Source organism: Kluyvera fluvialis, from assembly GCF_059725275.1.
On sequence record NZ_AP046142.1, the window covers coordinates 3,040,635 to 3,098,305 of the forward strand.

The window sequence follows — 57,671 nt, forward strand, 5'->3', positions numbered from 1 at the left end:
TTTCACCAATTATAACTATTACCACATCTTTTTTAGCGTGATTATCCAGAATTTCCCATTGTTCATCTTTATTTGCCGTTAATTCTTTATAATGTGCCAGTTCTTTTTTTAAATCTGACACTGCGTTTACCGATTTAACAAGAACGCGCTTCGGCCATGAATTTAAATTCAGCGCAACAAAAATAATTAAAACAATGGCTGATACTTTCACCGAAGCTGCTTTATATCTGGTAATAAAGAAACAGTAGGTTAAAACCAACAACACGACTGACAGCAGTAAATGCCATACGCTTAATGAGCACAGATATTCAAAAGATTCTCTTTTATTTGTTTCAAGAATGGAGACGATAATGGACTGGTCGGGTTTCCCGTACACCAACCCCGTTGGCGCATATATTGCCGCAAAGACAGTAAACAGACAGCACACTATTGTTGTAGGTATAGATAAACGCCCAACAAATAATATAACAAACAGAAGAGCGGTATTAATGACGAAGTTTTTTTCGTCTAACATCCCCAACGAACATGACGATGCAACGCTAATCAAAAGTAACAATATTATTACTCGAACATCACATATTTTCTTTAACACTGTGCTTATCATCGGACTAATTACTGCCTTGTTAGTTATACTGAGCAATCATCGATACTATCAACGAAAGCGCCTTGCCGTTAAATTTGAGCATAGCGTATACATCCAATTGGAAAGTATTTAACACTCAACATGATGAATAGAAATTTCTAACCAATGACAAAATGGATATCGAATACAATATCCAACAATGGGAAATATACACCTTGATATTTATTCTATATTCTAAGTCTAAACGTTGTCAGGACATACCGAATGCGAGACATCTTACTCGACTATCCTTCATAAACAAGATTAAGATAAAACTCACATTGACAATTGCAAAATATTACCATTTAGCAATTAGTGCGGTCAACTGGAAACCGGAGGCTTATTAACCCTAAGCCCCAAAAATCGCTGACAGCGTCATATTAAGCTCGCTGGCTCTAGCACAGTGAACAACCTGAATCCGTTATGTCCTTAACAAGGTTGAATATTTAACGCTACGCTATTTTTGCAAAAATATTGCATCCCATTTTCAACTACTAAAATCCGTGGGGAATGGAGAATAAGATGAGTAATAATATGAGGATTAAAATCGCCCCATCACGTATGAATTGAAGGAAAGGCAAATATGACGTGGAGTGGATATCACGGGAAGCGGCAACGGTTGTATCTGCAACAGTCAGAAATAACAAAGCCCGGTTTCCCGGGCTTTGCAGACGTTATAACGCTTAATAGTAGGCTTTCAGCGTTCGCTGGCAGAGCGCCGAGCGTACGCAATCCTCTTTGGTGAAACGCACAATACCAATCATCTCATCCTCCTCAAAGCGAGCCAGCGCATCGCTGAGGCCAGACTGAACGCCGCGCGGTAAATCACACTGGGTGATATCCCCATTCACGATGACCGTGACGTTCTCCCCGAGGCGGGTCAAAAACATCTTCATTTGCGCCGCAGTCACATTCTGAGCCTCATCAAGAATGACCACTGCATTTTCAAATGTACGTCCGCGCATATAGGCGAACGGCGCGATCTCTACCTTACCAATTTCCGGGCGCAGGCAATATTGCATAAAGGAGGCCCCTAACCGTTTCACCAGCACGTCATAGACGGGGCGAAAATAGGGGGCGAATTTCTCCGAGATGTCGCCGGGCAGGAACCCCAAATCTTCATCCGCCTGAAGCACGGGGCGAGTGACGATGATTTTATCCACATCCTTATGTATCAGCGCCTCCGCAGCTTTCGCTGCACTGATCCAGGTTTTGCCGCAGCCCGCTTCGCCGGTGGCGAAAATTAGCTGCTTACTCTCGATAGCATTCAGGTAGTGGGCCTGAGCGTCATTGCGGGCCGCGATAGGCGAGGCGTCGCGGCTGTCGCGCGCCATACCAATCGCTTCCACGCCACTCATCTGCACAAGCGAGGTGACCGATTCTTCTTCACGTTGTTTATGACTGCGTGAATCCCGTCTCAGCACACGTTTTGCTTCGCGACGAGCTTTGATCACTGCTTTCTGTCTTCCCATGGATAGCACCTTGAGTTGTTGGTTTACATCACACGCGCTAATAACAGCGCGATTATGCGCACGAACGTCTGAGGTTTGGCTTCCTTGTAAGCCATAGCAACTGCCTGTCGAAATGACGTAACGGCACGGCTACGCGCACCGCGCATCACGTCGGTCATTACGAGTTGGATTCTGCAAGGGAGAAAAATTGGGGTGACGAAATCACTGCCAGAGAGCGGGCCTCCGCGCTGGATGGTGCGGGTTGTCATTGTGTTCAGTCCAGTCAAGGACGCTACCATTCGCGATCTCCATAGTGAAACGACATCACTGTCGGGAACCACCGCTCTATTTATTATTTACATCAAAAAACACAAAACATGCAACATGACATTTACATAAATATAACGATAGTCTTCTGAGATAGCATCTGACATGACAATGACAGTTTTATTTCAGAATGAGGCAAAACGAAAAAAAAGCGGATTTACGGTGATATTTTTAGACTGGACGCCCTGCCACACGCTGCCTGATGGCGCGAGTTTGTAGGCCGGATAAGGCAAAGCCGCCATCCGGCAACCGGCGGTACAACGCCTGATGGCGCTGCGCTTATCAGGCCTACGCAGGTTTGTAGGCCGGATAAGACAAAGCCGGCAACCGGCGGTACAACGCCTGATGGCGCTGCGCTTATCAGGCCTACACAGGTTTGTAGGCCGGATAAGGCGAAGCCGCCATCCGGCAAAACACCGCACAGCGCCTGACACTCAAGCGCCCAGCAGTGTCGCGCCCAAATAAGATGCTTCAGACGCCACGCCAGGCAGCACGAAGAAATAGCCGCCGCCGATCGGTTTGACGTACTCTTCCAGCGCTTCGCCATTAAGCCGTTTCTGTACGGTCAGGAAACCTTTTTCAAGGTCATGCTGATAGCAGACAAACAGCAGCCCCATGTCCAGTTGCCCGGAATTGGTGACACCCAGCGAATAACTGTAGCCCCGGCGCATCATCAAACTCGACTGAGTTTCCTGGGTGCGCGGGTTCGCCAGACGAATATGGCTGTCCAACGCAATCACCTCGCCGTTCGGGTCACGACTGTAATCCGGCACATCGTGCTCGTTTTTCATCCCCAGCGGCGCACCGCTGTGTTTATCGCGGCCAAAAATGGTCTGCTGCTCTTTAAGCGGTGTACGATCCCAAAACTCGACGTGGAACTGGATAATACGCACCGCCTGATACGATCCCCCTTTGGCCCAGGCCGGTTCGCCCTGCTCGCCAGTCACCCACACCACGTCATCCATCAGCAGTTTATTGCTACTGTCTGGGTTGGCCGTACCGTCTTTAAAGCCCAGCAAATTAACCGGCGTCTCTTTGCCTATACTGCGCGCGGCATGGTCAGAGATAAACCCTTCCCGCTTCCAGCGCACGCTGAGCAAGTCCGGCGTATGCTTGATAATATCGCGCAAGGCGTGGATAACCGTGTCCTGCGTATTGGCGCAAATCTGCAACAGCAGGTCGCCATGACACAGACTGGCATCCAGCGCATCGTTCAGGAAACGCGTCATCTTCTGGAGTTTTTTCGGCGCTTTATCCGCCAGCCCAAAACGGTTATCGAATAACGAATGCCCAACAGAAACCGTCATGGTCAGATTATCCGGCGCGATAAACGCCCCCAAAATCCCTGAGTCCATTGGCGGTAAACGTGGGTTTGGCGTATCCGGGGCCGGGCCGCCTTTGGTCAGAAACGCAATCCGCTGGGTCAGCAGACGGAACAAACGCTCAAGCTCGCTTTTATCGTCAGCCAGCACGTCAAACGCCACCAGCATCATGGCTGCCTGCTGCGGCGTCAGTACACCCGCTTGATGTGCGCCATAAAACAGCTGCGTTTCCATGCGCCCGTTAGCCGCCGGAGCGTCGCTGGGCTTTGCCGCGTGCGCCACCGGACAACCGCCGGAAATCGCCAGCGCGCCGATCCCTTTTAATAAACGACGACGTGACGGTTCGTTCGGATCGTCAGATTGTTGCTTTGCCATCGTACTTAGTCCAGTCCCAGGATCCCACGCAGTTGCGCCAGATCTTCCGCTAAGGTGGTGATCGGCCCTTTCAGCGCATTACGGTCAGCATTGGTCAGTTTGTCGTAAGTCTCGAAACCGTCTTTGGTACGGTATTTCGCCAGAATGGCATCCACTTTCTTGAAGTTGCCATCCACTTTCGCCAGCAGCGCGCTGTTCTCTTTTTGCAGTTGAGGGCGCAGCAGGTTGACAATTTTTTGCGCACCGTCGATGTTCGCCTGGAAGTCCCACAGGTCAGTGTGGCTGTAACGGTCTTCTTCACCGCTGATTTTGCTCGCCGCGACTTCTTCAATCAGGCCCGCTGCGCCACCAACAACTTTTGACGGTGGGAAAGCCAGCTCGTTAATGCGTTTTTGTAGCTCCAGCACATCGCTGTTCAGTTGCTCGGCATAGTGTTCCATGCCTTTGGTGCTGTTATCGCCAAACAGCGCTTTTTCCAGGCGGTGGAAACCGGTGAATTTCGGGTCAGCGGCTTTCTGCTCATAGTCGTCTTCACGGGCATCAATGCTGCCGTCGAGGTCAGAGAACAGCTCGGCAATCGGTTCAATGCGCTCGTAGTGCTGGCGCGTTGGCGCATACAGGGATTTCGCTTTTTCAAGATCCCCGGCTTTCACGGCATCAGTAAAGGCTTTCGTGCCTTTTACCAGAGAGGCGGTTTCAGCAGTGACATACGCTTTATAGGCGGTAATTGCACCACCGAGATCCAACAGCGCATTCGCTTTAGCGGCATCGGCGGTCGCTTCACCTTTAACAATCAGCTTGCCTTTCGGGTTAGTCAGCAGGCCGCAGGTCATATCGTATTCGCCCGGCTGGAGGTTGGCGGTCATTTTCTGCGTGAAGCCCGGCGCGATGTTTTCGCGTTCTTCAACCACCATCACCCCTTTCAGGATTTCCCACTCCAGCGCCTTTTGGCTGTGGTTCTGGATGATAAACTGTGTTTTACCGGCGTTCACGGTGATGGACATCGGTTCGCACTGTTTGTCATTTACCGTCACTTTAACCTGCGGAATATCCGCAGCCTGTGCCATAAACGCGGTAGAGAAGAGCGCGGCAATCCCCGTCTGCAACGCGTTGCGGCGGAAGTTCTTGGTCATAGTCCATCCCTTTCAATAAGTATGTTGTAACTAACTAACCGTTATCTGCCTTAAGGGGCGATACGTGATGTTGACGTGCTTGCACGCGGCGGCCAGAAGAACAGCGCCAGTGCGGGAATCAGATACAGGAAATAGACCGCCACTTCACTGACGCTTGGCGCTTCCTGGTAGCCAAAGATGCCTTCCAGCAGCGTGCCGAAAAGCGAGTGGGTGGTCAGGGTTCCACTGAGATCGAACGCCACATCCTGGAAGGCATTCCACAGCCCGGCCTCGTGGAAGGCGCGAATCGCCCCTGCCGCCAGCCCTGCCGCCACCAGCAGAATAAACAGGCTCGTCCAGCGGAAAAAGACCCCGAGGTTAAGGCGAATGCCGCCCCAGTAAAGCAGAAAGCCCAGCACAATTGCCGTCGCCAGCCCTAATATGGCTCCCAACGGAGGCCAAATACCGAGATCTTGTTGGAAGGCCGCCAGCAGGAAGAATACCGACTCCAGCCCTTCACGCGCCACGGCGAAAAAGACCATCATAATCAGCGCCCAGCCGTGGTTGTTGCCCTTTTGCAGCGCGTTATCCACCGCCTGTTCCAACTGCTGTTTGACGTTGCGCGACACTTTGCGCATCCAAAATACCATCCACGTCAGGATGACGACCGCCACCACAGCCACCAGCCCTTCAAACAGCTCCTGCTCTTTTTGCGGGAACTCGCCAGTGGTTTCATTAATAAAGATGCCCAGCCCCAAGCACAGCGCGGCGGCTAAAATCACGCCAATCCACATGACGCCAATCCAGCGTCCACGCTGGGTACGTTTGAGATAACTGGCAATCAGACTGACAATCAGCGCAGCTTCCAGCCCTTCACGTAACATGATGAGAAAAGGAACAAACATGCAGACACCCTTAAATGTGAAACGCCGTCAACTTTTGCAAAGACAGGTAAATGTGAGTGATAGTGATTATCATTAAGCAAATAAGAAACACAAGCAAAATGTATGGGAAATAATGACGAGATGTAAACGGATAGCAAAAATATGGTTATGTTAAGTTTGGGCACGGGCAGCGTGGGAAAACCGCCGTCTACACGGAGTACCTAAGAGTGTTGAGCGCGGTCCTGGGGCAAAATGGCAAATAGAATTGCCTGATGGGATAGGCTCTGATTATCAGTAGCACGCTAAGCCCGCAAACAGTAAAAAGCCCGCACGAGGCGGGCCAGATATGAGTCGGTAATGTCTTACTCTTCCTGCAAGCGGGACGGCGGCGCAGAGTGATAATGCGCATCCGCTTTGGCGAAACGCTCTTGCATCGTCGCCGACGGCGCTTTGTCGAACAGGCTGAACAGCACAATCCCCACGCTGCCAAAGATAAAGCCCGGGATAATTTCATACAGCCCCAGCCAAGCGAACTGTTTCCAGACAATAACCGTCACGGCTCCGATAACCATCCCCGCCAGCGCGCCGTTGCGAGTCATGCGTGACCACATAACCGAGAACAGCACCACTGGGCCAAACGCCGCACCAAAGCCAGCCCAGGCATAGCTCACCAGCCCCAGCACCCGGTTTTCTGGGTTTGCCGCCAGCGCAATCGCCACTAGCGCTACCACCAGCACCATAAAGCGCCCTACCCATACCAGCTCTTTTTGGCTGGCATTTTTACGCAGAAACGCTTTGTACAAGTCTTCGGTTATCGCACTGGAGCACACCAGCAACTGGCAGCTCAGGGTTGACATCACCGCCGCCAGAATCGCCGACAGCAGGATACCGGCAATCCACGGGTTAAACAGGATTTGCGCCAGTTCAATAAACACACGCTCAGCGTTCTGGCTTACCGGCCCCGCCACCGCAGGGTTATTCTGGAAGTAGGCAATACCGAAGAAGCCAACGGCCACCGCCCCCGCCAGACACAGGATCATCCAGGTCATGCTGATACGGCGTGCGTGGACAATGCTGTGGTGCGAGTCGGCAGCCATAAAGCGCGCCAAAATATGCGGCTGGCCAAAGTAACCCAGCCCCCAGCCCATCAGCGAGACAATGGCGACAAAATTCAGCCCCTTAAGCATGTCGATGTTTTCAATGCTTTTTTGCTTGATAACTTCCAGCGAGTCGCCCATACCGCCGACGGCGAAAATCACCATCACCGGCGTCAGGATCAGCGCAAAAATCATCAGGCTGGCCTGCACGGTATCCGTCCAGCTCACCGCCAGGAAGCCACCAATAAAGGTATACAGAATGGTCGCCGCCGCACCGGCCCACAGCGCGGTTTCATAGCTCATACCGAACGTGCTTTCGAACAGGCGCGCACCGGCAACAATCCCGGAGGCACAATAAATCGTGAAGAACAACAGAATAACCAGCGCCGAAATAATTCGCAGCACACGGCTGGTATCTTCAAAACGGCCGGTGAAATAATCCGGCAGCGTTAAGGCGTTATTATTGGCTTCGGTGTGCACACGTAAACGCCCCGCCACCAGTTTCCAGTTAATCCACGCGCCAACGGTCAGGCCGATGGCAATCCAGCTTTCGGAAATACCGGCGATAAAAATCGCCCCCGGCAGGCCCATCAGCAGCCAGCCGCTCATATCAGACGCCCCGGCAGACAGCGCGGTAACAAATGGCCCGAGGCTGCGCCCACCCAAAATATAATCGTCAAAGTTTTTCGTATTACGCCAGGCAAAAAAGCCAATGAGGATCATGCCAAAAATATAGATAACAAAGGTCACCAACATCGGTGTGCTAATAGTCATTACAGTCTCCAGAATTATTTGTCGGCAATATCCAAATTTGCCGTTTATATCATTGCCGGAACGGGGCAATAATTTGGGGCGACCGTATCCTGACGGAAGCAGAAAATTTTCACAAATGATTTAACACTGCATTTACATTGAATGCACCCCCATCGCGCCAGCATTTTCCCATAGGTTGCACTCCCTCACGCTTTTTACGGTTGCACCCATAATAATTGTTAAGTAGCGCATAAAATAAGGCGTCATTACGGCTTACCGGCTCCGTTAACCATAAGGTTTTAGCATTAACAAGTGACTCATTTTTCAGGCTGCAACGCATGTCACATTTAACACGGTTGCACAAAGTTGCAACATGATGGATATTCCTGTTAAGCAAAAAATATGACAACGAGCAACAGGAGTAGATGGCATGGGCACCACCACTATGGGGGTTAAGCTGGATGACGCAACCCGTGAGCGCATTAAAAGTGCGGCGACACGAATCGACCGAACCCCTCACTGGCTCATAAAGCAGGCAATTTTTAACTATCTGGAAAAGCTGGAGAACGATGAAGTTCTGCCGGAACTCCCTGCCATGCTTGCTGGCGCGGCTAACGAAAGCGACGAAGTTGCACAGGTTGTAGAAGAAAGCCATCAGCCGTTCCTCGAATTTGCCGAACAGATCCTGCCGCAATCGGTCAGCCGTGCGGCAATCACCGCCGCCTGGCGTCGTAGCGAAACTGACGCCGTGCCGATGCTGCTGGAGCAGGCTCGCCTGCCGCAGCCGATTGCCGAGCAAGCGCATCAGTTGGCCTGGAAGCTGGCAGAAAAGCTACGCAACCAGAAAACCGCCAGCGGCCGCGCGGGCATGGTGCAAAGCCTGCTGCAAGAGTTCTCTCTCTCTTCGCAGGAAGGCGTGGCGCTGATGTGCCTTGCCGAGGCGCTGCTGCGTATTCCTGATAAAGCCACGCGCGATGCGTTAATCCGCGACAAAATCAGCAACGGTAACTGGCAGTCGCACATTGGCCGCAGCCCGTCGCTGTTCGTCAACGCCGCTACCTGGGGGCTGCTGTTTACCGGCAAACTGGTTTCGACCCACAATGAAACCAGTCTGTCACGCTCGCTGAACCGCATTATCGGTAAGAGCGGCGAACCGCTGGTGCGCAAAGGTGTCGATATGGCGATGCGCCTGATGGGCGAGCAGTTCGTGACCGGTGAAACGATCTCAGAAGCGCTGGCGAATGCCCGTAAGCTCGAAGAAAAAGGCTTCCGCTACTCTTACGATATGCTCGGCGAAGCGGCGCTGACCGCCGCCGACGCCCAGGCCTATATGGTTTCTTACCAACAGGCCATTCACGCCATTGGTAAGGCTTCCAACGGTCGCGGCATTTATGAAGGGCCGGGGATTTCCATCAAGCTCTCCGCCCTGCACCCGCGCTACAGTCGGGCGCAGTATGACCGCGTGATGGACGAACTGTACCCGCGTTTGAAATCTCTCACCTTGCTGGCACGCCAATACGACATCGGCATTAATATCGATGCTGAAGAGGCCGATCGCCTGGAGATCTCCCTCGATCTGCTGGAAAAACTGTGCTTTGAGCCAGAACTGGCAGGCTGGAACGGGATTGGCTTTGTGATTCAGGCCTACCAAAAGCGCTGCCCGTTCGTTATTGATTACCTGATTGATCTTGCCACCCGCAGCCGTCGTCGCCTGATGATTCGTCTGGTGAAAGGCGCGTATTGGGATAGCGAAATCAAACGCGCGCAAATGGACGGCCTTGAAGGCTATCCGGTTTATACCCGCAAGGTTTACACCGACGTTTCTTATCTGGCCTGCGCTAAAAAGCTGCTTGGCGTTCCGAGCCTGATTTACCCGCAGTTTGCGACCCACAACGCCCATACGCTGGCGGCCATTTATCAGCTTGCTGGGCAGAACTATTACCCTGGTCAATATGAATTCCAGTGCCTGCACGGCATGGGCGAGCCGCTGTATGAACAAGTGGTCGGTAAAGTGGCTGACGGCAAGCTGAACCGTCCGTGCCGCATTTATGCGCCAGTAGGTACGCATGAAACGCTGCTTGCCTATCTGGTACGCCGCCTGCTGGAAAACGGCGCCAACACCTCGTTCGTTAACCGTATCGCAGACAATAGCCTGCCGCTGGACGAACTGGTTGCCGACCCAGTGATGGCTGTTGAGAAAATGGCGCTGCAAGAAGGTGCTTCCGGCCTGCCGCACCCAAAAATTCCGCTGCCGCGTGAGCTGTATGGCAAAGGGCGCATTAACTCTGCGGGGCTGGATCTGGCGAATGAACATCGCCTGGCTTCGCTCTCCTCGTCGCTGCTCAACAGCGCGTTGCAGAAATGGTCTGCTAAGCCGATGCTCGAAAACCCTGTCGCCGACGGCAATATGACACCTGTCATTAACCCGGCAGAACCCAAAGATATCGTGGGCTACGTTCGTGAGGCCACCGCAAACGAAGTGGAGCAAGCGCTGGACAGCGCGGTAAATAACGCGCCTATCTGGTTTGCAACCCCGCCGCAAGAACGTGCGGCGATTCTCGAACGCGCAGCCGTATTAATGGAAGACCAGATGCAGCCGTTGATGGGCATTCTGGTGCGAGAAGCTGGAAAAACCTTCAGCAACGCGATTGCCGAAGTGCGCGAAGCGGTCGATTTCCTGCATTACTACGCCGGACAGGTGCGTGACGATTTCGATAACGAGACTCACCGCCCATTAGGCCCTGTGGTGTGTATCAGCCCGTGGAACTTCCCGCTGGCTATCTTTATGGGGCAGATTGCTGCCGCACTGGCCGCCGGTAACAGCGTGCTCGCCAAACCTGCCGAGCAAACGCCACTTATCGCCGCTCAAGGCGTTGCGCTGCTGCTGGAAGCTGGCGTACCGGCGGGCGTGGTGCAACTGCTGCCAGGCCGTGGTGAAACCGTGGGCGCACAGTTGACTGCCGACGCGCGCGTTCGTGGTGTGATGTTCACTGGCTCCACCGATGTTGCCACCCTGCTGCAACGCAACATTGCGACCCGTCTGGACTCACAAGGCCGCCCAACGCCGCTGATTGCCGAAACCGGCGGCATGAACGCGATGATTGTTGACTCCTCTGCACTAACTGAGCAAGTGGTGGTGGACGTTGTCGCCTCGGCCTTCGACAGCGCCGGGCAACGCTGTTCCGCGCTGCGCGTGTTGTGTTTACAGGACGATATTGCCGACCACACCCTCACCATGCTGCGCGGTGCGATGGCTGAATGCCGGATGGGTAACCCTGGCCGCCTGACTACCGATATTGGTCCGGTTATCGATGCCGAAGCCAAAGCGGGCATTGAAAGCCACATTCAGGCGATGCGCGCCAAAGGCCGCAACGTATTCCAGGCCGCGCGTGAAAACGCCGAAGACAGCCGCGAATGGCAGAGCGGAACCTTTATCCCGCCAACGCTTATCGAGCTGGAAAGTTTCGATGAACTGAAAAAAGAGGTCTTCGGCCCCGTTCTGCACGTGGTGCGCTACAGCCGTAGTCAGCTTGACGCACTCATCAGCCAGATTAATGCCTCCGGCTACGGCTTAACCCTCGGCGTGCATACCCGTATTGACGAAACCATCGCTCAGGTGACCGGTAGCGCCAAAGTGGGCAACCTGTACGTGAACCGTAATATGGTGGGCGCGGTGGTTGGCGTACAGCCGTTCGGCGGCGAAGGGCTGTCGGGGACTGGCCCGAAAGCCGGTGGCCCGATGTATCTTTACCGCCTGCTGGCAAGCCGCCCGGAAACGGCGCTGGCAACCACCTTAGCGCGTCAGGATGCCGGCCAGGTGGTCGATACCCAGCTAAAAACGCTGCTCGAAAAACCGCTAACCGAGCTGCAAAGCTGGCTGGCGGATCGCCCAGAGTTGCTGGCGCTGAGCAAGCAATATGGCGAGCTGGCGCAGGCAGGAACCCAGCGCGTACTGCCAGGGCCAACCGGTGAGCGTAACACCTGGACGCTCGTGCCGCGCGAGCGTGTGCTGTGCGTTGCCGACAATGAAACCGACCTGCTGACGCAATTAGCCGCCGTGATGGCGGTGGGCAGCGAAGTGCTGTGGCCGGACGCCCCGCTACAGCGTGAGCTGGCGAAGTCATTGCCGAAAGCGGTAAGTGAACGCGTGCATTTTGCCCGACAGGATGTACTGATGAACGCGTTCTTTGATGCGGTTATCTACCATGGTGATTCCGACCAACTGCGCGAACTGTGCGAGCAAGTGGCGGCGCGCGACGGGGCGATTGTTTCAGTGCAAGGCTTTGCGCGTGGGGAAACCAACCTACTGCTTGAGCGCCTGTATCATGAACGTTCGCTCAGCGTGAACACCGCCGCCGCAGGCGGTAACGCCAGCCTGATGACTATCGGCTAATCCCTCAAAACCCGGCAAACGCCGTAATGCTTGTCGGTTAAGAGGAGTTCTGCTTTTAGTATCGCCGTCTACATCAGTGCGGTCTTTGAATGAACAGCCACAACCAGAGTTACTGAAACCGATGAGTCCCCGATGGAAATCGGCGAGCCGGAGAAAGGAAGACAAGGTCAGACCGCCAGGGATGGCGGGCTGAGGCGAACCGAGACAGGAAGTCGAGTTTCGCCGTGCCGCAGGCTGGAGTTCGCAGGTGAGCGTAGTGCGAAGCACCGATTTCCCTGCGGGGCCGCAGGGATTGTCAAGGGGGACTCGGCAGTCCCCCTTGACCCGTTCACAGGTACAGCGGCTTCATGTTCTACAAAACATCAGGTGAACGGAATGTGGCGCTTAACTGACAAACATTAGGCAACCGCCGGTTTTTTTATCGGCGGCATTCGGCGCGTTTTAGCGCCCCTTGATCTAACTTTAAAACAGCGCTTTCGTCGTCCAGATTCGGCTTTGCCAGCGGCGATACATCAGCAGTGCGCGCAGCCCTTCATCAATGATATACGCCAGCCACACGCCAACCAGCCCAAGCCCGATATAAACGCCCAGCAGATAAGAAAACGGCAGGCTGACTATCCACATCACAATAATACCGCAGATAAACGGGAACCGGACATCACCAGTCGCGTTCAGACTGCTGATCACAATGATGTTGGTCGTGCGCCCCAGCTCTAACAAAATAGAGAACAAAAACAGCCGTTTGGTCAGCGCAATAATCTCACGGTTGGTGGTAAACATCTGCATGATAGGCTCGGCACACAGATAGATAATAATGCTGACCGAGAGCGCAACCACCATCCCAAGCCGCCAGCTTTTAATCCCCTGCTGATACGCTTTATCAATTTCTCGCGCGCCAGTAGCGCGACCAATAATAATCTGCGACGCCTGACCAATAGACATGGCAAATAACGCCACAAACTGGCTGATGGTCGAGGCGTACACTTTGGTGGTGAGCGCCTCCGTCCCCAGGAGGGCAATAATGGCGGTAACCACCAACTGCGACCCGGCGTAGGAGAGGTTCTCCCCCGCCGACGGCAGGCCGTAACGCAAAATCGAGGCCAACATTTTGCGCGAGCACTGTTGCAACTTCTGCCAGCGGAACACATAGCCGATGTATTTTTTCAGCATCCATAACGACATCAGCATCCCCACCACGTTTGCGATACAGGTCGCAATGCCGACGCCTGTAACCCCAAGCCCCAAAAAGCTCAGTTTTCCGTAGAGAAAGAGATAGTTAAGCATCACGTTAACCAGGCCTACGGTGATGGGTACAACCATGGCCTGGCGAACATAGCCGTGAGTGCGCAGAATGGGCAGAATAGATGAATAGATAGCGATAATGACGGAAATACCGCCAATAATACGGATAAAGGGTGAACCGACGGCGACCAGTGTTTCACTCAGCCCCAGCAGCCGTAGAAAGGTATCGCCAAACAGCACGAAAACCAGACTCATGCCGATACCTATCAAAAAGGAGACCACCAGCCCATTGGTAATCACCCGTTCGACACGCTTAAAACGTTGTGCGCCAATCAATTGCGCCACCACAATTTGCACGCCGACGGTGAGAAAACCGTAGAAAATCACGGTAATCGCCAGTATCTGGTTCGCCACACCGGTGGCGGCGACGGCTTCATCGGAGTAATGCCCCAGCATAAAGACGCTGACATAGCTCATCATCAGCCGCAGCAACTGCTCCACAAATATGGGCCACGCCAGAGTATATAGCCCCAACCGCACCTGGTTTTCCGCGCCGGATATCACAGCCACACTCCCGTGTCTTACCCAAATTCCGTTATTAAGCGGGGATCATCAACCATCCGTGAGCAGCCCGTCTATCACATCAGCAGGCTGCCTTAAATATTCAGAATAACGGATGCTGGTTGGATGAGATTTTTGGGTAAAATCGTGTTATATCCTGAGCCTACACGTGCTGTAGAAACACCTTTGGGGAATTGACGATGAAACAGGTATTACCGGCCCTTGCCCTGTTATTGGCAAGCGGTTACGCGCTGGCAGACGAGTGTGCTAACGCCAGCACTCAGACCGACCTTAACGCTTGCACAGCCGCGCAATATCAAGCGGCGGATAAGCAGCTCAATAAAACCTGGCAAGATGTGCTGAAACGGGCGCAACCGGCCCAGCGCGAGCTACTGAAAAAAGCGCAAACGGCCTGGATTACCCTGCGCGATGCCGATTGTGCGTTTATCAGCTCCGGCAGCGAAGGCGGCAGCGTACAGCCGATGGTGACCTATCAGTGCATGACCGATAAAACCGTCGAGCGCGAGGCATATCTTTCTTCACTGCTGCAATGTGAGGAGGGCGACCTGAGTTGCCCTCTGCCGCCCGGCAATTAACGAACGCGAATACCGTCGATAATGATCCGTTGGACGTTTTCGACGGTTTGCTGGAAGAAATCGGCGTCACGCAATGTTTTACCGGTAACGGCCTCTACCTGAGTGGCAAAATCCGCGTAATGCTGCGTGGTGGCCCAAATCATAAAAATCAGATGGTGCGGGTCAATCGGCGCGAGCTTGCCGCTCTCTACCCACGCAGCGATGATTGCCGATTTATCCGCCACCAGGGTTTTTAAATCGCCCGTCAGTTCATTCATCACCAACGGCGCACCTTGCAGCATCTCCAGACAAAACAGCTTTGAGGCCTGTGGATAGTCGCGAGACACCTCCAGCTTGAGGCGGATATACTCTTTGATGGCGACCAGCGGCGCTAAATCTTCACGAAACGCCTTCAGGGGAGCCAGCCAGATATCAAGGATCTGCTGCATCACAGCGACATACAGCGCCTCTTTCGACGGGAAGTAGTACAACAGATTGGTTTTCGATACCCCAGCCTGTTCTGCCACCTGCTCAAGGCGGGTTCCGTGGATCCCATATTGTGAAAAGGTATTCAGCGCGGCGGTGAGAATGGCCTGTTTTTTGGCGCTAACCGCCTGCGAACGTTTGCCACCCTTCTTTACTGCATCCTGAGCCATGCGCCCATCTCCTTGTTATTTACGGCATCAATGACTATTTTGCGGGGTGCGGCGACGGGGTTCAACCGGAAAAAAGAAACCGCCGGAAATCCGGCGGCTGAGGAAAAGCAGACTTGTCATCGGCGGCTAGCTGCCACGATGACTGCCATGACTGTTTTTCCCTCCTTTTTTGCCCGCCTCGGAGGCGCGCTGAGGATCGTTTTTGAAGTTGCCGCCGCTATGCTGGCCCCCCTTCCGACCCGCTTCTGATGCTCTTTCCCGGTCTTCTGCAAAATTACCTGAACCGCCACGATGGTTTGCCATTACTGACCTCCAGTTGAGACAACGAGATAGTGCATGACGTAAACGAAAAGCGTCATCACCCGCTCGGTGGAACGGGTAGTCATAAGCGTAGTTGTCGCAGCGGCAGCACGGTGGAAACCGTCATATTTTGTCATATCTGCGGGCTGATTTTGCTCTAAGGCAGCCAGCCTTCAACCTAATTAGCTCTTATGGCGACAGAAAATCAGCGGCAAAAAAATGTGTCATTGTGCGACAGTCACGCCAGGCCATGTTAAGACGTCCGAATCAGACTTGCCGCTCGTACAGGGTAAAAACAATTCATAATAGTGACTAATTTAACGGTGAATACTTTCACTCAAAATATCGCACACCTTCGCTTAAAAACCATTCAAACGGTAGGTTATCGCCTAAAAATCGGCTTTTTATCGCCGCTTATGCCCTGCGCATCGCGCATTACGGACTATGCTTAACAAAGCTCGTTACGTAACCGACGATTTGACACAGGAGAGTTAAGATGAGTGGAAATGCAAGTGTTCTGGTGCTCTATTATTCGATGTATGGACACATTGAAACGATGGCGAAAGCCGTTGCCGAAGGCGCAAACAAAGTTGACGGCGTCGATGTTGTCATCAAACGCGTACCAGAAACCATGCACGCTGAGGCGTTTGCCAAAGCAGGCGGTAAAACACAGGCCGTTCCCGTCGCCACCCCGCAAGAGCTGGCGAATTACGACGCGATTATCTTCGGTACACCTACCCGCTTTGGCAATATGTCCGGACAAATGCGTACCTTCCTCGACCAAACCGGTGGCCTGTGGGCGTCCGGCGCACTGTACGGCAAATTAGCCAGCGTGTTCAGCTCAACCGGTACTGGCGGCGGCCAGGAACAGACCATCACCTCAACCTGGACGACACTGGCTCATCACGGCATGGTTATTGTGCCCATTGGCTACGCCGCCCAGGAACTGTTTGATATCTCGCAGGTTCGTGGCGGTACGCCATACGGCGCCACCACCATTGCCGGTGCTGACGGTTCCCGCCAGCCTAGCGAAGAAGAGTTAGCTATCGCGCGCTACCAGGGCGAATATGTCGCAGGTCTGGCCGCCAAATTAAAAGGTTAATACCATTTAAGGGAGACAAGATATGCCCACACAAGAAGGCAAAGCACATCATATCGGGGAATGGGCGAGCTTGCGTAACACCTCGCCTGAAATTGCAGAAGCGATTTTCGAACTGGCAAAATATGATGAGAAACTCGCCGAAAAAATCTGGGAAGAAGGTAGCGATGCCGCCCTCGAACTGGCCTTCAGTAAAACAGATAAAGATTCTCTTTTCTGGGGCGAGCAAACTATCGAACGTAAAAACGTCTGATTAGGCACGTTGGCTGGGCGATGTCCTATTGCCCAGCCAGATATCAACGCCCCACCGCCGGTTGCCAGCGCTTCGCCACTCTCTCCAGACTAAAACAGAGCAGATAATAGACCACGCCGATAAACACAAATATCGCCATCGGATAGATTTGCACACGGTTATTCACCTGACCAGCGACCGTGGTCAGTTCCGGTACGTTGACGATAAACGCCAGCGAAGTGTCTTTCAGCAAACCGATAAAAATCCCCACCAGCGACGGCAGCACGTTGCGCAGCGTCTGCGGTAACAGAATCAACCGTAAACTTTGCCCTGCGCTGAAACCCTGCGTTAATGCCGCCTCATATTGGCCGCAAGGCAATGCCTGCAAGCCCGCCAGCACCGAGTGCATCACGGAAGCTGCCGTAAACCAGGCCAGCGCCAGCGTGACCGTCACGGCGCCAGGTAAATCACTACCGGTTAGCATCGGCAACAAATACCACAGCCAGAAGATAACGAAAATCAACGGAATACCACGGATTATCTCCGCCCACAGGTACAGCAGGCGGCGCAGCGCACCGGGGAATCGCCAGGCCGCACAGGCCAGCAAAATACCGCCCGGCAGCGCCAGTACGCCTGCGCCCAGCGCCATCAGTAGCGTCAGCGCAACGCCGCCAGGCTCGCCCTCGGCCAGCCGCCCCCAAAGCAGATAATCGAGGTTGTCGAAAATCACCGCCAGATTAGCGTTCATGCTGGATCCCTCCCGCGACATCGACGACTTTACGCACTCGTCGGGCTTGCCCTACCGGTTTTGGCCCCAGCCGACTTAACAGCAGCCCCAGCACCACGCCGGTAAACAGATACAGCCCCGTTCCCACCGCAAAAGCCTCCAGCGCATGAGCGTTGTAGCTTTCAATTTGCCGCACCTGATAAGTCAGCTCCGCAAAACCGATCCCGCTCGCCAGGGAAGACAGTTTCATCAAGTTGAGGTATTGCCCCACCACCGGTTGCCAGGCATTTGCCAGCCCTTGCGGCAGTAAAATGTGCCGCAACAGCCCGGAGGTGGAAAACCCCTGCGCCAGCGCCGCTTCGCGCTGACCTGCCGGTACACTTAACAATCCGGCGGCAACTTCCTCAATTAAAAATGCAGAGGTAAATACACCCAGCCCCCAGGCCGAGCAGAGAAACTCCGGCGTCAGCCACCAGACGTTACCCGGCAAAATCGCCCAATCGTGCGGGTCGTTGACGAAATCTCGTAGCCCTTGCGGCAGGAAGTTCCACGCGGCGAAATACCAAAACAGGAGTTGCACCAACAGTGGCGTATTACGAAAAATGGAAACCCAAACGGCGGTGATCCCATGCCCAATGCGCCCTCCCGCCAGCCGCAGCAGTAAAAATAGCGCCGCCAGCCCGCTCGCTAATATCATCCCTGCCAGCGTCACCCACAGCGTGGTGAGAAAGCCAGAGACAATCCAGCCTAGCGGTTGCCCGCTGAGCACTCCTTGCCAGTCGAAAGATATCATCACGCCGTTTGCTCCTGATGCAGCGGGTCGAGCACCTTTTGCAAAAAGCGAACCGCGCGCGGATGGCGTGGATGGGCAAAAAACTCCGCCGGTGAAGCCACTTCCAGCACGTCGCCGCCATCGATAAACACCACTCTGTCAGCAATTTCCCGCGCGAACTGCATTTCATGGGTGACGACAATCATGGTGATACCGCTGTGCGCCAGCGACTGCATCACGTGCAGCACCTCGCCAATCATCTCCGGGTCAAGCGCCGAGGTCGGTTCATCAAACAGGATTATCTGCGGTGAAGAGGCCAGCGCCCTGGCAATCGCCACACGCTGCTGCTGGCCGCCAGAGAGCTGAGAAGGCATCGCATCGGCTTTTTCCGCCAGCCCCACTTTGTGCAGCAACTCCTGCGCCCGTTGCTGTGCGGCGTCGCGCTTCCAGCCATGAACAGACTCCAGCGCCAGCATGATATTTTGCGCTGCCGTTAAGTGGGCATAGAGATTAAATTGCTGAAAGACAAAGCCAATCCGGCTGCGCAACTGGCGTAACGCGTTGCCGGAGAGCTGGCGCGTGGCTTTGCCATCCACCAGGATTTCGCCGCCGCTAAGGGTTTCGAGCTGGTTAATCAGGCGGATGAGCGTGGATTTTCCCGAGCCGGAAGGCCCCAAAATCGCCACCACTTCACCGGGATTAATCGTCAGATTGATGCCGTTCAGCACCCGATGGCTGCCGTATTCTTTCACCGCCTGGCGGAACTCCACGCTGGCATTACGCAGATGTGAAAAATCCGCAGCCTTTGCTGCGGAGCGAGAGAGTAAAGCCGACAACATATTATTTTGCTTCTATAGTGAAGGAACGCGGCTGCGGCGCTTTGGTCGCAGGGCCAAACCAGGTGTCGTAAATCTTCGCCGCGTCACCGGATTTCTCCAGCGCCACCAGCTCATCATTCACCGCTTTCAGCAGCGCCGGTTCGCCTTTTTTCACGCCAACGCCAATCTCTTCTTTGCTCAGTAAGTCTGGCAGAATTTTGAATTTGGCTTTGTCCGGCGCTTCGCCCAACAGGCCCGCCAGAATCGTGCTGTCCTGAGTGATCGCCTGCACGTTGCCGTTACGCAGCGCAGTCAGCGCCAGGGGAATGTCGTCATAAGAGAGTACGCGCGCCTGTGGGAAGCGCTGATGCAGCGTTTGCTCGCCGGTCGTGCCTTTTACCGCACCAATGCGCGATTTGCTGTAATCATCCAGCTTGTCGCCACTGCTGACAGGCACCAGGAATTGCTGGCCGGTGACAAAATAAGGCGTTGAGAAATCAATCACCTGTGCACGTTCTGGGGTAATGGTAATATCAGCCACAATCAGATCTGCTTTGCCGGATTGCAGCAGCGGGATGCGGTTCGCTGGGTTGGTCGCCACCAGTTCCAGCTTCACGCCCAGTGATTTCGCCAGCGCTTTGGCAAAGTCCACATCATAACCCACCAGCTCATGGGTTTTGGCATCCACAGACCCAAACGGCGGGTTGGCGTCAAAGGTCGCCACTTTAACGACCCCTTTGGCTTTAATATCGGCCAGTTGGTCGGCCTGCGCGGTGAAAGTCGTCAGCCCAACGGCGGCCAGGCCTACGAACACGGCGAGCGATGCTACGGTCTGTTTTGTCTTTGCCATAATCTTTCTGGATACCCCTGTTTTTGTATTGTCTTTTTACGCTCCCACACCGCGTTCGCCGGAACAAATAACGTTTCGTTATGGCTTATAACGAAACGCTGTTTCAGCAAACCATTTGTTATTTAAAGGTAAATTCATGCCGGATTGCGCCTTGCTGGCGCACAAAACGCATATGCTTTGCTGAATTTCGCATGTCCTATTCATACGACAATTTGTGACGCCCCACGCATTAACCACATTGATTTTACGGACAACCAGCCCGCATTGATCGCTATCAAAAAGAATCATACCGTCTGGTCGGTATGATCGTGTGATGAACATGGAAGCCCAACACCGCAAAAAAGATCCGGTCCGTTTATATCAGCAGTTGCTGGAGTCAGCAGCGATGATTGCCGGTCGGGATGGTATCGCTGCCCTTTCACTCAATGCCGTCGCTCGCGAGGCGGGCGTCAGTAAAGGCGGATTAATGCACCACTTTCCGAATAAACAAGCGCTGATCTTCGCTTTGTTTGCTCGTCTGCTGGCCATTATGGAAGAGGCAATCACCGCCCTGATGCGTGAAGACGGCGTCAGCTATGGCCGTTTTACCCGCGCCTATCTGAACTATCTTGCCGACCTCACGGATACGCATGAGAGCCGTCAGTTGATGGTGCTGTCATTGGCGATGCCCGATGAGCCGGTGCTACGAAAGTGCTGGCGTGATTGGATGCTGGAGAAACTAGCCCAGGGGGATGAGTTGGATAACAGCCCTATCGGCACATTGGTGCGCTACACGGCAGATGGGATCTGGCTATCAGAACTGACCGAAGGCGTCACCATGAACGCCGAGCATCGGCGCTCGCTGGTTGACTCGCTTAAAAAGATGACGCTTCCGGTGTGAAGCGCAAGGACTGAGGCCGCGATGCGCTACAACATCAATGCCCGTTTTATTTACGACGCAACGGACGGTACGCTAACGCTGCCGGAAAGCGATGAGCCAGACAGCCAACTGTCTATCACCGCCAGCGCGCTGCTGTTTTTTTTCCTGCGCAATACCGGCGTAATTAGCCGGGAAGAAGTGCTGAAAAAAGTCTGGGATGACAACGGCCTGACCTCTTCAAACAGCAACCTGAACCAGTATCTCAGTATGCTGCGCAAGACCTTTCGCCACTACGGGATCGACAACATTATTATCACGGTGTCGCGCGGTTACTTGCAGCTAAACCCGGATGTTGTCATAGAAGCGCTCGACGACACCGTGCCAGAAATTACTGATATCACCCCGCCGGTTATCCAAACTGAACCCCCACCACAGGCAGAAGAAAGTGCGCCGCCGAGCGCACATGCACGGGGTATGTGTTGGTATATGGCTGGCGTGGGATTGTTGGTTATGTCACTGCTGTTAGTAGCTTTTAGCCTTGCCGGTAGCCGCGAGTTACGGCCCATCGCCCTTAGACAAATGACCCATAGCCAGTGCGAGCTATTAGCCAGCGATGAGATGCTACGTTCCGTCACCGCCAGCGCTTACGGCAAAAACTTCGACGACGTGCGCCAACGGCTGAAAATCGCCTGCAAATCCGGCGAACGTTTTCTGTTCTTCTACGGCGACCGGCTGGAAACCAACGGCCTGGGCCGCGTATTTCTCGCCCATTGTGCGATGCATGAAGACAACCCGTTTAGCTATTGCGATAACTACTTTTACTACTCCTGGAAGCCGCAATGAGACTCGCGCCGCGTCAGTTCTTTGTCCTTACCGTTGTGCTGTTTATCGCCGCCGTCTGTTTTAGCGCCTGGCGTTTGCTGCCCGCAGAAAACGCCGGGGTGATGAGCTGTTTAACCAAAGGCATCATGCGCTTTGAGAACATGCAAAAAGAGAACGTTAACGGCAACATCCACTTCAATTTTGGCAGCCAGGGCAAAGGTTCGATGGTGGTAGAAGGCTACACCGACTCCGCCTCCGGATGGCTGTACCTTCAGCGCTACGTCAAATTCACCTACAGCAGCAAGCGCATTTCCACGACGGAACGCCACTACCGTATCAGCCAGTGGGAGTCCAGCGCCTCATCTATTGATGAATCGCCGGACGTGATTTTTGCCTACTTTATGCGTGAGATGTCCGACAGCCACGATGGGCTGTTCCTCAACGCGCAAAAGCTGAATGACAAAGCGATTTTGCTTAGCTCTATCAACTCGCCGCTGTGGATTTGCACGTTAAAGTCCGGCAGCAAGCTGGACTAACTCAGTTCCTCAATACGGCAGCTGCCAAAGCCAGAAGGTCAAGGCCATTGCGCATTATCATTGCTCAATTGAATGGGCAATTTGCTGGCGCAGCCACTGATGTGCAAGGTCGCGATGCCAGCGTTCATGCCACAGCATTAACATATCAAACCCCGCAATCGCGAGCGGCGGCTGCACCACCGTCAGCCCATGAGCCGCACGGGCCAATCGTTCCGGTAGCACGGCGACCAGGTCGCTGTTGCGTAACGCTTCCAGCATAAACAGGAAATGCGGCACTGACAGCACCACTTTGCGCGCCAGGCCAAGGTTTGCCAGCGCGATATCAGTAGCCGCATGAAAACCACCGCCGTCCGGCGAAACAATAACCTGTTCGAGTTGGCAAAATTGCGCCAGCGTTAGCCCAGCTTTTAGCGCCGGATGGTTTGCTCGCCCCGCCAGCACGTAGCGTTCCTGAAATAACAGCCGCTGATGCAGCCCCAACGGCGCAGCCTCACGAGTGTGGAAAAACAAGTCAACCTCATCTCGTTCCGCCTGCTGCACCAGCCGCGCGGGTTGCAGTTCGAATATCGCCAGTCGGCTAGCCGGAGACGCCTGCCGCAGGTTGTTTAACGCCGGTAGCAGAATGGATGACGCCATATAATCGGTTGCTGACACGCGCCAGGTCAGCGCCGCCGTGGCGGGGTCAAATGTGTCGGCGGGCATCACCGCCTGCTCCAGCGCTGCCAGCGCCTCACGCAGCGGTGCGCGCAGGGCTTCGGCGCGGGCGGTGGGCTGCATTCCTCGCGGCCCCGGCAGCAGCAATGGATCAGCGAAAAACTCGCGCAACCTTGCCAGTTGCACGCTAACCGAGGGCTGCGACAGATTCAGTCGCTGCGCCGCGCGCGTGACGTTATTCTCACTCAACAAGACATCCAGTGTGCGTAGCAAGTTGAGATCCAGCCGATGCAAATTAACCACGACTATACCTATTATTTAAGTAATTAATTTCTACTATATCTGCATATTCCCTACGCTGCTCGGGTTAATCACTGGAAGGGAATTATCATGAAAGTTCTGTTGGTTTACGCTCATCCTGAGCCACGTTCATTAAACGGCGCGCTGAAAGATTTCACCGTGCAACACCTGGAAGCAGCGGGCCACGAGGTTCGCATTTCTGACCTCTACGCCATGCGCTGGAAAGCAGGGCTGGACGCCGACGACAGCACCGCGTCAGCCTCTGGCAAGCGTTACCACGCGACCCATGATTCACGGCAGGCTTTTGAATACGGAACACAAAGCGCGGATATCACCGCCGAGCAGCAAAAGCTGTTATGGGCAGACACGGTGATTTTCCAGTTCCCGCTGTGGTGGTTTTCCATGCCCGCATTAATGAAAGGCTGGATTGACCGCGTGTACGCCAATGGTTTCGCCTACGGCGTCGGCGAGCACAGCGATAACCATTGGGGCGATCGTTACGGTGAGGGCACGATGGCGGGGAAACGGGCAATGTTGATGGTCACCATCGGAGGCTGGGCCGAGCACTACGCACCGCGTGGTATCAACGGCCCTATCAATGACATTCTGTTTCCTATTCAGCACGGGATGCTGTTCTACCCAGGTTTCGCGGTCTTGCCACCGCTGGTGTTTTACCGCACCGATAAAACCGATGACGTGCGCTTCACCGAGCAATGTGCCGAACTGGCGCAGCGGCTGGATACCTTAGCACAGACACCGCCAATTCCGTTTCGTCGGCAGAACCACGGCGACTATGAAATCCCGTCGTTAGCGCTGCGAGCGGAGTTATCCCCAGCAGAAAGCGGCTTCGCTATCCACCAGATACCGCAATAACCGCAGCAGGCGGATTTAATGCTTGTCAGTTAAGCGCAAAACTCCGCAGGAAACTCGGGTTGTGGCGGGCAATTTAGAAGCCACAACCCACCGCTAAACTGTGATCCCCGCGCATCGTCCTTGCCCTGCGTTTTTTTCGCGAGCGAAAAGCGCACCTTTTGTATTTAGCCTTCCGCGCAAAACATGACCCTGGGCACAGTTAGCCACGGCTCGCGTTACCCGCCTTCCGCAATTATTTAGCAACTTAATAACATTCATCGCCGCCTGCCAAAGCGTTGAAAAAAACGCCCTATTCAGCGCCAAATCCTTCACACCTAAACAGCATAAATAGATAAATACGACGCTAAATAACGCTAAATATCAGAGTAATTATCTAAATATAGCCATATCACGGATTTAAATTTCACTTCACTACCACATCCCTATAGTGGATTTCGAACACCGCTGCCGTGGGTTAATGCCGTGACACGGACGGTTTTCCTGAATCACACAACCTGTTCTGGGAAGGAGATCACCATGGGTGATGCATTAGGGCTTATCGAAACCAAAGGTCTGGTGGCCTGCATTGAAGCGGCGGATGCGATGTGTAAAGCCGCCAACGTAGAACTGATTGGCTATGAAAACGTCGGCTCCGGCCTGGTCACCGCGATGGTGAAAGGCGACGTCGGCGCGGTGAAAGCGGCGGTGGATTCCGGCGTTGAATCCGCACAGCGCATCGGGGAAGTGGTGACGTCGCTGGTGATTGCACGTCCGCATAACGACATCAACAAAATCGTCATTAAACACAAGGCTTAAGGCCAGGAGAACGCAAATGGGTGATGCATTAGGTCTGATTGAAACCAAAGGGCTGGTGGCCTGTATCGAAGCGGCAGATGCGATGTGTAAAGCCGCCAACGTCGAGCTGATTGGCTATGAAAACGTCGGCTCTGGCCTGGTCACCGCGATGGTGAAAGGCGACGTCGGCGCGGTGAAAGCGGCGGTGGATTCCGGCGTTGAATCTGCACAGCGCATTGGCGAAGTGGTGACCTCACTGGTTATCGCGCGTCCACATAACGACATCAACAAGATTGTCGCGCATTACAAAATTACCGAGTAACCGGAGATAACACGATGAAAGAAGCACTTGGTCTGATTGAAACCAAAGGTCTGGTGGCCTGTATCGAAGCGGCAGACGCGATGTGTAAAGCCGCCAACGTCGAGCTGATTGGCTATGAAAACGTCGGCTCTGGCCTGGTCACCGCGATGGTGAAAGGCGACGTCGGCGCAGTGAAAGCGGCGGTGGACTCCGGCGTAGAAGCGGCAAAACGCATTGGTGAAGTGGTGACCTCTCGCGTGATTGCGCGCCCGCACAACGACATCGAAAAAATCGCGTCGCAGCACAAAGCATGACCTGACAGGGCACGCCCCGTCTGCACTCTTTTAGTCTGATGAAGGATAGACTCATGATTGAACTGGATACCGATTTGCTCTCTCGCCAGAACGCGCGAGAACTGGTGCGCAACGCCAAAAAGGCGCAAGCGGTAATGGCCACCTTTTCGCAGCAGCAAATCGACGCCATCGTGAAAAACGTGGCCCAGGAAGCGGCGCACCACGCCGAAGCGCTGGCGAAAATGGCCGCAGAAGAGACTGGCTTCGGCAACTGGCAGGATAAAGTCCTGAAGAACCGTTTTGCCTCGCTGCGCGTTTACGACGCCATCAAAGATATGAAGACCGTCGGCATCATTCATGACGATCAACAAAAGAAAGTGATGGACGTGGGCGTGCCGCTGGGCGTGATTTGCGCGCTAGTACCTTCAACTAACCCAACCTCAACCATCTTCTACAAAACGCTGATCGCCCTGAAAGCCGGGAACGCGATTATCTTCTCGCCGCATCCTGGCGCCCGCCAGTGTAGCTGGAAAGCGATTGAAATCGTAAAACGCGCCGCCGAAGCGGCGGGCGCTCCGGCAGGGATCGTTGACGGGGTCACCACTCTGACTCTGGAAGCCACTTCTGAGCTGATGCACAGCAAAGATGTGTCGCTGATTCTGGCGACCGGCGGCGAAGGGATGGTGCGCGCAGCCTACGCCTCCGGCACGCCAACCATCAGCGGTGGCCCTGGCAATGGCCCGGCGTTTATTGAACGCAGCGCCGATATCCACCACGCAGTGAAAGACATCATCACCAGCAAAACCTTCGATAACGGGGTTATCTGTGCCTCTGAGCAGTCGATCATCGTCGAACGTTGCATTTACGACGAGGTTCACCGCGAGCTGGAAGCTCAGGGCGCGCACTTTATGAACGAAAGCGAAGCCGCCAAAATGGCTGCCCTGCTGCTGCGCCCGAACGGCACAATCAACCCGAAAGTGGTCGGCAAAACGGCGCTCTATTTAAGCCAGATGGCCGGTTTCTGCGTGCCTGCCAGCACCCGCGTGCTGATTGCCGAGCAGACCAGCGTTTCACATAACAACCCGTATTCGCGCGAAAAACTGTGCCCGATCCTCGGCCTGTATGTTGAAGAAGACTGGAAAGCCGCCTGCCACCGCGTGGTTGAACTGCTGACCAACGAAGGCCTCGGCCATACGCTGGTGATCCACACCCGTAACCAGGATGTGATCCGCCAGTTCTGCCTCGAAAAACCGGTTAACCGCATTCTGATCAACACGCCCGCCGCGCTCGGCGGTATCGGGGCCACCACCAATATTACCCCCGCGCTGACGCTCGGCTGCGGTGCGGTTGGCGGCGGCTCCAGCTCCGATAACGTGGGGCCGATGAACCTGCTCAACATCCGCAAAGTGGGCTATGGCGTGCGCTCGATTGAAGAACTGCGCTCACCCAGCAGCCCGGTAGAACCGCAACCGGCTATCGCCAGCCCTGCCGCAGACCCACGTCGCAGCATTCTTGACGATGCCCGTTTCGCAAGCCCTGCCCAAGCCCCAGCAACCGCCGACGACCGCTTTGCAACCCCACCAGCAACCGGTGCAAGCGAGGAAATCAGCGAGCAAAACGTGGAACGCGTTATCCGCCAGGTGCTGGAGCGCTTAGGTCAGTAACGCATTGATATAAGGCGATAAAAACAATGATTCTCGCAAAGGTGACTGGACATGTCGTCGCCACGCAGAAATGCGATGAGCTACGCGGTAGCAACCTACTGCTGATTACCCAACTGGATGACCATCAGCAGCCAATGAAAGACAAAACCTGGGTCGCCGTCGATAGCGTGGGCGCAGGGATGCACGACATCGTTCTGGCGGAAGAATATTTCGCGCTCAACAAAGACCGTTACAAAGCGATGTCGGTGGTCGCCATTGTCGAGAACGTGTTTCGGGATGCTTAAGGAGTCAATAACCCAATGAGTGAATTTTTGCTGAAACCCAGGGTTCGCTTTGGTCAGAACGCCCTTGCGGTACTGACCGAGCTACCCGCCCAGCGCGTACTGCTGGTGACCGACCAGGCGATGGTCAAATTTGGCCTCGCCGACCGCGTGACGCAGATCCTGCGCCAGCGCGGTATCGCTTTCCAGGTCTGGGATGATGTGGTGGCCGATCCTGATATCGCCACCGTGGTGCGCGGTATGAAGCGGATGGACAGCCATTACCCGGATCTGGTTATCGCGCTGGGCGGCGGTTCGGTGATTGATGCAGCCAAAGCGGTTATTTTCGCCCTGGCGCAAACCCGCGCGCAAAGTGGCCGTGAACGCCCGATGTTTGTGGCCATCCCGACCACCAGCGGCACTGGCTCGGAAGTCACCAGTTTTTCAGTAGTGAAAGCGCACGCCGAAAAACTGGTGCTGGTAGACCCGTCGCTGCTGCCGGATATCGCCATTCTTGACCCTTCGCTGGTGGCTTCCGTGCCACCAGCGATCACCGCCGACACCGGCATGGACGTGCTGTGTCACGCGCTGGAAGCCTATGTCTCGCTCGCCGCCAGCGATTTCTCTGATGCCCTGGCCGAAAAAGTAGTGCAGCAGGTCTTTCGCTATCTGCCCACCTGCTGGCGTCACGGTCACGACCTGTTGGCGCGCGAAAAAATGCATAACGCCTCGTGCATGGCGGGCATGGCCTTTACCAATGCCTCGCTGGGCATTACCCACAGCCTCGCCCATGCGCTCGGCGGGGTGTTCCACGTTCCACATGGCCGCGCCAACGCGCTGCTGATGGCGCACGTGGTGGCGTGGAATGCCGATTATCAAGGGCTGTGCGATACCGCCGCCGCCCACAAATATGCCCGCCTGGCGCATCTGCTGGATTTGCCCGCGCACACCCCGCGCGAAGGCGTCGCCAGCCTGCTGGTTGCCATTCAGGCCTTAAAAGATGAAATGAACATGCCTGCGGGAATCGGCGATACCGGCGTCGATAACGCCGACTTCCACCAGCGCCTACCAGAGATGGTGAGCCAGGCATTGCGCGACGGCTGCACGCCGACTAACCCGCGCGCGCCGGACGCCCAGGCATTAACCGAACTTTATCGCCAGGCATGGAGCGGCAGCGCCGTTCAGAGCCACTGATAACAAGAACTGGAGAACCTTACCATGGCACACTACAGCTTAACGCCGCGCGTCAAAGTGCTGGCTGAACGTTTACTGGCGCACAAAAGCACGTTGTGCACCGAACACGCTGCCGTTCTGAGCAGCCTTGATGGCGATATCGCCGGGATCCCGGCTGCGGTGAAACCGGCACGCCGTTTCTATGATTTGATGCGCCAACTGCCGCTGACCATCAGCCCAGATGAGCTTATCGTCGGCAATCAAACTCGCCTGCCGCACGGCGCGATTTTCCACGATGAAAGCGCCGCTCAGCGCCCGTCGGCATTCCAGTTTCTGAACCTGAATACCGCTATCGACTCCCCGGACTACAAACTGGTGGTCGAAAAAGGCGTGCTGGCGATTAAACAGCAACTGGAAGAGAAAACCCGCACGATGGGCAGCGCCGTCAGCCGCAGCGGCATGGATGAAGTCAACGGCTGCCGCGCCGCGATTTACGCCTGTGACGCGCTGATGGCCTTAGCGCAAAATCTGGCGACCAGCGCCGAGCAACTGGCGAGCGCCGAAAGCAACCCATTCCGCCAGGCAGAACTGCGCGACAGCGCGGCGATTTTGCACCACGTTCCGGCACATCCGGCGCGTAACTTTAAAGAAGCCTGCCAGGCGTTTTATCTGTTCCAGTTGGCGCTGCAACTGGATAACGGCAGCTATGCGGTTAACCCGGAAGGGGCCGACAAAGCGCTGCTGCCATACTATCAGCGCGATATCGCCAGTGCCGCGTTGAGCGAAGCACAGGCGTATGAAATCGTCGAATGCCTGTGGTTTAAGCTCGCAGAATTAAGCGAAGTGCGCGCCGCTTGCGCCATCGACGGCTACCCAATGTTTGATGCCCTGCTCCACGGCGCGAGCCTTGAAAACGCACGCAGCAACGAGCTGTCCGAGCTGTTCCTTTGCGCCCACCGCAATCTCAGCGCGTTAAACCTGCCGGTGCGTCTGTTCCAGGGCGTGCAAAAAGTCTCTCACGTGCCGTTTGCCGCCTGTAGCGATACGCCAACCGCCGAAGGGCTGACGCCGCGTATGCAGCGTCTGCGCAACCATTACCTGACGGTACGCCCAAGCGTGTCGATTTACCGCGCGCTGGCCTTTACCGAAGTGGTGAAAGCCAACCCGGGAATGCCGACCATTTTGCTGCGCGCCAAAGCGTTCCGCCACGCCTGCGAAACCGCACCGATTCTGATTCAGGACGATGAGCTGATCGTCGGTCATCCGTGCGGTAAACCGCGCGCGGGGGCGTTCTCGCCGGATATCGCCTGGCGCTGGGTTCGCGATGAACTGGATACCATGAGCACCCGCCCGCAGGATCCTTTTGAAATCAGCGAAGAAGATAAAAAGATCATTCGTGAGCAAATTGTGCCGTTCTGGGAGGGCCGCTCACTGGATGAAATTTGCGAAGCGCAGTATCGCGAAGCGGGCGTGTGGGCCTTCAGCGGTGAAACCTTTGTCAGCGACCTCTCCTACCACCAGATTAACGGCGGTGGCGATACCTGCCCTGGCTACGATGTGCTGCTGTTCACCAAAGGGATGAACGGCATTAAAGCCGACGCCGAAGCGCATCTTGCTAATCTGAGCATGGAAAACCCGGAAGATATCGACCGCATTTACTACTACAAAGCAGCAATTGAAACTTGCGAAGGGGTGGTTAACTACGCGCACCGCATTGCCGCGCGCGCTCGTGAACTGGCGGCGGTTGAGCAAAACGCCCAGCGTCGCGCGGAACTGCTGACCATTGCAGAAGTGAACCAAAACGTGCCAGCCAACCCGCCGAAAACCTTGCAGGAAGCGCTGCAAAGTATCTGGACGGTAGAGTCGCTGTTTGAAATTGAAGAGAACCAAACCGGCCTGTCGCTGGGACGCGTTGACCAGTATTGCTACCCGATGTTTGAAGCCGATATCCGCGAAGGCCGCCTGACGCACGACAGCGCACTGGAAATGATGCAGGCGTTTATCATCAAATGCGCCGAGCTGATGTGGATGTCCAGCGAGCTGGGGGCGAAATATTTCGCGGGATATCAGCCATTTATCAACCTGACCGTGGGCGGGCAAAAGCGTACCGGCGGTGATGCCTGTAACGATCTGACCTATCTGATTATGGATGCCGTGCGCTTTGTCAAAGTGTACCAACCTTCACTGGCCTGCCGTATTCACAACCAGTCGCCGCAGAAATACATGGAAAAAATCGTCGATGTGGTGAAAGCGGGGATGGGTTTCCCGGCCTGTCACTTCGATGATTCGCATATCAAGATGATGCTGCGCAAGGGCTTCGACTTTGAAGATGCCCGCGACTACTGCCTGATGGGGTGTGTAGAACCGCAGAAATCAGGGCGCATTTATCAGTGGACGTCCACCGGTTACACCCAGTGGCCAATCGCCATCGAGTTTGTCCTCAACCGTGGCCGCATGGTGCTGTTCGATAGCTATCAGGGGCTGGATACCGGCGACCTGAACGCGCTGCACACTTTCGAGCAGTTTGATGCCGCCGTGAAACAGCAGATTGCCCATATTGTCCGTCTGTCGGCGATTGGGACGGTTATCAGCCAGCGCGTACACCGTGATGTTGCGCCAAAACCGCTGATGTCGCTGCTGGTAGAAGGCTGCATGGAAAGCGGCAAAGACGTTGCCGCCGGTGGCGCAATGGTCAACCACGGGCCAGGGCTGATTTTCTCCGGGCTGGCGACCTACGTAGACTCCCTCGCGGCGATCCGTAAATTGGTGTACGAGGATAAGAAATACACGCTGGAGCAGATGCGCGATGCGATGCTGGCGAACTTTGAAGGCTATGAAGGCTTGCGCCGCGACTGCCTGAACGCGCCGAAATACGGCAACGATGACAACTACGTTGACCAGTACGCGCTGGATATCACCGAGTGGACCGAGCGCGAGTGCCGCAAATACAAAATGCTCTACTCCACCCTCAGCCACGGCACGCTGTCGATTTCCAACAACACGCCAATTGGTGAACTAACCAACGCCACGCCGAATGGCCGTCTGGCCTGGATGCCGCTGTCTGACGGTATCAGCCCGACTCAGGGCGCGGATAAACACGGCCCAACGGCAATCATCAAGTCGGTGAGCAAAATGAACGTTGAAACCATGAACATCGGCATGGTGCACAACTTCAAATTCCTCAAAGGGCTGTTGGATACCCCTGAAGGCCGCCACGGCCTGATTACCCTGCTGCGCACCGCGTCGATTCTGGGTAACGGGCAGATGCAGTTCAGCTATGTCGATAACGAAGTGCTGAAAAAAGCGCAGCAAGAGCCGGAGAAATACCGCGACCTGATCGTGCGTGTCGCAGGCTACAGCGCCTATTTCGTTGAGCTGTGTAAGGAAGTTCAGGACGAGATTATCAGCCGTACGGTAATCGAGAAGTTCTGATAAGACGGATGGCTGATGGACAAGGATGTCCGCTGTTTTCAGGAGGCAAGCGTGATTGGCAATAATCAAGAATTAACAGGCCGAATTTTTAATATCCAGAAATATTCGATCTACGACGGCGACGGCATTCGCACACTGGTGTTTTTTAAAGGCTGCAACATTCGCTGCCCGTGGTGCGCTAACCCGGAAGGGTTGAACAGCCAGTTTCAGGTGATGTTCTCGCAGGATAAGTGCATTAACTGCGGCGACTGCGTGAATGTGTGCCCGGCGGGCATTCATTACCGCGCAGAAGAAAATGGCGAAATGAAGCATTTCGTCAACCGTAACAAAGACTGCATTGGCTGCCGTAAATGCGAGGAGATTTGCACCCAAAACGCGCTGGATATCATGGGGAAAGATGTCACCGTCAGCGAACTGATGGACATCATCATGCAGGACTATGACTTTTACGTCTCTTCCGGCGGCGGTGTGACCATCGGCGGCGGCGAAATGAGCCTACAGACTGATTTTGCCGTCGCGCTGTTTAGCGAATGCAAAAAAATGATGATTAACACCGCCGTGGAAACCCAGGGCACGACCCCGCTGGCGAACTATCAAAAGCTCGCGCCGGTCACCGATACCTTTTTATTCGACATTAAGCAGATTGATAGCGAACACCACAAAACGCTGTTTGGCATTGGCAACGAAGGCGTGCGCCGCAACCTGGAATGGCTGGTGGACTCCGGCGCGAACGTGATTGTGCGAATGCCGCTGGTGCGCGGCTACAACGACTCATGGGAAGCGATAACCGGCGCCATTGACTACGTCCAAAAGCTGGCCAAACGCGGCAATATCCGCCGTATCGACATGCTGCCGTACCACCAGCTTGGGCGCAAAAAATATGAACGACTGGAGATGCCCTACCCGATTCTCAACGACCCGTCGTACAGCGTCGAGGAGCTAAACCAGCTCGAAACGTTTTTTGCCCAATTTGATTTTGATATCCGCTTAGTACGTCATTAACAGGAGCCGACAATGAAAAGTTTAGGCGTAATTGAAACGCGAGGATTGGTTGCAGCCGTGCAGGCTGTCGATGCCGCCTGTAAAGCCGCAGGCGTGAGCTGTATTGGCTATCGTAAGGTCGGTTCAGGGTTGGTCAGCGTCTGTTTTGAAGGCGAGATCAGCGCCATTCATACCGCCATAGAACGCGGTGTCGCGGTAGCGGGCGCAACTGACCAACAGGTGAAATCGCTGGTGATCGCCCGCCCGGAACGCTGCGTGGTTGAAGCGCTCAGCAACCTGAAAGGCCACCCGCCGCGAGCGCCACAACCGGTTGGTGCACCGCGTGAAGCCGAGCCAGAAACCCCCACTGCCACCGCTGAACCTGCCACGCCACCCGCCATCGTGGAAGACAAGCACGCCGCGAATAAGAAAGGGAAAAAGGCATGATTGACACCCTGCTACAGGAAAAAATCAGCGCACGTCTGGTGGATACCGCGCCGGAGATTCCGGTTGGCATTTCTAACCGCCATGTACACCTGGCGCAGATTGATGTCGAAGCGCTGTTCGGCAAGGGCTATACCCTGACGCCGTTTAAACCGCTGCGCCAGCCTGGCCAGTTTGCCGCCGAGGAGTGCGTGACAATCGTCGGGCCAAAAGGCTCGCTCACCCACGTGCGCGTGCTCGGCCCCACTCGCCCGGTTTCACAGCTTGAAGTCTCGCGCGCCGACTGTTTTGCCCTCGGCATAAAAGCACCGGTACGCGAGTCGGGGCAATTAGATAACGCCGGTAGCGCGTTGCTGATTGGCCCGGCAGGCCACGTCGAGCTACGTTCACAGGTGATTTGCGCCTGGCGGCATATTCATATGTCACCCGCCGATGCCCGCCGTTTGAACGTCAGCAACGGGCAAAAAGTGAGTGTACGCAGCCACGGCGAACGCCAGCTCACCTTCGATGAAGTGGTAGTGCGAGTGCGCGATGATTTCGCCCTCGAATTCCACATCGATACCGAAGAGGCAAACGCCGCTGGGCTTAAAAACGGCGTGCCAGTGACCCTGGTTCGCTAACGGAGGCGACGATGACTGAGCAACAGCTGGACCGTCTGGTCAGCCAAATTATCCAGCGCCTGCAACCGCCGGTGTTGGTGATGGTGACGCCCGCGCAGGGCTATCGCCACGCGATTCGCCAGCGGTTGGCAGGCTGCGGGCAGACGCTGCATCTGGCGTTAGACGGCGCGATTGAGGATGCCGAGCAGTGGCAGGCGCTGGGGGAAATGCTGCCTGTCGCGCAGTGGCACAACGCGCTGCCCGCCGCACCTTATAAAGCGCTGCTGCTGCCGTTTCTCGATTATCCGCTGGCGGCTGATTTGCTGAACGGTAGCCTGCAAAGCCCGGTGGCGCGCAGGTTGCATGACGCGCTGTTAGCGGGGATTCCGGTGCTGGCGCTGCGTTATCACTGCGATCCACACAGCGAGCTGAATCAGTTGCGCGGCGTGCAGACGGATAGCGCCTATGCGGCACATGTTAAGACCACCCTCGCCCGGCTGGAGAGCTGTGGCGTGGTGCTCTGTACCATGAATAGCTTGCTGGAAAAACTGACGTCTGGTGTTCAACGCCCGACGGCCACGCCTGGTGACGCGCGCCGTTATCTGACTGTCACAGATATCGTCAATAATCCTGCGCTGGCCGAGACTCCCGACGCCGTGCTGACCGATGCCGCCGTCGATTTTTTGAAAGCACAAAAAAAATAACCTTACCTCGATAAATAACCCTGGAGTTTAGATTATGTCTTCTAAAACAAAATGCTGGCTATGGATGCTGCTGGTTATCTTTTCTGAAACCTCGGCGACCTCCACACTCAAAATGTTCGACAACAGCGAAGGGATGACCAAAACCCTGCTGCTGGCGCTGATTGTGGTGCTGTATTGCATTTGCTACTACTCGCTATCACGCGCGGTGAAAGATATTCCGGTAGGTCTGGCTTACGCCACCTGGTCTGGAACTGGGATCCTTATGGTGTCAACGCTGGGGATGATTTTTTACGGCCAGCACCCTGATACCGCCGCCATTATCGGCATGGCGATCATCGCCAGCGGCATCGTGATTATGAATCTGTTCTCCAAAATGGGCAGCGAGGAGAGCGAAGAAACGCCTCCAACGCCGGTTTCTACCCTCGATAAAAAAATCGCCAACTAACTGACAAGGAATAGCATATGTTTAATCTCGGATTTTTATGGCTGGCGCTGTCTATCGGTTCTGAAATCACCGGTACATCCATGATCAAGAAAACCAACGGGTTCAGCCGGTTGTGGCCGTCGGTGCTGGTGGTGTGCGCGTACTCGCTATGCTATTTCGCCCTCACCCGTGCGATGAGTACGATCCCGGTTGGCGTGGCTTACTCGTTGTGGTGCGGCTTTGGTATCGTGGGGGTCACTATCTGCTCCATGATCCTCTACAAACAGAAACCCGACCTCCCGGCCATTTTTGCCATGCTGTTGATTATCAGCGGCGGCATCATCATGAATGTCTTCTCTGGCATGTAAGTTGCCTCTCAACCTTCCCCTGCATGGGGAAGGTTTGCCCCCGCCGAATCAATTTCCCTTATTTAGAATAATAGATGTAACCGCTTTCTTTTCATTTTTCCCAGGTGTCAATTAGGATAACTCTTATAATAACCACTGGAATTAACGAACTTAATTATATTTAACTCCTCGAATCGGCGAATTTCATTCGCACATATATCAACAGCACCTTGATTTTAAATTATTTGCTTCCGCAGGGAAATTAATATTCCGCTTGTATGGGAAAATAACCTTCCGTAAAATACAGCATTTATCACAACCAAAGAAAACCAATAAAATTGCTGAAATAATCGCCATTGCAATAAAAAATTTTATTTTCACCACGCTGACAATAATTCAAAAAAAGTGAAATCGCCCTTAAGTGAAATTTATAACATTTTGTTTTCAAAGGAAACTATTGTGAATAGGGTTACAAGTGACGATCGTTTTCGCCAATCAATAATACGTTATCGATCGACTCTACCTGGTATGGTATGAATATTTTTGCTGATCGATTTAATCGTTCGATAACAAAGACTTTAATCGACTTTGACAATTAATTTTCTCAGCTGTACCATACGTCACCATTAAAAAATGGCCTCACCCTACGGTGCTTTCCATCTCACCAAGCAGAGCCAGAACGTTATATTTTTGATCGCTAAACGGACATCAACATATTTCAAACATATGTTCTTGTTCTAAAGGATATGTTTATTATGCTTTTGGAAAAAGCTGTGATTCAAAGTCTAAACTTTCGTCGGCCATTAAATATTTGCTTCCTCGTGACCACATTCGTCTTCGTCGCCGCAAGCTCATTGGTGATAACCCTTCAGTGGTCTGATGTAAAATCAACCTACCAGCGACAAAGTGTCAGATACGTTCAGACGCTCTCCTCTTTTGCTGAGAAATACCTCTCCGGCTACGCGGTCATGATGGATGAGACTTTGCGCCAGATGGAGCAGACCAAACACAGCACGATTGATCCGGAATTGCGTCATTGGCTGTTCGATCGTTTCAATAGCATGCCCGATGCGCGGGCTATTGTGTACGCCGACCTCAACGGCAACCATATCCGCCTGCCAAACGTTGAGCTGAACGAAAACGCGAAAAAAGAGCTCGATCCGCGCATCCACATTTGGTACACCCAGGCACTTCATGACGATGCTGAAAACATCCACTACACCAGTAGTCAGGATATTTTTGAGGATGGACATAAGACGCTGACACTGTCAAAAGCGTTAGTGAGCAGCGCCGACGGTGAGAAAATGGGCGTGCTGGCGATTCGCCTGAATACCGATTCCAGCGAATATATGCTGAATACCACCTATTCGCCGCTGCTCGGTCGCACCTGGCTTATCGATGCTCACGGCCAGCAGGTTGACAGCATGAATGGCGAAATCAGCCCGCTGGCACTAAAAGCACTAACGGAACAAATCAATAAAAAACACGACTTTTTCTATCTTGCGCAGAATGATTGCTGGTACTTTTACAGCGCGATCAGCAGCACAGGCTGGTTCGTGATGCACGAAGTTCCCGCCAGGAACTTAAACGCTCAGGTGTTTAGCAAATGTGTCAACATCCTGCTCTGTATGCTCTTTGCGCTTATCGCTCTGTTTATCTGCTGGTGGTCGGTACGCAACGCGTTGAACGCGCTTTATCTGCGCATCGCCAACGGGATCCGTAACGGCAGCATTGAAAAAAAGGCCTCCGAGCAACTGCTGTATGAAGAAATTAACAACGCCACGCTACAGCAGGAAATCATCAAAAATGAAGCGCTGACCGACAGCTTGACCTCATTGGGAAATCGTCGCGCGTTCGATAACGATCTTGAAGTGCATCAGGACACAGATGACCTGTGTCTGGCACTGATTGATATCGATAATTTTAAACATATTAACGACAGCTATGGTCATGCCACTGGCGATATGGTGCTCAAAGCGGTGGCTGAAATCGGCCAGCGTCTGCGCGGCCTGGATAACATTACTCTTTACCGCTATGGCGGCGAGGAAATTGCAGTGCTGTTCCACGGCATGACGCTCCACAAGGCGCAGGAGTATCTCAACCACTGGCGAGAGAGTTGCGTTCAGCGCCGTTTCCGTGAGATTGATTTAAACGTGAGTTTCAGCGGTGGCGTATGCATGAAGCAAAAAATGGGCAGCAACGAGTTGATAGCTCGCGCCGATAGCCTGCTATACGTGGCTAAAAATCGCGGTAAAAATCAAATTGTCTGTGCAGCAAATGAATAACGATTCCGCGCTTTAATACCAAACGATACGAATAAGTTCTAATAATAGGTACAATATCTCTATTGATATACATTGAAGGACTTGTCTGGTTATACCAGGTAGCTCCCCTCAGATGACCACCCGCTTGCGCGCTAAAGGAGCGATGATGACCACTCAGCGTCTGATGGGCCTGATCACAGGCGTGCTGATTATTTCTATTTTTTTACCTATTGCGCTGAGTCTATGGTTAGCCGATCGCCAGGCGAATGAGCTTTTTAATAAAGAGATGGATAACTACGTCGAACGAGTGCTGGCGCGTAGCGTGCGGGTGAAGCAGCAGATCAAAGAAACGCTTGATGAAATGAACGGTTTTCAGGGCAAACCGTGCAGCCAGGAACACCTGCAACAGATCCAGAAAATGTCCTACATCCATCAGTATATTCAACGCGTCTATTATCTTGAGAAGAACAAATCGTCGTGTGAACTGCTGAGCAACGCGTTATCAAGCCCGGTTCCTGGCTCGGAATTTACCACTCCAGAGGGCTACCGCGTCTGGCTTACCACCCGTCACGATCTGCAAACGGATGAAGTGATGCTGGCGGTGAGTAAAGGCAAATACATGACGGTTATCGACCCGGAGTCGCTGCTTGATGTACTGCCGGATACCACTTATCCAATCCATGCGGCGCTGATTACCCACTATAATCACCGCGTTATGGCCAGCAACTACCCTGTCGACCGCGAGATCTGGCAGAAACGTCTGCGCGTCTTTCAGCCGGTGCTGGAAGATAACAATACCGTATTTAAACAGCGGGACCTGCCGGAAATGGGCGCTATTCTGCTGACCTGGTCATCCACCCATACCCTGGCCCACAACTGGTATCGTCAACTGTTAATCTGGCTGCCGGTGGGCGTATTGCTGAGCTTACTGGCCTCATTCCTGATACTGCGCCTTCTGCGCCGTCTGCAATCGTCGCATCAGCGGATTCTGGATGCTATCAAGTCCAAAGAAATTTGCGTGCATTATCAACCGGTGGTGTCGCTGAAAAGCGGACGCATTGTTGGCGCGGAAGCCCTTGCCCGCTGGCAGCAGGCGGATGGCCGGTGGCTGCGCCCGGATCTGTTTATCGCCATTGCAGAGCAAACCGGTGTGATGCGGCAGCTGACTGAGCACATCGTACGCTGTGTTTTCGAGGACATGGGCAAGTGGCTTTCCCAGCATCCTCAGCAATATATTTCGATTAATATTACCGCCGATGATCTCAGCTCCCCCACGCTCCCGACGCTGATTCACCAACAGATCCAGCACTGGAAACTACAGCCCAAACAGATAGTGCTGGAACTCACCGAGCGCGATTTAGTCGCGCCACAAACGGCACGACCGGTGCTCCAGGCGTATCGAGAACTGGGCCACGCGATTTATATCGACGACTTCGGCGTGGGCTACTCTAGCCTGAGCTACCTTCAGAATCTGGAGGTGGATACGTTGAAAATCGACAAAGCGTTTGTCGATACGCTGGAAGATAACCCTGTTACCAGCCATATCATTGAAATGGCAAAATCGCTGGATCTCACCATGGTGGCGGAAGGTATTGAAACCACCAGCCAGCGCGACTGGCTATTTGAGCACGGTGTGCAATCCGGCCAGGGCTGGTTATACAGTAAGGCGCTGGCGAAGAAAGCCTTTATTAGCTGGGCTGAGAATAACCTGCAACAAATAGACATTGAGCGCCAGCCGCAATAAACGCTTAATGTTGATAAGGCAGCGAGTACACATATACCGGGGCTTCCGATAGCACCATACAGCGCTGGAGTGCTGAGGTCCCGGAGTAGCGAAGGAAATACTCGTTAGTGGTATTTTTATGGATAAACAGGTCGCCGTTGGCGAAGGTGACAAATTCAACACCATCGCGCACTCGATGGCCTGCCCCCACCTCATAATTATCTTTCCACAGTATCGAAACGTGGTCATAGACATGCAGGATAATTTCAACTTTCCCCCGCGATGGGCAGTTCAGTTGCAATGCCGTTGATGTGAAATCCAGCGCCCAGACAGGGGCGGAAAATAGACTCAGAACAAAAATTAAAAAACCGTTTTTCATTATATCCGGGTTAATAGGTACAAATTCAAAAACTTACCATACCGATAGTTCCGTGTGGGACATTTTGTCCTGGCGCAATAAAATTGCAGATACAATACTCTTTATCCGAAAATAACGTTCAGCGCGCGAAATATTAAATCACACAGGAAGTTTAATTTCCCCGAATACAGGGAAAATGCAGGGGAAATGAACTTCCCCCGCATTCTTTATAATTCCGTAAAGGGTTAACCCTATTTTTGTGGCCGCATCTTGATATATCACCGTCGCCGCCACCCGGCAATGTCACAGCCATGCCTGATGGCGGCTTACGCCTTATCAGGCCTACAAATAATATTTCACCGTCGCAGACAGCCTGTAGGCCGGATAAGCGTAGCGCCATCCGGCAGTGTCACAGCCATGCCTGATGGCGGCTAGCGCCTTATCAGGCCTACAAAAAAATATCACCGTCGCAGCCAGCCTGTAGGCCGGATAAGCGCAGCGCCATCCGGCAGTGTCACAGCCATGCCTGATGGCGGCTTACGCCTTATCAGGCCTACAAATAATATTTCACCGTCGCAGACAGCCTGTAGGCCGGATAAGCGCAGCGCCATCCGGCTAGTGGCAACGATCAACTATGGACGCGGGCCGAACATCGCCACCAGTTGGTTTTCATCGGGCATACCGACAACCTGCTGAAGCTCGTTATTTTCATTCATGTAATAAATGGCTGGTGTGGCGTTTGCACCCAGGTCATCCATCATTTTCTGGTTTTGCTGCAACAGATTAAAGGTTTCACGCGGCGTCGTGCCTGTAAACGCGGGCAGTTTTTTCCCGCCTGACAATTCATAATCACGCCAGGCGCTGACCGGGTCTTTCGCGTTGAGTATAGCCGTGGCGTTGCGCCCGCTTTTCGGGTCAAGGAAGGCAACCAACAGCGTGTTGAGCTGCACTTTACCGGCATCTACCCACGGCTGGGCAGCAGCCCAGAACGTTTTGCAGTACGGGCAAAACGGGTCAGCAAATACCACCACTTTGCGCGCGGCAGAATCCGGCCCTTCTTTAATCGACTTCGCCTGAATTAATTTCTGCCACATTTCTCGCCCCAGCGGGGTGTATATTTCACTGGTGAAAAAACCCTCGCTCAGGTTTTTACCATTTTCGTCATATAAATAGCCCGAAACGACATGCTTACCATCCGGCGTCAGGAATAAGTTAACGCCCATATCCTGATATTGTCCCACCCAGCTTTTCATGCCTCCGGGGGCATTAATGGCTTTCAGATTGGTAATTTTCTGCTGCTCACCAAAGCGTTTTACGATATCAGGAATCGCGTCTTGTGCGTGAACCAGGCCAGAAAGAGTTAATGAAGCTATTAAGATAAAAGTTTTCATCATTGCGTCTCATTAATCGGGGGAACACTCCCCCGAGTTCGTGGGTTATTGTTTTTTCAGCGCATCGCTGACCATAGCATCAAATTGTTCAAAAGGAAGCCAACCGGAAAGTAACTCATCGCCCACCAGCGTGGCTGGCGTCCCCTGAATACCCAACTGTTGTGCCAACATCAGGCTTTGTTTAATGGTGTCGAGGCTTTGATCGTCCGGCGTCGTGACATTTACCGCCGCTTTCTTTTTCGCCGAGGTAATACTGGCGTCGTCGTGATACCCCTTTTTCGCCATCAGGATAGCGTTAAATTTGAAGAACTGTTCAGGGTGAGTTCGCCACACGGTCAGCGCGTCTCGCGCTGCGGTGAGCGAACTTGGCGAGCGGTAAGGTAAAAATTTAAATACCACGGCGACATCAGGATATTTCGCGACAATTTTCTCCAGATACGGGTCAAATTTTTTGCAGTACGGGCAGTTATAGTCGGTGAATACGACCAGCGTCAGGCGCGGTTTTGCCGACCCCATTCGCGGCGAGTTGACATCGTGATACAGAAAGTCTTTGTTCTGTGCAATCACGCTGCTGATTTGCTGCTGGCCCGACTGGGCATTTTGCTGGTCGAGCTTGTCCGCCACAGCGGCCAGGATCTCTGGGTGGTTGAGCAGCGTTTCCTGCACTAATTCTTGTACCCGAGCCTCTTGCGCAGGCGTGAGTGCGGGTGCGGCGGTGGCAGACAGCGAGGCCGCCAGCAGTAACAGGGTAAATAATGTCTTTATCATGGCAAATTAGCCTTTAGCATTCTGAAGGGCGCTCAGGAGCGTTTGTTTATCCAGCAGTGGCGGCAGAATCTCTCCCGCAGGCAGTCCTGGCCCATAAATTTGATTGAACGGGATGGCATAACGGTGTCGGGCTTGCAGAAATGCGGTGATGTCGGCGGAGGGTTTACTCCAGTCGCCGCGCAGCGCCACCACATCAGCCTGGTTTAGCGCATCAATAACCTCAGTCTGATTCAATACCCTGATATCATTGACTTTGCAGGTCACACACCAGTCGGCAGAAATATCCACAAACACCCGTTTACCCTGCGCCAGCGCCTGGGTAATCGCCTCTTCACTAAGCGGCTGCCAATGAATAGATTGGCTGACGGTATTCGGGGAAGTTGTCCCCGATGCCGACTGCACCAGGCCGCGAATCTGGTAACCGCCAAAAGCCGCCAGCGCCATAATCACCAGCCAGAACAGCGCCGTCGCCCGTTTGCCGGTGAAGAAAAACGCCACCAACGCGGCAACCGTTAGCAGCAACACCAGGCCACCACTCACCACCGCCCCTAAATGCGGGCTGAGCAACGACGCCAACCACAGGCTGGAGGCGAGCATCATCAGCGCCAGAATCGTTTTCAGCGTCAGCATCCAGCGCCCGGGGCGCGGCAGCCACAGCGCCATTTTGGGTAAGAGTGCCACCAGCAGCCACGGAGTTGCCATGCCCAGCCCCAGCATAATGAACATCAGCCACAGCGTGGGTAGCGATGCCGCCAGCGCGAAGGCCACCGCCGTCCCCAGAAACGGTGCGGAACACGGCGTTGCCAGCAAGGTGGCGAACACGCCTTCGCAGAAACTGCCCAGCCCTCCGTTGCCCCCCGCCGTCGCCATACGCCCGCTCAATCTGGCGGGTAAGAGCATTTCGAAAGCGCCAAACAAATTCAGCGAAAAAATGAACGTGACGGCAACCATCAGGCCAATAAACCACGGGTTCTGGAACTGGATCCCCCACCCAAGCGAAGCGCCGGTCAGTTTGAGTACTGTAACCATCAACGCCAGCAAGGCAAACGAGGTCAGGATCCCGGCGCTAGTGGCCAGAAAACGCAGCCTGACACTGCGGGTATCCGCCCCGGAATGCAGCACCGTGTTGAGCTTCATCCCCATTACCGGCAAGACGCACGGCATCAGGTTGAGAATCAAGCCGCCGAGCAGCGCAAACAGCAGCATCTGCCACAGCGGTAGGTTTGCGTCATCGCCGTCCACCGGCGTTGGCGAGTCAGCCCCGAGCGTCAGCGTGGTTTGTTGCGCGGTGCCGTTATCGGCGAGCACGACGGTGAGCGTTTTACCCGCCAACGTGGTCGGCTTTTCGCCCCACTCATCGGTGACTGGCGCGGTAATCGTCAACTCCCCGCCCTGTGTTTTCACCCGTGGCTCGCCGGGCATGACATCGCCGTCGATGGTGTCGAAATAGATTTCCGGCGCACGCCACACTCCAGTCGCCGTTCCGGTAATCACCAGTTTGTCGCCGCTCAAGTGTGCAGAGAGGTTTTCCGCCACCCCGCTATTGCCAGGGATGGCTTGCATCGCTTGCGCGAAAGCCTGCGGGAAATCCGGCGCAACCGGCGCGCGCAGATCAAGATGCAGCGGGTAATCCGTTAGCAAACAGACATTGCTGCACGTCGATAAAGTCAGCGTGCCGTCCAGGCTATCGCCTGGATTACCGGTGATAACTATCGGGATAGTGACTTGCTTGTGATAGCCCTGAGTGGTCAGTCCCGAAATATCAAACCGCGAGGGAACCGGCCAATGCCACTGCGCTTTTGCGCCATTTGCCCAGTTGATTTCAGGCGCAACGCCGCCTTCCCCCGGCGAGCGCCAGTAGGTTTTCCATCCTGATTCCAGCTCAACCTGAAGCAGGCCGTTGATGTGGTCTTGGTTTTTTTCCGCCTGGAAACGAACCCTGGCGTGATCGTTCTGTGGGGAGGTCAGCCATCCTGTGTCTGCCGCATGAGCCATGCTCATAGCGGACAGCAACAGGAGAAGCAATCCCCTGAAAAGTGTCAGCATTTTTTTCTCCGTGAATAAGTAATTAATCGACCAGAAGGCGATTACTCATTCACGAAAAACGCAGTTTTGCAGATGGATTTTGAGTCTGGGGGGCCGTACGACCTCGTCGCGAAACGCGGCGCGGCGAAGCGGCGTGAACAGTTGCAATAAGGCGAGGAAGATGATGACGGCAGGTAACGCGCCATCAAAGAAAATAGGCTGCGCGCAGAATAAGGAGTTGGCGCTGAGCTGGCATGGCGATGGGCCATGAGCGGCATCATCCGCTGTGGGTTGAGTGACGACCTGAGTCGTTTGCCCCGCCTGCTGAAGAAAATGGTGCAGATAGACCGCCCGCTGAGCAAGGCAGAGAGCCATAGCCAGGCAGGTCACTATCAAAAACCATTTACCGAGGAGCGGACGATTACGCATAACTAACCATAAAATTCAGGACATTCGCATCATAAACAATCTGCCCCTGTGTGCAAGCGCTTTTAATGTAATGTTTTGTCTACGGCATTTCCTCAATGTCAATAGAAAAAAGACGATTATGCATTAATTATTAGCGATACAACTATTTTTGCTAAGTCTATTTTTCATGAGCAGTCGGATTTTAAATGCTATAATTACGCAAGTTTTTGCACGATAATTAACGGATAAAGGGATTAATCGTTTTGTCACAGAAAAAATACATCACAGCAATTGCCATCATCATTGCACTCACGACATCACTATTCTCATTTATCTTTATTCATGAACTGCGTAGCGTACAGGGGTACATGGGCTACATCGTTGAGAACGGCAAATCGGCGCTGTTTTATGAGGAGTTTATTAACCTTAAGATCTCCTCAGAGTTATCAAAGGAATTTTCCTATTCCACATCTCACAAAACGGAGCAAGACAAAGAGGTAGAGGCTGCCTGCCAACGCCTGGAACATGTCGGTGATATCTTCGGCCTGAACCTGACAGGCAAAACCACCCCGTTGCTGGACGGCACGCTACAGACAAAAAAACCGTCCTGTACCGGATGGGCAAATGATATTCCTGCGCTGGCGACAATCAATAAGACCTATAACTATGCATCAGGAAAATACAGTTTTTCCAACTACACTGGGCATATTTTCAACAACACTCACTATTACATCGACCTGGATAACAACTACATTTACATTAATAAACTGGTCGATAGCAACCATTACACATTTAACAACTGGTTAGTCGATAATAAACATGAAATAAACATTATTCATCGTGCGCACACTATTAAAATCGATGATGCGGCTCTCGATGACTTATTTAAGGGCGAAAGTATTACCTCTCATATTTACCGTGATGGTTATACCCACCAGAATATTATCAGTATGTTAACCCCGGTATATCGTAGCGGTGTAATGAAAGGTGTATTTTTAACCGATGTGAATATCAGCAATCTGGCATCCTCCTTCTTTACCGAAGATCGCCCATTCCTGTGGAAGTTTATTTCCCTGTACGTAACCGACAAAGAAACCGGTGATCGAATCAACTTCCACGCACCTAAATACAAAACGTTCTATGCGCTAAGTCATCAGGAAGACATGACTCGCTATTACACGCTACACGTTAAATTAGATGGCCTATACATGGTTATCAGTATGCTGTGGCTGTTTATGTTTTACATTCTGAGCACGCTACTGCTTTGCCGCTACACGAAAAGCCAGTTCCTACGACAGACTTCGCTATCAAAAGATAACATTACAGATGCGATGACCGGCCTGTATAACAGGAAAATCATCACGCCAGAGTTAAGCGATAAAATTCGCGATCTGGTCAGTAAAAATATCGCCGTGACGGTCGTGGCTATCGATAGCGATGGCTTGAAACGGATCAACGATACGCTGGGCCACCATATGGGTGATAAAGCGATTCAGTATCTCGGTATGGCGCTCGCACAATCCATCCGTAAAAGCGATTACGGCATCCGCCTGGGCGGTGATGAGTTTAGCCTGATTCTTATCGATAATACGCTGGGGAGATCTCACGAGATTATTGCTCGTGCACAGGAAAGACTGGCCATTATTGATAAAGAGAAAATGGTGTCGTTCTCCTACGGGGCCTACCAACTGCGCCGTACCGATACCTTAGAAGACGCGATGTTAAAATCCGATGAACTGCTGTATGAGCACAAGCGCAATAAATATAGCAGCAGAAAATAAGCGCGGTTAACAACCTCTGGTGAGTAATCGGCATTAATAAAGGCCTGACATTGTCAGTTAAGCGCCACATTCCGTTCACCTGATGTTTTGTAGAACATGAAGCCTCTGTTCCTGTGAACGGGTCAAGGGGAACTCATCGGTTTCAGCAACTCTGGTTCTGGCTGTTCATTCAAAGACCGCACTGACGTGGGTGGCGTCTGAATCGCCGAAGCGTTCTCTGGAGGCCGGGGCAGCCCACAGGGATGTGGGCTGAGGGCGCGGCTTTACAGGGATGTTGCCTCGCGCCCGACCCGAAAGCCGCAAGAGATAAGCTGAGGGCATCGCGAAGCGACGATTTTGCCGCCGGAGACCGGGGGTGCAGGGGGCGGCGGCGACTGGCCGCCCCTTGCGCGCTCTGTGCGCCCGAGCATGTTTAGGGCATGGCGTAAAAAAAGAGCGCAACTGGCGGCGATACTAAAAGTAGAAATCCCCTTAACTGACCAGCATTATGACATTGTCAGCCCTTTTTGGTTATTACGGCGCGGTACGTTGAACTTCAGCAACCCGCTTACGCACCCCAAACCAACCGGCAACCAGCAAGATGGCAATCAGCGGCAGCGAAGCAATAGTGTACGTTCCGTTAGGGTAATCAAACGCCATCAGCACCAGCACACTCAGCAAGAATAACAGCGTTAACCATGAGGTAAACGGTGCGCCAGGCAGCTTGAAGCCGACGTCTGCGGCCTTCCCTTCTTTGATCGCCTTACGTAAGCGCAACTGGCAGACCATGATAAACGCCCAGGAAGCGATGATCCCCAATGATGCAAAGTTCAGCACGATTTCAAAGACCTGGGACGGTACCAGGTAGTTCAGGAATACCCCGACGACATACACCACCAGGGTAGCCATAATCCCGGCATACGGGACATGCTGGCGGCTCATTTTCCCCATGAATTTTGGCGCGGAACCGCCCATCGCCATCGAGCGCAAAATACGCCCGGTGCAGTACAGGCCAGAGTTCAGGCTAGAAAGCGCGGCCGTCAGCACCACGATATTCATAATGCTGCCGATATACGGTACGCCCAACTTAGAGAAGAAGGTAACGAACGGGCTTTGCCCCGCCTGGTAGGCATTCCACGGCAGCAACAGCACCAGCAGCACCACGGAACCGACGTAGAACAGGCCAATACGCCAGATAACGCTGTTGATAGCTTTTGGCACCATCGTCTGCGGGTCTTTACACTCCCCCGCCGCCGTTCCCACCAGTTCAATAGACGCGAACGCAAACACCACGCCTTGTACCAGCACCAGCGCAGGCAGCAGGCCATGAGGGAAGAATCCCCCGTTATCGGTAATGAGGTGGAAGCCGGTCGCATTGCCATCCAGTGGTTTTCCGCTACCCAAATAGACGGTTCCCACCACCAGGAAGACAACGATAGCCAGCACTTTTATCAGTGCGAACCAGAACTCCATTTCGGCAAACCACTTCACGCCTATCATGTTCATGGTGCCGACAATCGCCAACGCGCCCAGCGCAAAAACCCACTGCGGCACATCACCAAATGCGCCCCAGTAATGCATATACAGCGCAACAGCGGTGATATCGACAATGCCAGTCATCGCCCAGTTCACAAAATACATCCAGCCTGCGACGTAAGCGGCTTTTTCGCCGAGAAACTCACGGGCATACGAGACAAAGCTGCCGCTGGATGGGCGGTGTAATACCAGTTCGCCCAGTGCGCGAAGAATAAAGAAGGAGAAAATACCGCAGACCAGATAAACCAGCGCCAGCGCGGGGCCAGCCATTTGCAAGCGCGCGCCTGCGCCAAGGAACAATCCGGTGCCGATTGCGCCGCCGATGGCGATCATTTGCACCTGACGGTTCCCCATCGCTTTGTGGTAGCCCTCTTCGTGCGAGTTTAACCAGCGTCGTTTTGCCGCGTGTTGCTCCGCAGCCTGTGTGTTTTGTGTTTCCATTATTTTCCTGTTGACCTGTCCGACAAAAAGGATGCTTTAGGCGCAGCGGATGGAACGATTATTCGCTGTCGCCTGCACAGTTTTCCCTACGTTCTTTGTCAATACCAACGCATTCACATTGATTGTCCGTATAGGGATAAAACTGCCGCGAAGCATCCTACCTGCTATTAATAAACGGTGTAAAGTATCTGTGTATTCTCGGCCACATATCTAAGGTTGAACCTAGGCGTTTTGCAGCAATTCAAAGGCTTTTGAATACTCAACTTTCACGTCATGAAAAGCATCGATGATTGATTTGACCGGCCTGATGGCCAGCGCTTTAACCGTTATTCGCTTATCTTGACCTTTCCAACGGAGAGTACCGTCAACAAATTCGGCGCGATGCGTAATAACATACTGTGGATCAGCCTGCTGCAACGTGCTTTCAATATCTCTTGTTTTCTGAGCAAAGAAATCGTTAGCAGAGTAGCGATTCAGGTATTTATGATCGCTCGTCCAGACCAGAAAGATCCAGCCGCTGTTTTTATTGTTCGGATTAGCGCTGCGTAGCTTATTCAATAATAACGCGATGGCGTTATCTGACACCGATTTGGTGGTGGGATAAATCAGTTTCACTTCAATATGGTGTAGCAGTTCATCGTAGCCGTTGCTGCGGTGAGCGTACAGGCTCAAATCTCGTTTATGATCTTCGTTATACAAAAACAGGTTTTCGTCGCTACGGTTCAGCAGTTCAAAGTTAGCAATGTTGCAAATTTCATTGCACAGCCATAGCTCGCAGGCCGAAAAGTTAAAGTTGCTCGCGTAGCGTTGTGGGTTGCCGTTAAAGTGCGCGCAAATAAAGTCAAAAATATCCTGTTCTGAATAGCTCACGCGCTGGCCCCAAATCGGGATTTAAACGCCAGTTCAAACACGGGGCGAATAATAAACGCCAGCGAACTGTCTTCTTGCCCAAGCGTAGAGGAGATAAATTTACGCGATGCCAGGGAGACCAGGCTTTCTTCGATGGCCTCAATCACCTGAATATCGCCAATATTAGTAGAGATAACCTCAGGCAGGGAAAGCTCTATCGCATTGAAATAAGCGATAGGCCGCCGGATAAATTCGCGGCTGACAACGTCATCGGAATAAGGGTTAATCCGCGATACAGAGAAAGACGTACCGTCAGATTCCAGTTCAACAACGTTTGATAACACCAGATCTATCAAGAAAAGAAGATGGTCTATCGCACTGGTTTCCTCCCCCTCTTGCTGGAGGAAAAAGACGGCATGAGCGACCTGATCGCCCGGTGATAATGCGCGAAGCCACGTCATTAAGGCCTGTTCGGTGGCGGGTGCGATATTCACTTCGCAGCCCTCAATGATACGCTGCGCCGCTGACGGCCAAAAATAGGGTTGTTGGGTAAGAGTATCCATGTTTCACTCGCTCATTTATCGTTATTTCCATTTGACTGGCGCTAAGTATATGCGCAGGATTGAGCGGTGAAAACAAGCTACCAACAAAATAAAAGCGGCTCCTGCCAGGGAGCCACTGAGGTAGTAACGATGATAATACGCAGGTGAGTTTCCTGATACAGCCCCGTTACGCGGAAAAAATTATTCCGCATTATTTCCGTGAGCGGATATTTAATATCCCTATTGACGCACACAGGCACAGCATATAACCGAACAGTTCCGATCCTTCTTCAACCATATTCTTAACTTCGCGCACATATCCTTCCTGCAAAATAGATTGCCAGAGGATCGACATCCCAAACACACGTGAAAAGACCAGAATAGCCAGCAGCCCGGAAATCATCAGCCCATAGGACGGCTTTTCGATATACTCAGCCAGCTCGGCTAATATCTGCCGGGGGTGACGCAACACGTACAAAAGAGTGGCAAAACTCACCGCTAATGCAAACCATACCCAGCTCCCGTGGGAGATCAGGTCAAATACGGCATCCAGTTCGCGAATCAGCATGGCGGTAAAGAAGCCCGCGATCAGCACATTGCAGAGTCGCATCTTGCTGCTGTTTATCGCCCGCATGAGATGGATAAAAATGATGACCGCAAGAATAGACTCCTGAACTATCTCAGTTAAAGAGTATTCGGAGATGCCATTTCTGAAAATATTAACATCAATATGCAGGCACAGCACGGCAGCGACGACAGAAAGAGCTAAGAAAACAACGCGTAAAATTATATTAACGAATATCATGAAAACCATTACATTTAAAAAATAAATATTTTACATTGCACATAATTACTGTACTTATCTTTATGTGCCACAACGGGCGCGTATATTTAGCATTTATTGCGATCAATCGCAGTCATTATTTGTTTTTGCTTAACTCGCCCCCATTTATTTACACCGAACGGAGGCTGGATAAGCGTAGGCCATACGGCAATGTCACAGCAACGCCTGATGGCGGCTTACGCCTTATCAGGCCTACAAAGTATCGCCTGTAGCTTGATGTTTATTAGGTATGAGATTCGACTTATGCCATCCAATATCGCGATAAGACAAACACAGCGTAGCCTCGCGAACTTGCATGGCATTGTTGATGAGTTTGATGACTAAATTTTCCGCTAAAAAAACATCAATTTGACGAAGCTCAAAACATGACGTTTTTCATAGCGGTATTACTTTTCCCGCTGACTAAACCGTCTTGAAATGTGAAAGGAGGAGACGATGAAAACTTACGATCGTAACCGTAACGCTATCACTATTGGCAGCCATGTCATGGTCGCTAACAATGGCGCGACGGGCGTTATTACGTCTATTCACAGTGAAGGTAAAACGGCTGAACAAGTCCGCCGTTCTGACTGTGTAGAAATTGAAGGCTGCGATGGTCTGTATTGCCCATTGGATTTAGTTCGCCTGGGCTTCAACTAATTCCCCCTCTCATCTTCACTGATTGACTCGCCATTAAGCGCAGATGATTTAAGGCCACGAAAGTGGCCTTATTGATATTCCCAACCGCCTGAAATCTTGAAGTACATATTAGAACTGTAGAGCGGAAATAACCCACTCATTACAAGGCAGCAACAAAACGCCATTAATGGTCATTAGCAAAAGCCACCATTAAATATTTCATTTTAAAATCAAAGAATTATATAAAACCCAGGTCATATCATTGCATCAGAGCTAATGCACTGGCGTAGCTTTAGGATTTATCTAATAAATGCGCCCTATTATTGTAAAAATCAATTGTATGATGAAAACTGCGCAATATTACTATCATCGTGAAGATTGATGCATTAAATGTATTTACACTTGATTTACATCATTACCCCCTAATTTCTGGTTGAAACAATTCGGCCACTAACAATACTGTAGAGTATTACTATGAATAAAATATACCGTGTTATTTGGAATTATTCTCTAATGGCCTGGGTTGTTGCCTCTGAATTAGGGAAAGGAAAGACAAAAAGCGCTTCTACTAAAGGTTCAAGTGGTAAAAACATTAAAAGTGGTTTAATTGTTGCCCCATTGTTGCTTATTGTCGCCGGAGAGGTAAGTGCACATGACGTTAATAGCGATAAAACGCTGACGAATTCAACCATTACCAGTGGCGTAAAGTTGAACAGAGCCTCTGCCGTCAAAGCAATTAGCGGGAATATCACCGGCACGGTGGCAACGGATAAAAACGCATCATCGACTCACGACGATTTCGGTACTGATGAAATCAATATTGCGAGCGGCGGCACACTGATTGCAGAAACCACCGGCAATTTTGATTTTGATAACAAATTGGTCGGTGATGGTACTCTCATCGCAGACAACAACAATGCGAATTTCAATTTTACCGCTGCGGCGGGCGATCAATTCGCTGGCGATGTTATTCTCAAGAACAACCATTTTGACCTGAATAACACAAATACCACCGCCCTCACCAATGCCACACTGCACATTGGCAGTGGTAATATCACCACTGTCGGAACTGGCACACAGAATATCGGCGGCCTGACCTTCGAGGGTGGCACGCTGGTATTTGGCGACGTTTCACCAGGCGTTATCAGCAGCGATCGCGTTATTGAAACCAGCAATAAACTCGATTTGACCGGCAATGGTAAGATCCAAATCAGCAATGATGGGATGGTTAGCAACCTGCCAGGCATGCCAAACACCGTGGCACCTCTACTTCAACAGGATAACGCGGGCGTATTAGTTGAGTTGATCGGTGCTAACGGTTCAGTAACTGGGGATGGCGGTAATCTCACGCTTGTAGACCCGTCTGGTAATGCCATCTCTCAACAGACAAAATCCATAATCATGCAGGATGATGGAACTGTCACGGCGGAGGGGATTTACGATTACCGTCTGACCAGTGGCGCGGGGGGTGATGGGCTGTATGTTAGCTATGGTTTAGTCGAGCTTGAACTGATAAATCAGGGTGATCATGCACTAACGTTGGATGCAGAAGGTAACACCGGCAACGCCGCCGACCTCAGCGCCAAAATCAGCGGGGGTGGCGGTTTACGTATTAAGACCGATACCGATGTCAGCTTATCTAACGATGCTAATAGCTACAGCGGCAACACCGATATCGTCGCCGGTGCTCTTAAAATGGGCAACGATAATGTTCTGGGTAAGAGTCATCTGCTGACTATTCACAGCGGTGGTAAGTTCGACATGAACGGCCATAGCCAGTCTTTGCAAAACATTGTGACCGAAGCAGGCAGCATACTGGACTTTAATCAGGGTAGCCTGACCGTAACAAGTGGCTGGGGTGGAAGAACCATTGACGGCGATTTGACCGGTGCAGGCCAACTGATAGTTGATGGCGCCCAGTTGATTATCAGCGGCAGCGGTGCAGGGATGACCGCTGACACCACGATTAATTCCGGGAATATCACGTTGTTGTCCGCTGATGGGCTGGGCAGCGGCAATGTCAATATCACTGATAACCATGCCGCGCTCATACTTGGCAAAGATGGCGCTACCGCTAGCGTCAATAACTATCATATCGGTACATTGAACAACAATGGCAGGGTAACGCTGGGTCACAGTGACGCTAACTATAAGCCTGTCGCGGGCACTACGCTGACCGTTAATGGTAATTACACCGCGAATAATGGGCACATCTCGCTAAACAGCGCACTAGGCAATGATACCTCTGCGTCCGATAAAATGGTGGTGACAGGTGATACTTCCGGTAACACTGAAGTGAGCGTCACCAATGCCGGTGGCCAGGGTGACTACACGCAGACGGGTATCGAGATTATCAATGTGGCGGGTAAATCTGACGGTATCTTCACGCAAAAGGGCCGTATTGTTGGTGGTGCTTACGATTATTCCCTGGTTCGCGGTACTGGCGCTAATAGCCGCAACTGGTATTTAACCAACGTCAAGCCGCCGGTTGATCCTACTGACCCCGTCGCGCCTATTGATCCTGTTGCTCCCGTCCAACCGCCAGAAAATACTGCGCGTGTTAATCGCCCGGAAGCGGGTAGCTACATTGCCAACATCGCGGCCGCCAACACGTTATTCAACACCCGTCTGCACGACCGCTTAGGGGAAACCCAGTATGTCGATGCCCTGACCGATGAGAAGAAAGTCACCAGCCTGTGGTTACGTCAGATCGGCAGCCATAATAACTGGCGTGATGGCAGCGGTCAGTTGAAAACGCAGAGCAACAGCTATGTCGCCCAACTGGGCGGCGATGTTGCTCAGTGGTCAAGCGATGGGCTGAACCGTGGCCATCTGGGCCTGATGGCCGGTTATGGTAATAACCATAACTCCACACGATCTTCAGTCACCAATTACACCTCAAAAGGCTCACTCAACGGTTACAGCGTGGGCACTTACGCGACCTGGTTTGCCAACGATGAAGATAAAACCGGGCTGTATGTCGATAGCTGGCTTCAGTACAGCTGGTTTAACAACCAGGTTAACGGCCAAAAACTGGCCAGTGAATCCTATAAATCAAAAGGCTTAACCGCCTCGCTGGAAACTGGTTATACCCTGAAAATGGGCGAGTTTTCAGGCAGCCAGGGGACGCTCAATGAGTGGTTTATCCAGCCGCAGGCTCAGGCAACCTGGATGGGCGTGAAGGCAGATAATCATCGTGAAAATAATGGTACTCGTATCAGCAACGATGGTGATGGCAACGTACAAACCCGCCTGGGTATGCGTGCTTATCTCAAGAGCCACCATGCGATGGATGACAATAAAGGCCGCACGTTTGAACCGTTCATCGAAGCGAACTGGCTGCACAACACCCGTAGCTATAGCGTGAGCATGGATAATGCCCGCCTCAGCCAGGCCGGTGCTCGCAACATCGGTGAAGTTAAAGTGGGTATTGAAGGGCAAATTAATCCACGCCTGAATATGTGGGGGAATGTCGGTACGCAAGTGGGCGACAAAGGTTATAACGATAGCTCGGCTACAATCGGCATCAAATATAACTTCTAGTTTCTGCGTTACGTAGCCGTATTACGTTAAAGGACAGGCTTTGGCCTGTCCTTTTTTATTGGGTTTCCCTCCACCATCGCCGGTAACAATAAACGGGTTACAGGCACGGGATAGGTTTTCAGCTCATCAGCTTATATGCGGCAACCGCTGCCACACCGGGTAAGTGAAAAAGAGTAAATGGCACAGATTCAACCCGACATGGAATAACACCGCGACCCATAATCTTCCGCTTAACATCCATGCCAGCCCGTAAATCAGCCCCGCCAGGGTGGCAAAAATAACCAGCAAACTACCGCCAGCATAGTGCAACCCGCCAAACAGTAGTGAAGCGATGATTAACGCCAGCACGGGATGCATCAGCGAAGCCAAACGCTGCTGTAGGTAACCACGGAAAAGCGCCTCTTCCGCCAGCGACACGAAAAAGATGTTGGCCAGCACGAACGGGAACAACCATTCAGGTTGGTGAGGCTCAACTTTCAATCCCCCCAACGCCACCGCCACCATCAGCAATACAGGTACGGCAACCGCTAGTGCCAGCCAGTACCAGGGCTTGGTATGCGGACGGCTATCTGTAACGAACAACGATTTGAGACAGATAAGCAATACAAACGGCACCAGCGCTTTATCAAAGTTGTAATACAGCGAAAATGGCGCGCTTTCAGGGCCTGCTCTGACGTCATCCAGCACTCTGAGGTTATGGAAGCCAGGTATCAGATGCAGCATCAATCCAATTGATGCCAACAGCAGCAGGATCTCCAACACCGTGCGCAATATTTTGTTGCTGAATTTACGGTAAACACCATAGATGATTGCTAACACAGCCAAAAATGCGATAGCCCGCCAGTCAAGAACCTGGGTGTACCCACCAATCGCGGCGGTCACCGCGAGCAGAGCAACGGATAGTTTTTTATTGAATTGAAGTATAAGTAGCGATGTAGCCAGTAAGTACCACATAGGGTTCCCTGTCATTATATTTTAAAAATTCGGATGGACTGTGTAAGCGGAAATCCGCCAAAGTTTTGTGACACTGCCCTCCCCCTCGACTTTCAGGTTGGTGGCCGTGCCAGCCCATCAATCATCACATCAAATAGTGTTCTTACCCTCCCCGGTAAACATGCCCTGTCGGTGCTTTCAGATTGTCGCAATCTCCGCACCGCGACTGCGCGAGTTTTCTACTGAATGGCGGAGCCATGCGGTTTAAGCCCGTGGAGAATAACAAAATTTACCGTGCTGCTACAAATCAGCACAAAATGCCTTTAAATTTTTATTTTCCGCAACATGTCTTCTGACAGACACACTGAGTAATGACCCCCAACGCACGAGTGCGGGCGTTTAAACGCTTTTCGAGTCAGAGACATCGGCAAGCAGCATCACAAAAGACAGCATATCACCTGATTTACCGCTTAATGCGACAACACTACCCTTCGCTCACTGTTTATCAACGTACCAACCGACAGGGAGAAAGACTGTGCTTATCAAACGTAAGCGAACCCGTTCCCACGGAGAGGATCGCTGGCTGGCACTGCTGCTTGCCACCAGTGCCGGCATCCTGAATGCTCTGGCCCTCAGTGCATTTGGCTTTTTTCCATCGCATATGAGTGGAAACATCTCGCAGTTATCGACAGAAATTAACAGTTTTGATATACGAAATTTTATTTTCCTTTGTGCCATTCTTATGGCGTTTATTAGCGGCGCTTTCGTTGCCAGAGTAATAGTAGCAGCAGGAATCAAACATCGGCTGCGGACCATCTACTGCCTGGTGCTCCTGCTGGAGGGGGTGGCATTAACACTGATGTCCTTATTTGAACTTCTGTTCTCCTCTTCAGACATTCAACGGCAATCGATTATTTTGCTGGCGTTTCTGATGGGCATTCACAACGCCAACGCCACACAGTTATCCAATGGACGGGTACGCGCCACGCACATTACCGGCACGGTTACCGATGCCGGTATCGCACTGGGATCCATGTTAGCCACCCTCAAGTGCCGTGACGCCCTCCTCAACCACCGCGAGCAACGCAAGGTGCTCTACACCCACTTCACCACGCTGTTTTCGTTTCTCAGCGGTGGCATCGTCGGGCTGCTGCTCTATCAGCACTTTGGTTTCAGCACCATGCTGGCAGTCGGCGTGCTGCTGATTGTTATGGCGTTGGCAGCCATTAATGTGACACTGAGTACCGCCCGCCGCTACAGCTGTCGCGCCGCCTGGCTGGGGAGATCTGTTGAGGAATAATGTCTGGCATTTCAACAAATGGATCCGCCGGACATGAGTCAGAAGCCTTTGGAGATCCGAAGGCTTTGGCATTGAAAAAATATCATGGTGCTTACACGAAGAGATAGCGACTCAGCAACGCCTGATGGCGGCTTCGCCTTATCAGGCCTACAAAGCTGGAAACCGAATTAACGTTTTGGTGTATGCACGATGCCTGATGGCGGCTTACGCCTTATCAGGCCTACACAATCCCCCCGTAGGCCGGATAAGCGTAGCGCCATCCGGCAATGCCACTGGCGCATATTGAAGTTTATTAGGGCCTATATGGTTATCCGACCGGTTAGAAACAACACACAACCTAAAGTGAAAAGTGCCGGAAACAATAGCACTTGGGGGAATGACGCTGGCTATTTTTCTCGGTTGTTTACTTTGGGCGAGCCTGTCTTTGCGCTGTGTATGAACGCAATACTTCAACCTGAAGGCTAAAGCCACCTCAGATTACGACGGGAGCAGCAAGGATAAACAAATTTTTAGCGACAGAGAGCCAAATTGTAGTGTACGACCGTAAAACCAAGGTAACACCAACGCTGGATCAGCCATCGACCGAGTAAGAATATTCTATAGCGCAAATGCAAAAAGGGGTTACCTTTCGGTAACCCCTTCTTTTAATTGGCGGAAGCGTAGAGATTCGAACTCTAGAACCCTTTCGGGTCGCCGGTTTTCAAGACCGGTGCCTTCAACCGCTCGGCCACGCTTCCAATGAGGCGCACTATAAACATCC

Annotated in this window: 51 protein-coding genes, 1 tRNA gene and 1 pseudogene (1 of these 53 only partly in view); 28 read left to right on the top strand and 25 right to left on the bottom strand. The window is 52.9% G+C overall.

What is annotated here, in order from left to right; translation table 11 throughout:
- The 6 genes from AC6I4B_RS14445 to putP all read right to left on the bottom strand — a co-directional run.
- Positions 1 to 514 carry the 5' end (the start) of a phosphoethanolamine transferase gene (locus tag AC6I4B_RS14445; RefSeq protein WP_497766049.1) on the bottom strand. It extends 890 nt beyond the left edge of the window, so only the first 514 of its 1,404 coding nucleotides appear in the window; its start codon is at positions 512 to 514; its stop codon lies beyond the left edge, outside the window.
- A gap of 791 nt (positions 515 to 1,305) precedes the next feature.
- Entirely contained in the window at positions 1,306 to 2,094 is a 789-nt protein-coding gene (gene phoH / locus AC6I4B_RS14450) for a phosphate starvation-inducible protein PhoH (RefSeq protein WP_497766051.1), read from the bottom strand.
- A gap of 740 nt (positions 2,095 to 2,834) precedes the next feature.
- Complete coding sequence (gene efeB, locus AC6I4B_RS14455; protein WP_497766053.1) at positions 2,835 to 4,097, bottom strand: iron uptake transporter deferrochelatase/peroxidase subunit; 1,263 nt, start codon at positions 4,095 to 4,097, stop codon at positions 2,835 to 2,837.
- A gap of 5 nt (positions 4,098 to 4,102) precedes the next feature.
- Positions 4,103 to 5,230, bottom strand: coding sequence for an iron uptake system protein EfeO (gene efeO, locus AC6I4B_RS14460; RefSeq protein ID WP_497766055.1), 1,128 nt, complete (start codon positions 5,228 to 5,230; stop codon positions 4,103 to 4,105).
- A gap of 50 nt (positions 5,231 to 5,280) precedes the next feature.
- Positions 5,281 to 6,114 carry an iron uptake transporter permease EfeU gene (gene efeU, locus AC6I4B_RS14465; RefSeq protein WP_497766056.1) on the bottom strand — a complete coding sequence of 278 codons (834 nt, stop codon included), beginning with the start codon at positions 6,112 to 6,114 and terminating at the stop codon, positions 5,281 to 5,283.
- A gap of 341 nt (positions 6,115 to 6,455) precedes the next feature.
- Complete coding sequence (putP, locus tag AC6I4B_RS14470; protein ID WP_497766058.1) at positions 6,456 to 7,964, bottom strand: sodium/proline symporter PutP; 1,509 nt, start codon at positions 7,962 to 7,964, stop codon at positions 6,456 to 6,458.
- Positions 7,965 to 8,373: 409 nt separating this feature from the next.
- Here putP and putA point away from each other — a divergent pair, with 409 nt between their 5' ends.
- Positions 8,374 to 12,336 carry a trifunctional transcriptional regulator/proline dehydrogenase/L-glutamate gamma-semialdehyde dehydrogenase gene (gene putA, locus AC6I4B_RS14475; RefSeq protein WP_497766059.1) on the top strand — a complete coding sequence of 1,321 codons (3,963 nt, stop codon included), beginning with the start codon at positions 8,374 to 8,376 and terminating at the stop codon, positions 12,334 to 12,336.
- A 462-nt stretch (positions 12,337 to 12,798) separates the two neighbouring features.
- Here the strand turns inward: putA and AC6I4B_RS14480 are convergent, their stop codons facing one another.
- A complete protein-coding gene (locus AC6I4B_RS14480; protein ID WP_497766061.1) occupies positions 12,799 to 14,148 on the bottom strand; it encodes an MATE family efflux transporter in 1,350 nt (449 codons plus the stop codon).
- A gap of 191 nt (positions 14,149 to 14,339) precedes the next feature.
- Between AC6I4B_RS14480 and AC6I4B_RS14485 the strand changes: the two genes are divergently transcribed.
- Positions 14,340 to 14,735, top strand: a complete 396-nt coding sequence (locus tag AC6I4B_RS14485; protein WP_497766062.1) for a lysozyme inhibitor LprI family protein — start codon at positions 14,340 to 14,342, stop codon at positions 14,733 to 14,735.
- On the opposite strand, the gene rutR is transcribed toward AC6I4B_RS14485, so the two are convergent.
- Together rutR and AC6I4B_RS14495 are read right to left on the bottom strand one after the other, a co-directional pair.
- A complete protein-coding gene (rutR, locus tag AC6I4B_RS14490) occupies positions 14,732 to 15,370 on the bottom strand; it encodes an HTH-type transcriptional regulator RutR (protein WP_497766064.1) in 639 nt (212 codons plus the stop codon). The two genes, AC6I4B_RS14485 and rutR, sit on opposite strands and share 4 nt — an antisense overlap.
- Before the next feature lie 126 nt (positions 15,371 to 15,496).
- Positions 15,497 to 15,673 carry a con-10 family general stress protein gene (locus AC6I4B_RS14495; RefSeq protein WP_035896676.1) on the bottom strand — a complete coding sequence of 59 codons (177 nt, stop codon included), beginning with the start codon at positions 15,671 to 15,673 and terminating at the stop codon, positions 15,497 to 15,499.
- Positions 15,674 to 16,166: 493 nt separating this feature from the next.
- Here AC6I4B_RS14495 and wrbA point away from each other — a divergent pair, with 493 nt between their 5' ends.
- Both wrbA and AC6I4B_RS14505 read left to right on the top strand, forming a co-directional pair.
- Positions 16,167 to 16,772, top strand: coding sequence for an NAD(P)H:quinone oxidoreductase (wrbA, locus tag AC6I4B_RS14500; protein ID WP_497766066.1), 606 nt, complete (start codon positions 16,167 to 16,169; stop codon positions 16,770 to 16,772).
- Between the two features lie 22 nt (positions 16,773 to 16,794).
- Entirely contained in the window at positions 16,795 to 17,022 is a 228-nt protein-coding gene (locus AC6I4B_RS14505) for a YccJ family protein (RefSeq protein WP_497766067.1), read from the top strand.
- 43 nt (positions 17,023 to 17,065) lie between these two features.
- Here the strand turns inward: AC6I4B_RS14505 and AC6I4B_RS14510 are convergent, their stop codons facing one another.
- From AC6I4B_RS14510 to AC6I4B_RS14525, 4 genes are read right to left on the bottom strand one after another with little or no spacing between them, the layout of a single operon-like run.
- Entirely contained in the window at positions 17,066 to 17,749 is a 684-nt protein-coding gene (locus AC6I4B_RS14510) for an amino acid ABC transporter permease (protein WP_497766069.1), read from the bottom strand.
- Positions 17,739 to 18,521: an amino acid ABC transporter permease gene (locus tag AC6I4B_RS14515; protein ID WP_497772182.1), complete on the bottom strand. Its 783-nt coding sequence runs from the start codon at positions 18,519 to 18,521 to the stop codon at positions 17,739 to 17,741. Before AC6I4B_RS14515 ends, AC6I4B_RS14510 begins: the two co-directional genes overlap by 11 nt.
- Positions 18,521 to 19,339, bottom strand: a complete 819-nt coding sequence (locus AC6I4B_RS14520; protein ID WP_497766070.1) for an amino acid ABC transporter ATP-binding protein — start codon at positions 19,337 to 19,339, stop codon at positions 18,521 to 18,523. The genes AC6I4B_RS14515 and AC6I4B_RS14520 overlap by 1 nt, the downstream gene beginning before the upstream one ends.
- Before the next feature lies 1 nt (position 19,340).
- The gene (locus AC6I4B_RS14525) at positions 19,341 to 20,168 is read right to left on the bottom strand and encodes an ABC transporter substrate-binding protein (protein WP_497766072.1); all 828 of its coding nucleotides are present in this window, start codon (positions 20,166 to 20,168) and stop codon (positions 19,341 to 19,343) included.
- Between the two features lie 313 nt (positions 20,169 to 20,481).
- On the opposite strand from AC6I4B_RS14525, the gene AC6I4B_RS14530 reads away from it, so the two are divergent.
- From AC6I4B_RS14530 to AC6I4B_RS14540, 3 genes are read left to right on the top strand one after another with little or no spacing between them, the layout of a single operon-like run.
- Positions 20,482 to 21,048, top strand: a complete 567-nt coding sequence (locus AC6I4B_RS14530; protein ID WP_497766074.1) for a TetR/AcrR family transcriptional regulator — start codon at positions 20,482 to 20,484, stop codon at positions 21,046 to 21,048.
- Positions 21,049 to 21,069: 21 nt separating this feature from the next.
- Positions 21,070 to 21,870 (top strand): winged helix-turn-helix domain-containing protein, encoded by an 801-nt coding sequence (locus AC6I4B_RS14535; protein WP_497766076.1) that lies wholly within the window; start codon positions 21,070 to 21,072, stop codon positions 21,868 to 21,870.
- The gene (locus AC6I4B_RS14540) at positions 21,867 to 22,385 is read left to right on the top strand and encodes a FidL-like protein (protein WP_497766078.1); all 519 of its coding nucleotides are present in this window, start codon (positions 21,867 to 21,869) and stop codon (positions 22,383 to 22,385) included. The genes AC6I4B_RS14535 and AC6I4B_RS14540 overlap by 4 nt, the downstream gene beginning before the upstream one ends.
- 57 nt (positions 22,386 to 22,442) lie before the next feature.
- On the opposite strand, the gene AC6I4B_RS14545 is transcribed toward AC6I4B_RS14540, so the two are convergent.
- Entirely contained in the window at positions 22,443 to 23,342 is a 900-nt protein-coding gene (locus AC6I4B_RS14545) for a LysR family transcriptional regulator (protein ID WP_497766079.1), read from the bottom strand.
- An 87-nt stretch (positions 23,343 to 23,429) separates the two neighbouring features.
- Between AC6I4B_RS14545 and AC6I4B_RS14550 the strand changes: the two genes are divergently transcribed.
- From AC6I4B_RS14550 to pdeB, 16 genes are all read left to right on the top strand, one after another.
- Positions 23,430 to 24,212 (top strand): NAD(P)H-dependent oxidoreductase, encoded by a 783-nt coding sequence (locus AC6I4B_RS14550; protein WP_497766081.1) that lies wholly within the window; start codon positions 23,430 to 23,432, stop codon positions 24,210 to 24,212.
- A gap of 516 nt (positions 24,213 to 24,728) precedes the next feature.
- Positions 24,729 to 25,007 (top strand): BMC domain-containing protein, encoded by a 279-nt coding sequence (locus AC6I4B_RS14555; protein WP_001540796.1) that lies wholly within the window; start codon positions 24,729 to 24,731, stop codon positions 25,005 to 25,007.
- Between the two features lie 16 nt (positions 25,008 to 25,023).
- Positions 25,024 to 25,308 (top strand): BMC domain-containing protein, encoded by a 285-nt coding sequence (locus AC6I4B_RS14560; RefSeq protein ID WP_065356252.1) that lies wholly within the window; start codon positions 25,024 to 25,026, stop codon positions 25,306 to 25,308.
- Between the two features lie 14 nt (positions 25,309 to 25,322).
- Positions 25,323 to 25,601, top strand: a complete 279-nt coding sequence (locus AC6I4B_RS14565) for a BMC domain-containing protein (protein ID WP_497766084.1) — start codon at positions 25,323 to 25,325, stop codon at positions 25,599 to 25,601.
- Between the two features lie 53 nt (positions 25,602 to 25,654).
- Positions 25,655 to 27,244, top strand: a complete 1,590-nt coding sequence (locus AC6I4B_RS14570; RefSeq protein ID WP_497766085.1) for an acetaldehyde dehydrogenase (acetylating) — start codon at positions 25,655 to 25,657, stop codon at positions 27,242 to 27,244.
- A gap of 26 nt (positions 27,245 to 27,270) precedes the next feature.
- Positions 27,271 to 27,528 (top strand): EutN/CcmL family microcompartment protein, encoded by a 258-nt coding sequence (locus tag AC6I4B_RS14575; RefSeq protein WP_497766087.1) that lies wholly within the window; start codon positions 27,271 to 27,273, stop codon positions 27,526 to 27,528.
- A 15-nt stretch (positions 27,529 to 27,543) separates the two neighbouring features.
- Positions 27,544 to 28,698 carry a 1-propanol dehydrogenase PduQ gene (locus tag AC6I4B_RS14580; protein WP_497766088.1) on the top strand — a complete coding sequence of 385 codons (1,155 nt, stop codon included), beginning with the start codon at positions 27,544 to 27,546 and terminating at the stop codon, positions 28,696 to 28,698.
- Positions 28,699 to 28,722: 24 nt separating this feature from the next.
- The gene (gene cutC, locus AC6I4B_RS14585) at positions 28,723 to 32,109 is read left to right on the top strand and encodes a choline trimethylamine-lyase (RefSeq protein WP_497766090.1); all 3,387 of its coding nucleotides are present in this window, start codon (positions 28,723 to 28,725) and stop codon (positions 32,107 to 32,109) included.
- A 15-nt stretch (positions 32,110 to 32,124) separates the two neighbouring features.
- Entirely contained in the window at positions 32,125 to 33,111 is a 987-nt protein-coding gene (cutD, locus tag AC6I4B_RS14590) for a choline TMA-lyase-activating enzyme (RefSeq protein WP_497766092.1), read from the top strand.
- A 12-nt stretch (positions 33,112 to 33,123) separates the two neighbouring features.
- Positions 33,124 to 33,537, top strand: a complete 414-nt coding sequence (locus AC6I4B_RS14595; protein ID WP_497766094.1) for a BMC domain-containing protein — start codon at positions 33,124 to 33,126, stop codon at positions 33,535 to 33,537.
- Positions 33,534 to 34,154, top strand: a complete 621-nt coding sequence (locus AC6I4B_RS14600) for a phosphate propanoyltransferase (RefSeq protein ID WP_497766095.1) — start codon at positions 33,534 to 33,536, stop codon at positions 34,152 to 34,154. Before AC6I4B_RS14595 ends, AC6I4B_RS14600 begins: the two co-directional genes overlap by 4 nt.
- An 11-nt stretch (positions 34,155 to 34,165) precedes the next feature.
- Positions 34,166 to 34,837, top strand: coding sequence for a hypothetical protein (locus tag AC6I4B_RS14605; RefSeq protein WP_497766097.1), 672 nt, complete (start codon positions 34,166 to 34,168; stop codon positions 34,835 to 34,837).
- Positions 34,838 to 34,871: 34 nt separating this feature from the next.
- Complete coding sequence (locus AC6I4B_RS14610) at positions 34,872 to 35,282, top strand: DMT family transporter (RefSeq protein ID WP_497766098.1); 411 nt, start codon at positions 34,872 to 34,874, stop codon at positions 35,280 to 35,282.
- A 17-nt stretch (positions 35,283 to 35,299) separates the two neighbouring features.
- Positions 35,300 to 35,629: a DMT family transporter gene (locus tag AC6I4B_RS14615; RefSeq protein ID WP_497766100.1), complete on the top strand. Its 330-nt coding sequence runs from the start codon at positions 35,300 to 35,302 to the stop codon at positions 35,627 to 35,629.
- A 752-nt stretch (positions 35,630 to 36,381) separates the two neighbouring features.
- Positions 36,382 to 37,893 (top strand): sensor domain-containing diguanylate cyclase, encoded by a 1,512-nt coding sequence (locus tag AC6I4B_RS14620; RefSeq protein WP_497766101.1) that lies wholly within the window; start codon positions 36,382 to 36,384, stop codon positions 37,891 to 37,893.
- A gap of 145 nt (positions 37,894 to 38,038) precedes the next feature.
- A complete protein-coding gene (gene pdeB / locus AC6I4B_RS14625) occupies positions 38,039 to 39,616 on the top strand; it encodes a cyclic di-3',5'-guanosine monophosphate phosphodiesterase PdeB (RefSeq protein WP_497772183.1) in 1,578 nt (525 codons plus the stop codon).
- Between the two features lie 4 nt (positions 39,617 to 39,620).
- On the opposite strand, the gene AC6I4B_RS14630 is transcribed toward pdeB, so the two are convergent.
- The 5 genes from AC6I4B_RS14630 to AC6I4B_RS14650 all read right to left on the bottom strand — a co-directional run bounded on the left by AC6I4B_RS14630 (position 39,621) and on the right by AC6I4B_RS14650 (position 44,566).
- Positions 39,621 to 39,974 (bottom strand): hypothetical protein, encoded by a 354-nt coding sequence (locus AC6I4B_RS14630; protein WP_497766103.1) that lies wholly within the window; start codon positions 39,972 to 39,974, stop codon positions 39,621 to 39,623.
- Between the two features lie 611 nt (positions 39,975 to 40,585).
- Positions 40,586 to 41,344 (bottom strand): thiol:disulfide interchange protein DsbG, encoded by a 759-nt coding sequence (gene dsbG, locus AC6I4B_RS14635; RefSeq protein WP_497772185.1) that lies wholly within the window; start codon positions 41,342 to 41,344, stop codon positions 40,586 to 40,588.
- A gap of 45 nt (positions 41,345 to 41,389) precedes the next feature.
- Positions 41,390 to 42,112, bottom strand: coding sequence for a DsbA family protein (locus AC6I4B_RS14640; protein ID WP_497766105.1), 723 nt, complete (start codon positions 42,110 to 42,112; stop codon positions 41,390 to 41,392).
- A 6-nt stretch (positions 42,113 to 42,118) separates the two neighbouring features.
- A complete protein-coding gene (locus AC6I4B_RS14645; protein ID WP_497766106.1) occupies positions 42,119 to 44,158 on the bottom strand; it encodes a protein-disulfide reductase DsbD family protein in 2,040 nt (679 codons plus the stop codon).
- A gap of 45 nt (positions 44,159 to 44,203) precedes the next feature.
- Positions 44,204 to 44,566, bottom strand: coding sequence for a hypothetical protein (locus AC6I4B_RS14650; RefSeq protein ID WP_497766108.1), 363 nt, complete (start codon positions 44,564 to 44,566; stop codon positions 44,204 to 44,206).
- A 242-nt stretch (positions 44,567 to 44,808) separates the two neighbouring features.
- Between AC6I4B_RS14650 and dgcJ the strand changes: the two genes are divergently transcribed.
- On the top strand, positions 44,809 to 46,326 hold the full coding sequence (dgcJ, locus tag AC6I4B_RS14655; RefSeq protein ID WP_497766109.1) for a diguanylate cyclase DgcJ: 1,518 nt from the start codon (positions 44,809 to 44,811) through the stop codon (positions 46,324 to 46,326).
- Positions 46,327 to 46,839: 513 nt separating this feature from the next.
- On the opposite strand, the gene ansP is transcribed toward dgcJ, so the two are convergent.
- The 4 genes from ansP to AC6I4B_RS14675 all read right to left on the bottom strand — a co-directional run bounded on the left by ansP (position 46,840) and on the right by AC6I4B_RS14675 (position 50,478).
- Entirely contained in the window at positions 46,840 to 48,282 is a 1,443-nt protein-coding gene (gene ansP, locus AC6I4B_RS14660) for an L-asparagine permease (protein ID WP_497766111.1), read from the bottom strand.
- A 222-nt stretch (positions 48,283 to 48,504) separates the two neighbouring features.
- The gene (locus tag AC6I4B_RS14665) at positions 48,505 to 49,152 is read right to left on the bottom strand and encodes a hypothetical protein (protein WP_497766113.1); all 648 of its coding nucleotides are present in this window, start codon (positions 49,150 to 49,152) and stop codon (positions 48,505 to 48,507) included.
- Positions 49,149 to 49,694 (bottom strand): hypothetical protein, encoded by a 546-nt coding sequence (locus tag AC6I4B_RS14670; RefSeq protein WP_497766114.1) that lies wholly within the window; start codon positions 49,692 to 49,694, stop codon positions 49,149 to 49,151. The genes AC6I4B_RS14665 and AC6I4B_RS14670 overlap by 4 nt, the downstream gene beginning before the upstream one ends.
- A gap of 190 nt (positions 49,695 to 49,884) precedes the next feature.
- Positions 49,885 to 50,478, bottom strand: coding sequence for a transporter (locus tag AC6I4B_RS14675; protein WP_497766116.1), 594 nt, complete (start codon positions 50,476 to 50,478; stop codon positions 49,885 to 49,887).
- Positions 50,479 to 50,952: 474 nt separating this feature from the next.
- Here AC6I4B_RS14675 and ydfZ point away from each other — a divergent pair, with 474 nt between their 5' ends.
- Together ydfZ and AC6I4B_RS14685 are read left to right on the top strand one after the other, a co-directional pair.
- Positions 50,953 to 51,156, top strand: a complete 204-nt coding sequence (gene ydfZ, locus AC6I4B_RS14680) for a putative selenium delivery protein YdfZ (protein ID WP_497766118.1) — start codon at positions 50,953 to 50,955, stop codon at positions 51,154 to 51,156.
- A 453-nt stretch (positions 51,157 to 51,609) separates the two neighbouring features.
- Complete coding sequence (locus AC6I4B_RS14685; protein WP_497766120.1) at positions 51,610 to 54,678, top strand: autotransporter outer membrane beta-barrel domain-containing protein; 3,069 nt, start codon at positions 51,610 to 51,612, stop codon at positions 54,676 to 54,678.
- 126 nt (positions 54,679 to 54,804) lie between these two features.
- Here AC6I4B_RS14685 and AC6I4B_RS14690 read toward each other — a convergent pair whose 3' ends face one another.
- Positions 54,805 to 55,632 (bottom strand): CPBP family intramembrane glutamic endopeptidase, encoded by an 828-nt coding sequence (locus tag AC6I4B_RS14690; RefSeq protein WP_497766122.1) that lies wholly within the window; start codon positions 55,630 to 55,632, stop codon positions 54,805 to 54,807.
- Positions 55,633 to 56,146: 514 nt separating this feature from the next.
- Here AC6I4B_RS14690 and AC6I4B_RS14695 point away from each other — a divergent pair.
- Positions 56,147 to 56,911, top strand: coding sequence for a YoaK family protein (locus AC6I4B_RS14695; RefSeq protein WP_497766124.1), 765 nt, complete (start codon positions 56,147 to 56,149; stop codon positions 56,909 to 56,911).
- Between the two features lie 445 nt (positions 56,912 to 57,356).
- Positions 57,357 to 57,501: pseudogene (locus AC6I4B_RS14700) on the top strand (tyrosine-type recombinase/integrase); the annotation flags it as partial.
- A gap of 59 nt (positions 57,502 to 57,560) precedes the next feature.
- On the opposite strand, the gene AC6I4B_RS14705 reads toward AC6I4B_RS14700, so the two are convergent.
- A tRNA-Ser gene (locus AC6I4B_RS14705) sits at positions 57,561 to 57,648 on the bottom strand.
- Positions 57,649 to 57,671 lie beyond the last annotated feature (23 nt).

What these genes read in the sequence shown, in the direction of transcription:
- phoH (WP_497766051.1), bottom strand. Translation starts at nt 2,094, where the DNA reads ATGGGAAGACAGAAAGCAGTGATCAAAGCTCGTCGCGAAGCAAAACGT.
- efeB (WP_497766053.1), bottom strand. Translation starts at nt 4,097, where the DNA reads ATGGCAAAGCAACAATCTGACGATCCGAACGAACCGTCACGTCGTCGT.
- efeO (WP_497766055.1), bottom strand. Translation starts at nt 5,230, where the DNA reads ATGACCAAGAACTTCCGCCGCAACGCGTTGCAGACGGGGATTGCCGCG.
- efeU (WP_497766056.1), bottom strand. Translation starts at nt 6,114, where the DNA reads ATGTTTGTTCCTTTTCTCATCATGTTACGTGAAGGGCTGGAAGCTGCG.
- putP (WP_497766058.1), bottom strand. Translation starts at nt 7,964, where the DNA reads ATGACTATTAGCACACCGATGTTGGTGACCTTTGTTATCTATATTTTT.
- putA (WP_497766059.1), top strand. Translation starts at nt 8,374, where the DNA reads ATGGGCACCACCACTATGGGGGTTAAGCTGGATGACGCAACCCGTGAG.
- AC6I4B_RS14485 (WP_497766062.1), top strand. Translation starts at nt 14,340, where the DNA reads ATGAAACAGGTATTACCGGCCCTTGCCCTGTTATTGGCAAGCGGTTAC.
- rutR (WP_497766064.1), bottom strand. Translation starts at nt 15,370, where the DNA reads ATGGCTCAGGATGCAGTAAAGAAGGGTGGCAAACGTTCGCAGGCGGTT.
- AC6I4B_RS14495 (WP_035896676.1), bottom strand. Translation starts at nt 15,673, where the DNA reads ATGGCAAACCATCGTGGCGGTTCAGGTAATTTTGCAGAAGACCGGGAA.
- wrbA (WP_497766066.1), top strand. Translation starts at nt 16,167, where the DNA reads ATGAGTGGAAATGCAAGTGTTCTGGTGCTCTATTATTCGATGTATGGA.
- AC6I4B_RS14505 (WP_497766067.1), top strand. Translation starts at nt 16,795, where the DNA reads ATGCCCACACAAGAAGGCAAAGCACATCATATCGGGGAATGGGCGAGC.
- AC6I4B_RS14510 (WP_497766069.1), bottom strand. Translation starts at nt 17,749, where the DNA reads ATGAACGCTAATCTGGCGGTGATTTTCGACAACCTCGATTATCTGCTT.
- AC6I4B_RS14515 (WP_497772182.1), bottom strand. Translation starts at nt 18,521, where the DNA reads ATGATATCTTTCGACTGGCAAGGAGTGCTCAGCGGGCAACCGCTAGGC.
- AC6I4B_RS14520 (WP_497766070.1), bottom strand. Translation starts at nt 19,339, where the DNA reads ATGTTGTCGGCTTTACTCTCTCGCTCCGCAGCAAAGGCTGCGGATTTT.
- AC6I4B_RS14525 (WP_497766072.1), bottom strand. Translation starts at nt 20,168, where the DNA reads ATGGCAAAGACAAAACAGACCGTAGCATCGCTCGCCGTGTTCGTAGGC.
- AC6I4B_RS14530 (WP_497766074.1), top strand. Translation starts at nt 20,482, where the DNA reads ATGAACATGGAAGCCCAACACCGCAAAAAAGATCCGGTCCGTTTATAT.
- AC6I4B_RS14535 (WP_497766076.1), top strand. Translation starts at nt 21,070, where the DNA reads ATGCGCTACAACATCAATGCCCGTTTTATTTACGACGCAACGGACGGT.
- AC6I4B_RS14540 (WP_497766078.1), top strand. Translation starts at nt 21,867, where the DNA reads ATGAGACTCGCGCCGCGTCAGTTCTTTGTCCTTACCGTTGTGCTGTTT.
- AC6I4B_RS14550 (WP_497766081.1), top strand. Translation starts at nt 23,430, where the DNA reads ATGAAAGTTCTGTTGGTTTACGCTCATCCTGAGCCACGTTCATTAAAC.
- AC6I4B_RS14555 (WP_001540796.1), top strand. Translation starts at nt 24,729, where the DNA reads ATGGGTGATGCATTAGGGCTTATCGAAACCAAAGGTCTGGTGGCCTGC.
- AC6I4B_RS14560 (WP_065356252.1), top strand. Translation starts at nt 25,024, where the DNA reads ATGGGTGATGCATTAGGTCTGATTGAAACCAAAGGGCTGGTGGCCTGT.
- AC6I4B_RS14565 (WP_497766084.1), top strand. Translation starts at nt 25,323, where the DNA reads ATGAAAGAAGCACTTGGTCTGATTGAAACCAAAGGTCTGGTGGCCTGT.
- AC6I4B_RS14570 (WP_497766085.1), top strand. Translation starts at nt 25,655, where the DNA reads ATGATTGAACTGGATACCGATTTGCTCTCTCGCCAGAACGCGCGAGAA.
- AC6I4B_RS14575 (WP_497766087.1), top strand. Translation starts at nt 27,271, where the DNA reads ATGATTCTCGCAAAGGTGACTGGACATGTCGTCGCCACGCAGAAATGC.
- AC6I4B_RS14580 (WP_497766088.1), top strand. Translation starts at nt 27,544, where the DNA reads ATGAGTGAATTTTTGCTGAAACCCAGGGTTCGCTTTGGTCAGAACGCC.
- cutC (WP_497766090.1), top strand. Translation starts at nt 28,723, where the DNA reads ATGGCACACTACAGCTTAACGCCGCGCGTCAAAGTGCTGGCTGAACGT.
- cutD (WP_497766092.1), top strand. Translation starts at nt 32,125, where the DNA reads ATGGACAAGGATGTCCGCTGTTTTCAGGAGGCAAGCGTGATTGGCAAT.
- AC6I4B_RS14595 (WP_497766094.1), top strand. Translation starts at nt 33,124, where the DNA reads ATGAAAAGTTTAGGCGTAATTGAAACGCGAGGATTGGTTGCAGCCGTG.
- AC6I4B_RS14600 (WP_497766095.1), top strand. Translation starts at nt 33,534, where the DNA reads ATGATTGACACCCTGCTACAGGAAAAAATCAGCGCACGTCTGGTGGAT.
- AC6I4B_RS14605 (WP_497766097.1), top strand. Translation starts at nt 34,166, where the DNA reads ATGACTGAGCAACAGCTGGACCGTCTGGTCAGCCAAATTATCCAGCGC.
- AC6I4B_RS14610 (WP_497766098.1), top strand. Translation starts at nt 34,872, where the DNA reads ATGTCTTCTAAAACAAAATGCTGGCTATGGATGCTGCTGGTTATCTTT.
- AC6I4B_RS14615 (WP_497766100.1), top strand. Translation starts at nt 35,300, where the DNA reads ATGTTTAATCTCGGATTTTTATGGCTGGCGCTGTCTATCGGTTCTGAA.
- pdeB (WP_497772183.1), top strand. Translation starts at nt 38,039, where the DNA reads ATGACCACTCAGCGTCTGATGGGCCTGATCACAGGCGTGCTGATTATT.
- AC6I4B_RS14630 (WP_497766103.1), bottom strand. Translation starts at nt 39,974, where the DNA reads ATGAAAAACGGTTTTTTAATTTTTGTTCTGAGTCTATTTTCCGCCCCT.
- dsbG (WP_497772185.1), bottom strand. Translation starts at nt 41,344, where the DNA reads ATGAAAACTTTTATCTTAATAGCTTCATTAACTCTTTCTGGCCTGGTT.
- AC6I4B_RS14640 (WP_497766105.1), bottom strand. Translation starts at nt 42,112, where the DNA reads ATGATAAAGACATTATTTACCCTGTTACTGCTGGCGGCCTCGCTGTCT.
- AC6I4B_RS14645 (WP_497766106.1), bottom strand. Translation starts at nt 44,158, where the DNA reads ATGCTGACACTTTTCAGGGGATTGCTTCTCCTGTTGCTGTCCGCTATG.
- AC6I4B_RS14650 (WP_497766108.1), bottom strand. Translation starts at nt 44,566, where the DNA reads ATGCGTAATCGTCCGCTCCTCGGTAAATGGTTTTTGATAGTGACCTGC.
- ansP (WP_497766111.1), bottom strand. Translation starts at nt 48,282, where the DNA reads ATGGAAACACAAAACACACAGGCTGCGGAGCAACACGCGGCAAAACGA.
- AC6I4B_RS14670 (WP_497766114.1), bottom strand. Translation starts at nt 49,694, where the DNA reads ATGGATACTCTTACCCAACAACCCTATTTTTGGCCGTCAGCGGCGCAG.
- AC6I4B_RS14675 (WP_497766116.1), bottom strand. Translation starts at nt 50,478, where the DNA reads ATGATATTCGTTAATATAATTTTACGCGTTGTTTTCTTAGCTCTTTCT.
- ydfZ (WP_497766118.1), top strand. Translation starts at nt 50,953, where the DNA reads ATGAAAACTTACGATCGTAACCGTAACGCTATCACTATTGGCAGCCAT.
- AC6I4B_RS14685 (WP_497766120.1), top strand. Translation starts at nt 51,610, where the DNA reads ATGAATAAAATATACCGTGTTATTTGGAATTATTCTCTAATGGCCTGG.
- AC6I4B_RS14690 (WP_497766122.1), bottom strand. Translation starts at nt 55,632, where the DNA reads ATGTGGTACTTACTGGCTACATCGCTACTTATACTTCAATTCAATAAA.